Below are 57,671 nucleotides of genomic sequence, written 5' to 3' on the forward strand. Positions count from 1 at the left end.
AAAAGGGTAGAACATATGAAAAAGAAAATATTTCTGACGATTGGATGTATTATCGTCGTCCTGTTTGCGGCAGGTGCGGGTTACGTCTGGCATGTGCTGAACTCGGTTAAGAGCGCGGCAGGCGACATGTATGAAACAGAAGGCGGTAATGGAAATCATGCCGCGGTAACCGATAAAAAACCGATCAATCTGCTGCTTCTCGGAGTGGACGAGCGTAAGGGAGATCGCGGCCGTTCCGATACCATTATCGGGATGACACTGAATCCAAATACGAAGACGATGCAGATGATTTCGATCCCGCGTGATACGCGGACTGAGATGGTCGGCAGAGGGACAATGGATAAAATCAACGCCGCCTATGCTTATGGTGGCGTCAAAATGGCCCAGGATTCGGTCCAGAATTTCACAGGAGATATTCCCTTTGATTTTTATATTAAAATCAACATGGAAGGCATGAGTGATCTGGTCGATGCTGTTGGCGGCGTCACGGTCAACAACAAACTGGACTGGCATGACGAAGGCTATTATCAAAAAGGGTATCATTATGCGCGGGGTAATATCACGCTGGATACCGGTGCCAAGGCAATGGGCTATGTCAGGATGCGCCACCTGGATCCGCAGGGTGACTTCGGGCGTAATCAGCGTCAGCGTGATGTGATTATGGCGATTGTCAATAAAATGGCCAGCGTGTCCTCCATTTCCCGGTTTACAAATATTCTTGACGCACTGGGAAGTAATGTCAAAACCAATCTGACCTATGATGATATGAAAAATATTGCCCTGAATTACAGAGATGCCAGAGAGCACACGATTGATTATGAAGTTAAAGGGCAGAGTCAGAAGATTAACGGGATCTATTACCTGGTAGTCGGCAGCGCTGAGAAGCAGCGTGTACATGATATGATCAGTGAACAGCTGGGAAACTGAAATATTAAAAAAACGTGAGTGAGCGGATGATCCGCATCATTCACGTTTTAATTTTATTTTAATGAACATTTTCGGCCGAAATCTCGTGCCCTCAGGCAGGGGATGAAGGCCCTCCATTTAGCCCGAGAAGGCTTTTTCATGTATTGCTCGACCACCTCACCAGCCGCACGAATCAGATGAACGACAGGATCGTTATTTTCTGCTTAATAAGCGGAAATGCTCCGCTTAAATGCAGAATCGAACGGGTTTCAGAGTATCATAAGCGGAGAATTTCCGATTAGCCAATGAAAAATCCCCCATTTTCATTTTTGGGGGCAATAAGTGGAATTCCTCCGTCTATTGAGGCTCGCCTTTATTCTTTTCACTAAATGAAGCGGAACTTCTTTTAAAAAGCCACCGGGCAGCGATAAGGATCAGAAAAACGAGGTCTCCGGCGTGCCGGCGACTTGCCAGACGGTAGTTTTTTCTTCATTTTACCGTGGTGACTGCCTGGCAGTCCGGGCTTCGGGGAAGCAGCTTCTCATGTTCGTGATGAACTCCGCGAGATCCCTGCTCCGCAGAATGGATCCCCGGGGCAGGTCCGCCTTAACCGTTCCTTTTCCGTGAATGAAAAGAATCAGGTCCGGGTAATCCCGTCGGAGGCGGTTCAGGATCCGCTTCAGCATGTATTCCTGAGTTTGTTCAGTCAGGCCCAGGGCAAGGTATCGGGCCTTCTTGCGTTCAATGAGATCAAAAATGATGGATGCATCGGCGTTCCCGGCCAGAAGATACGTTTTCCATCCGTTGATCGCCAGCAGGTTATCAACCATTTTCATCTGTCCCCATATCTCACTGGATCCAAGGTTTGCGACAATCACTTTTCCCATATGTGTTTTTAAGTCTCCGGCGATTTTCCGCATGTTCCAGTCAAGCAGAGTCTGCGTTGTCGCGGATGCAACAAGGGCGTCTGACGGCCGGAGGCGTTTCCTGGCCACATCGGAGCGGATTTCCTTTTCCCCGCGTTCCAGCAATCTGGTAAATATATCTTCAATCCGCATGCCGTCCGACAGAGACTCGAAGCATTCTGCGGCTTTAAGCGGATCGCCCTCGATAAGATTCTTTAAATAGTTCTCCCAGTTCTGTCTGAGCAGGGAGTCGGTGACACTGCTGTCCCAGCCAATCACTTTTTTCACGGTTATGGAGAGATCTCTTGGAAGCTGAATCACTTTCTGGTTCCGATCCAGTTTAATTTTCGGCAGAATATCGGAGCCGTTCGGGTTGGGCAGCACGGTGCCTGCTTCTCCGTTCGTCAGCCGAACCTGAGTTGCCGGAGGGAAGATATGGAGAAAATTAATCAAACGGTAACAATCCTGGAGATCGAACAGCCGGCGGTTGACACTGTCTGACAGAATGATCTGAAGCGCCATGATGGCACTCATCGGTTTCCGGTAAGAACGTTTCATGGTCAGAGCCGAGTAGACATCGGTCATCGCAATGAGATTCAAATCTTTATCCTGTGCTGTCAGGTCCAGGTGATCCGGATAGCCTGATCCGGTCAGCCGTTCGTGATGTGAACGGACAATTCTCAGCGTCTCCCGCGGAAATCCAAGCCGCTTCAGAAGCTGATATCCTTTGACGGTGTGTTCTTTGACCTTTGCATATTCGCGCTCCGTCAGCTTCCCCTTTTTCAGAAGAATCGATTTCGGCGTATAAAGCTTGCCTATATCATGCAAAAGGCTGCCCAGAATAAAGTCCTTTGATGGTAGGCCGGAACAGTGCCTGCTGTACAGACTGCAAAGCACGAATACATCGATGGAGTGAATGTATGTGGCGGGATCCCATTGTTTGAGGCTGTCCATCAGAAGACGAACGGCAGGCTCGGCAAATTCATGGACATACATCGTCAGAAGCCACTGGTAGGAGGATTCTGAATGGAGGATACGTCCATAACGTAATTCATTGGCGATCTGTGCCATGTCATTCTGAAACCGGTCCGTCAGCGCCCGTTTCTGATGAGCTGACAGCTGCTGATGGCTGCGTCCTCCGTAAACAGGAACCGGCTGATCCATGACTGATATTTCATGAATCCGTTTGCGCTCAAGATCCGCGGCTACTTCTGATGTGATGCAGGTCCCGGCACGGTAAAGGACAACTGAATTTATGTATATATCTTTTGCAAGCAGGCATTCTCCAGTCAGTTGGTCAAGTGTGACTGCTTTCGGCAAGGTTTGTTCACTCCCGGCTGAATTTCAGCAATTTAAAAGCATTCCGGCCCTGCCGGAGATAAGGAGTTGGTTCCTGTCTTTGCTTTGACTTTAACAAAGAATTTATTTTTCGCGGAAAATGGGCTAAGAAAAACGAAGCCTCCGGCGGCGCCTGCGACTTGCCGTCCGGCAGGTGTTCCTTCCGCTCCCACAACATATTATGCCAAATGAGAACAAATTACACGGTTCATTTTATCAGGAGACCGGATAAAAGGGAAGTAGATAAAAATAATATTCTGTCCCCTTATTGCGCGGGAGCATGAAAAAGGGGATCAGGAACGGTGAGAAAGGAAGCCTTTTACTTAAAAACAGGAAAAAAGACCTGCTTCGATCAGAAAAAACAGGCCAAAAGGTCTATATCAGAGCCTTCCTTCAACTTTTGTCGAGACCGGTCGATAATAAAGGTACAGGGTTAAAACGGAAGGATGAAGATTATGGCTGCTGCAACGGTAATTGGCCTGCTTACAGGAATACTGTCGTTACTGCTTGGATTCATGCTGGAAGGCGGGACACTGGGGGCTCTTTTCCAGGTCACTGCGCTTCTGATTGTTTTTGGCGGGACGATCGGTGCGGTGATTGTCAGTTTTCCCGGAGCAACACTTGCCAAATTACCTTTTATTCTCAGGTATGCCTTTGCCCGGCCAAAAGAAAAACCGGGTGAAGTGATTGCCCGACTGATGGAGCTGGCGAATATATCCCGGCGGGAAGGGCTGCTTGCTCTGGAAAGTGAGCAGGAGAAATATAGGGATGACCCCTTTATGTCCGGTGGCATCCAGATGGTTGTAGACGGGGTGGATTCGGATGTTATTGACGATATCCTGAACCGTGATATTGAACTATACGAGCAGAAGATTCTGTCAATCGGGAGAATCTTTGAAGAAGCAGGAGGATTTTCACCGACTATGGGGATTATCGGGACAGTCATGGGCCTGGTTCATGTACTGGGCAACCTGACCAGTCCGACAGATCTTGGACCTTCTATTGCGGTTGCCTTTATTGCGACACTTTACGGCGTTGCCGGAGCCAATGTGATTTTCCTGCCTATTTTCAATAAAATCAAGGCAAACCTCGCCCAGGATGTTCTGATCCGCCAGATTAAAGCTGAGGGAATTTTATCCATTCAGTATGGTGAGAATACGATGATTCTTCGTCAGAAACTGTTTGCCTTCCTAAGTATCGATGAGCGTGCCGCGGCCGAAGAAGTGATCAGCGGGTCGGAAGCAGCCGGTCAGGCAAACTATCAAGGGGCAGGAAGTCATGAGTAATAAACGGAAACGCCGTCGAATCAAAAAAGTTGATACACCTGATAAGTCGGGCAGATGGCTGATTACTTATTCGGATCTCATTACGCTGCTGCTTGTCTTCTTTATTGTCATGTTTTCCATGAGTACGATTGAAAATCAGCGATTCAACGCACTTGTGAGTTCTCTGCGCTCGTCATTTCAGGGGGATTCCATTCTTGAGGGTATGGGCTATCCGGGCACCGACAAAAGTCAGAAGACGCCGGATATCCCGATTGTAAAAGAGAAGAAGTCGCCTACCGAAGATGAAAAAAAGCAGGATGCCAGGCAGCTGGATGCACTGTATGTACAACTGAGTAAATATATCAATGAAAGTCATCTTAATTCTGACGTTTCTCTGGTGGAGACGCCGCGTGGTGTGCAAATGACCTTCCGCGAACAGATTCTTTTTGATCTGAGCAGTGCCGATCTTAAGCCCAATGCTGCGCCTGTACTGAAAAAAATCGGGGGCATTCTCAGTGAGGTACCCAATGAAATCAGTATTGAGGGGCATACGGATAACACACCTTACAGGGGCAGTCGGTCATACATCCATTCCAACTGGGAACTTTCAGGTGTCCGTGCTCAGCGTGTGATGAATTTCTTAATCAAAAATGACAAACTGAATCCGGCCCGGTTTCACTTTGTCGGCTACGGGGAGTATCGGCCTGTCGTTAAGAATGACACACCGGAACATAAAGCAATGAACCGGCGCGTAAATATCGTTGTGATCAGGGAAGAAAAGACAAATTGAAGCAAAATTTGCTAATTAAAATGGCGGAATTTGCCGTAAACATATTGCTTTTTTCAGTCACTGTCGATAAGCTGATTATAAGATGATTTCTTTAATTTTGGACTGAACTACTGATGAGGGTGTGACATGTGAAGAAAATCTGGGTGATCCTTGTTCTTATTTTATGCATTATTACCATACTGGCCGGCAGAGCATACTGGAATCATCAAATCGACCAGGTTTCCGGCCGGGAAGTGCTCATGCTGCGGCGGCTGAATCGAAAAATGATGCTGATCCGGCCAATGCATCGGGAAAAGATCTGAAAGCGAAAATAAAAGCCCTGCCCGGAGCGCTTGAAAAAGCAGCAAACCGGGCACAGAAAGAAGAGAGTCAGGTTCGCGTTGCTATGGTTGGGGCAGACAGTACCCAGGCGCTTGCCCCGCTTCTTCAGCAGCGTCTGGACCAGACTTTTGGCGAGCTGTTTTTTAAGGTGACGCCTGTTGATCTGGGCACGTCAACCTCTCTAGCACTTAACGAGAAGAAACTTAATGACCTGTTTAAAAACCTGAACGGCAAACCGGACGCGGTTATTTTTACACCGTTACTTTATAATGACGATCATCAGGTCAGTACAAGTGATACGGAAACAGTCACCGGACTGTTTGAAGAAAAAATCCGTATCAGTTATCCTGATGTCGCCTTCTATGTCTCTCTGCCTAATTATTCAGCGAATGCTGATTACATGAATGATCGAATCGATGGACTGAAATCGTATATCGAAGATCAGAAAATCCCTGAGCTGGATTACCTGTCAAAATGGGCGAAGGGGGACGACCGGAGAAACTGGTCGCCTCGGATGGTCATACGATGAACAGTCAGGGACGGCAGGTCTGGCTGGATTACATAAGTGATGCATGGGGTTTAGAAAAAAATAAAGATCAGAAATAAAGTGAAACTTCAGCCCGTGGGGGTGTACTTCATCCCTCCACGGGTTGTTCGTTGAACCCATCGGGCTTTTATGGGCAGTGATCCCCACCCGTACAAGTTCATTTATCCTCATGCTTTAAGGTGGGGATCTTACTGCCCGTTAATGCGGGATAAAAACAGCCGGGGTCATCCTTTATCAGGAGGACGGCCTCAGCTGTTTTTCATTGGAAAACAGATTCAGTATGACTCAGCTTCCGGAGTCGTCTCGATGCTGCCGGTCGCTTAGTTTTTCTTCATCCCGCCCGTAAGCTGAATGAGTCTGGCGATATTCTCACCCGTGCGTTCGAGGTTTGCCCCGGCTTCTGCCAGTGCCTGTTTCAGGGGCACAGCTCCTGGAACAATAGAAAAGAGGGCATCGATACCGGCTGCGTATACGGCTTCGTATCCCGCGGACAGGGCTCCTGCCACACCAATCACCGGGATATGGTGTCTTTTTGCCGCACGGGCAACGCCAACCGGTGTTTTACCATAAATGGTCTGCCCGTCAATTTTTCCTTCCCCCGTAAGGACCAGATCGGCATCCTTCAGCTTCTTCTCAAGGCCTGTCTCACGTATGACAAGGTCAATCCCGGGACGGATCTGTCCTTTGAGAAAAGCGAGGCAGCCGGCGCCAAGGCCCCCGGCTGCACCAGCACCTGGCACCTGATCTACGGCTATGTTCAGGTCATGTGCGACCACTTCCGCAAAACGAGCCAGTGCCTGGTCAAGCCGGGTAACAGCTGATGCATCGGCGCCTTTCTGAGGACCGAAGACGGCTGATGCCCCGTTCCTGCCCGTGAGCGGGTTGGTGACATCGGTGGCGATCTCAAAGCGGGTACTGTGGACCCTGGGATCCACCGATGACAAATCAATCCTGCTCAGGCGTGAGAGTGCGGCGCCGCCCGGCGGGATCTGCCTGCCTGCCGCATCCAGCAGCCGGGCACCGAGTGCCTGGGCCATGCCGCATCCTCCGTCATTTGTTGCGCTGCCGCCAAGCCCCATAATAATATGCCGCGCGCCATGATCCATGGCAGCCCGAATCAGCTCACCAACTCCATAGGTGGTCGCACGTAGCGGATCACGCGATGATGGAGGGAGAAATTCGAGCCCTGCGGCCGCAGCCATCTCGATTACGGCAGTCTGTCCGTCCCCCAGAAGGCCAAAAAATCCAGGGACAGGCGCGCCAAGCGGCCCGGTGACTGTGAGGTTCAGTCGCTTTCCTCCCGTCGCGTCGACCAGCGACTGGACCGTTCCTTCACCCCCGTCTGCCATGGGAACGAGGACGTAATCTGCATCGGAAAATATACGTTTCATACCGCGCTGAATGGAACGGGCGGCATCAAGTGCAGTCAGGGATTCTTTAAATGAATCAGGTGCAATAACCATTTTCATAACAGATATGCTCCCGCCCTTCTTATAGTCTATATCTATTCTATCAGGTTCTATGATTACCCGGGAAATAATCTGTCGACTTGTCCCGGATTTGAGAAAATCGTGCAGGAAAAAGCCTGACCCGCTGTCATTTAAGCGGGTCAGGCTTTGCCCGTTTGTCTGTTAATCAGTCAGGATCCCTTCAATTTTTTTCAGAACGTCCGGTTCAAGTGTGAGATCAGCTGCTGCAGCGTTGTCTTCGATTTGTTCCGGACGGCTGGCACCGACCACTACGCTTGCGACATTATCCTGTCTGAGAATCCAGGCGAGAGCAAGCTGGGCCATGGTGATCCCCAGTTCTGCGGCAATTTTCTTCAGTTCCGCTACTTTTTTCAGATTCGCCTCTGTCAGGAATCTGTTTATGTTGCCTTTATGTGCACTGGCCCGGCTGCCGGCTGGAATATGGTTCACAGATGTGTATTTACCTGTCAGAACGCCCTGGGCAAGAGGAGACCAGCAGACCTGACTGACGCCGTGTGCCTTGCTGGCAGGAATCACTTCCTTTTCAATATCCCGGTGCAGCATGCTGTACTGAGACTGATTGACTACAAAGTGGTTCAATAGTTTATCATCGGCAAGATGCGCCGCTTCGGCAATCTGTTCCGCTGTCCATTCACTGACCCCAATATAATTCACCTTGCCCTGATGAATCAGATCATCGAAAGCGCGCAGTGTTTCTTCAATAGGCGTTTCCGGATCAAATCGGTGACAGTAGTAAAGATCAATGTAATCTACATCGAGGCGTTTCAGGCTGGCATGCGCCTGTTCCATAATGTGTTTACGTGACAGGCCGCGGTCGTTCGGGCCATCGCCCATCGGGAAAAACACCTTGGTGGAGAGGACAATCGATTCACGCGGGAATGATTTAATCACCTTTCCGACCACTTTCTCCGCTTCACCGCGCATATAAACGTTGGCTGTGTCAAAAAAGTTGATGCCGAGATCATAAGCTCTGTGCATCGTATCCACGGCTGCCCGGTTTTCCACATAACCACCGTAAGTCAGCCAGCTTCCGAGACTTACCGCACTCACTTTGAGGCCGCTGCGACCCAGATGACGATAGTTCATCAAAAAACCTCCTCTGATAAATTTTTCAGTTTTCGTACTCCTGTAACTCAGAAGGTGGTGATCGGCCTTTTTGAGTCCGTTATTTCATGTTTGCGTTGTGCTCAGTCATATAGGTTTCAATTTCATCAGTCGTTCGCGGAAGACCTTCCGTAAGGACTTCGTAACCGTCTTCGGTGCAGAGAATATCGTCTTCAATCCGGATGCCGATGCTTTCTTCAGGGATATAGAGCCCGGGCTCATTGGTGATGACTTCGCCCGGGGCGAGTTTTGTTTCCCGATAGTTGCCGACATCATGCGTATCGAGACCAAGAGAATGGCTGACGCCGTGAAAATAATATTTACGCACATCTTCCGGTTTTTTAATCAGACCAATTTTCAGCAGTTCTTCAGTGAAAAAGCGTATCGTAAACTGATTCAGTTCTTTGAACGGCAGCCCGGGCCTGACCTTTTTCGTAATTGCCCGGTTGCAGCGCAGAACGATGTCGTATATCTGTTTCTGGCGGGGAGTGAACCTGCCGTTGACCGGGAAGGTGTAACTGATATCGCCATTGTAATAATTGTACTGCGCCCCGAGATCAAGCAGCACCAGACTGCCATCTGTTGCCGTGCCCGTATTCGCCGAGTAGTGAAGGATGGTGCCATTATAACCGCTCGCAAGGATGGTTGGGAAGGCAAACTCCGTCACACCGCGGCTTTTCAGGATAAAATTGAAGTAAGCTTCCAGTTCGTATTCCCGCATGCCCGGACGGGCGTTGGCCAGTACGTGCCGGATGCCGTCTGCGGTAATCTGGCCAGCTTTTCGAATCTGTTCAATTTCCTCCGGAGATTTGATGACCCGGAAGTTACTGAGTACCGGGTAGAGGTTGTGGATCGTCAGGTACGGGTAGTGGACCGCCGCTTCAGCTGCGAATTTATTCGACGGTTTTGACGGGAATTCCCATGATTTGGCTTCAAGATCCGCATAGAGGTGCCTGTAAACGCGGCCATCGAATTCACCCCGGATAAAGCTGTCGAGCTTGTCCAGCAGTTCGATATTTTCGATGCCGGAAGCTTCCCGTGCTTCGTCAGCCGTGATTGTTTCACCGTACCAGCGGGCCATCCAGGGATCAGCCCGCTGGATAAACAGCGTTTCATGAACCTGCCCGCCATATTTTGTCGCGACGAAGACAATTTTCGGTTCTGTAATGCCTGTCAGATAGTAAAAATTTCGGTTCGGATAAAAGGGATAGCTTTCATCAGCCGACTGGTGCGCCGCTTCCCCGGCGAAGAGGATGGTGAGGGACTGATCTTCAAGCGTTTCATACAGCTTCTTCCGATTACGGGTGAAAAATTGTTTATCCATCGTTCAGCCTTCCTTCGTGTTGTGTTACGTCCTCTTCTATTTTATCATGTCACAAGCCGATTGATCATGACGATCTGTTTCATCCGGTAAACCGCTTTTTTCAAATAAAGAACAGGTAACCTGCCACTCAATCAGAGTCAGGCGTCGCGACCTGCTTTTAATTTAAGCCGGATTACGTGGAAAAAAAACTGCGCATGGCCAATCACATTACGCCGCCACATCCTCCTCGGCTCGAGGCACATCCGGTACAGCCATTCAAGATTGAGCTTTCGCATCCATTTCGGTGCGCGTGGCTTCATCCCCGAGGCAAAATCGATGAAACCGCCGGCAGCGATGCGGGTTAACGGCCTGAGTGATGCGTGATTACGGGCAATAAATTTTTCCTGCAGAGGCATGCCCATCCCCACGAGCAGAATATCTGCTCCGGACTGATTAATAGCCGGGACCACTTCGTCATCTGACTGGAAATAGCCATGATGGCAGCCGGCAATTTTCAGTCCGCCGATCGATTGACTCAGGTGTTCAGCAGCAAGGCGTACATTTTGCTCTGTAGACCCCAGCAGGTACACGGACAGATTTTCCGCTGCTGCATGTGTTAATAAGAGCGGGATCAGATCAGTCCCATTCAGATTTTCCTGAAGCTGAATCCCCCAGATTCTGGCTCCAATCTTGATACCGATCCCGTCGTTCAGAAGAAGGCCGGCCTGATTCAGAATCTTACGATATGCCCCGTCCTGTTGCGCGATATTAAATCCATAGTCGTTAAGGAAAAACAGATCAAGCTTTGATTTCCGCGCTATGAAGGACAGACTGGCCGCGAGCGCTTCTTTCTTTGATGAAAAAACGTTCATATATATATTGCCAATTTTCTTTTTTTTATCCAAGTAAAATCACTTCTTTCGCAGGCTGTATCAGTCATCTGAAAAGAAAGTCAAAAAATTGCCGAATTTTGTCTCTTAAGCTAAAAACATTGTACACTAATATTAATGAGTTGTGTACAGAGTAAATCAGCTGTAAATTGATCATGGTGCAGCCTTTACAATGTGATATAATGTCTTGGAGAAATGAGTCTTCTGGTTAATTTGAGTCATAGTTTGTCCGTTTAATAGATAAGGAGGGGCGGTCAATGGTTTACATTATGTTCTTTATATGTTTCCTTATTGCACTGGGGCTGACCCCTCTCGTGAAAAAACTGGCACTTCGGGTCGGCGCAACCGATGTTCCAAATGCCAGAAAGGTTCACAAGAAAATCATGCCGCGCATGGGCGGACTGGCCATTTATCTTGCTTTTATCACCGGTATGCTGGTGATCTGGCCGGACAGCAGTTATACTGTCCCGCTATTGATCGGAAGCGTCATTATTATTCTGACGGGCGTTCTCGATGATCTGTTTTCACTGTCACCGAAAATTAAAATTGTCGCCCATTTCTGTGCGGCACTGGTTATCGTTCAGGGTGGCATTACGGTCACCTTTATCAATCTGCCGTTTAATGGTGTACTGCACCTTTACTGGTTCAGCGTGCCGCTCACGCTGCTGTGGATCATGGGGATCACGAATGCGATTAATCTGATCGACGGGCTGGACGGGCTTGCGGCGGGGGTTTCCTCAATTGTTCTGTTGACGATCGCCGGGCTCTCCCTGACCGAGGGCAATATGTTTGTCTTTGCGGTCAGCACCCTGCTTCTCGGCAGTACACTCGGCTTTCTGCCCTATAATTTCCATCCGGCGAAGATCTTTATGGGGGACACGGGAAGTTATTTCCTCGGCTATGTCATTTCTGTACTGGCCTTACTGGGATTCAAAAATGTCACCCTGTTTTCGCTGGTTGTTCCGATCGTTATTCTGGCGGTCCCGATTTCCGATACGCTGTTTGCGATTATCCGCCGGCTGGTCCACAAAAAACCGATAACAGCGCCGGACAAATCTCATCTTCATCACTGCCTGCTCCGTTTCGGATTTACTCAGGGGCAGACCGTATTATTGATTTATGGGATGAGTGCACTTTTTGCACTGGCCGCAATCCTGCTGTCTACATCGACGTTGCTGGGGTCACTGATCATTATTGTCGGCGTCATGCTCGTGATTGAACTCGTTGTCGAAGGCGTGGGTCTGGTCAGCGCGAATTATAAGCCGCTACTGACAGTGTACAAGCGTCTCGTCAGCTTTGGCAAAGTAAAATAAGTATGCTGAATGAGTGTTTTATAGATAGACAGATTGAAAGGCATGACCGGGAAATTTCCCGGTCATGTTTTTTTCACGCATGAAGAAAGATGACCCTTTGCTCCCGTCACATTCTGCCGCTATTCTATCGGATAGAACAACCGGCAACCCGATATCGTTTCCCAGTTTTCCGCTTTAGCCTGATCCCATAAAAAAAATTTAATTGTAATCGCTTCACAGGGGAAAATCGGTTGCAATGATTCGGTGACGGGTGTATGTTGTTAGTGGAAACAAGAGTTGCCCTAAAGAAACAAATATTCTTCGGGCAAAGAGGAGGATGATAGCGTGTCTTATCGAGAGGATGAACGATCGATCCTGCAGGCCGTAGACGGTGCCCAGGCTCAGGCGGTGCCACGAACCCGGGGGAGAAAAGATCATTCCAAAACGTTTCAGTCAGTGATTGCGTCGAGACAGGGCTGGAAGCAGGTGTTACCCTTTCTCGGACCGGCATTCATTGCCGCAGTTGCTTATATCGATCCTGGGAACTATGCGACGAACATTCAATCCGGTTCTCAATATGGATATATGCTGCTGTGGGTCTGTGTGGCCTCGAATCTGATGGCGATCCTGATTCAGACGATGTCAGCGAAACTGGGCATAGCCACAGGAAAAAATCTTCCTGAAGTGTCACGTGAACATTATCCGACCTGGGCTTCTGTTCTGTTCTGGATCCAGGGGGAAGTCATGGTTATGGCGACTGACCTGGCAGAATTTATCGGTGCCACATTAGGGTTTAATCTGGTTTTCGGTATTCCAATGGTTCCCTCAGCCATTCTGACAGCGATCTGTGCGCTTGCTATTCTACTCTTTCAGGTGAAAGGGTATCGACCGCTGGAAGTGGTCATTGCGATGATGGTTTTCGTGGTTGTCGGGGCATTTACCTGTGAGATGCTGATGGCGTTTCCGCCCCTTGCCCCTGTTTTCAAAGGGATGGTTGTCCCGCAGTTTCAGGGCACCGACAGTATCATGCTTGCTGCCGGGATTCTGGGAGCAACGGTTATGCCGCATGCGATCTATCTGCACTCCGGCCTGACCAATCGAAGAGTCATTGGTCAGTCACCTGAAGAGAAGAAAAGGATCTTTCATTTTGAACTGGTTGATATTCTGATTGCCATGATCTTGGCCGGCTTTATTAACGCGACCATGCTGATTGTCTCTGCTTCGACCTTCCATACACAGGGAATTGTTATTGATGATCTGACGGTTGCGTTCAATAAGTTTGGCGATCTGCTTGGCCCCTCTGCCGCGCTGCTCTTTGGCATTGGTCTCCTGTCAGCCGGTCTGTCCAGCTCATCGGTTGGCACACTGGCCGGCGATATTATTATGCAGGGATACATCCGAAAAAAAATCCCGATTTTTATCAGACGGATCTGCTCTATGGTTCCGCCGCTGGCGATTGTTATTTCCGGTGCCAATGCGACGTATGCACTTGTGATGAGCCAGGTTGTGCTGTCCTTTGGCATCGCGCTTGCTCTGATTCCATTGATTATTTTCACTGCAAGAAAGGACATCATGGGCAACCTGGTCAACCGCAAGCTGACTTCATCGGTCGCCTGGGTTATTGCCGGAATCATCATTTGCCTGAATATCTTCCTGCTTTACCAGACATTTTTCGGCTGAGATCCGGGACATGCCCGTCGCCGCAGGTGGGATGGGGAGCTTATCCTCTGATGAAACGAACAATTTTACTGATTAAAGAGAGAACCTGAAGGATCAGGTTCTCTCTTTAATATGCCCCGGCCAGGTTCACGTTGCCCTTCAGAGTTCAGCCGGAGATGCGAGACTCCCGCGGGATCATGAGTTCCCGCAGCGAGAGTACCGGGCGAAGAGGCTCACGGACCACCCTTGGAAACCCGCAGCGAAAAACAACAGGCCCTGTGTCTTAGAAGGGGTAACAGGATTCTGAAATAAATAGGATTTCCACTCATGATACCTGTGCTGCTGTTTTTCTCCGCTTTAATGCCCTGATCACCAGGCCATGTGATGGGGAGACGAGCAGGGTAATCAGGAAGAAAACACCGGCAACGACGATCATGGCTCCGGCAATTGATGCATCGAACAGATAAGCGGAGTAGTAGCCCGTTACGGCACTGAGGATGCTGAGGATCATGCTGATGCCGATCATGATACTCAGTTTTTCAGCCAGCAGCCAGGCGGTGGCAGCGGGAATGATCAGCATGCCGACAACTAAAATGGCACCCACACTTTCAAAGGAAGCAACGGTTGTAAGAGAAACCAGACTCATTAATAAATAGTGAAAAAGGAGAGCCGGTATGCCGACGGCTGCCGCCATGGCCGGATCGAAGGCGCATAGCTTGAATTGTTTATAAAACAGGCCAATAACAGTCAGACTGATCAGGAAAACAGAACCCACCGCCCAGACGGCTTTCGGGCCGATGTCGATACCGAAGGCGGTGAGGGTATTCCAGGGCGCATAGGCGATTTCACCGTACAGGACGCAATCCAAATCCAGATCGACCTGGCCGGCACTGACGCTGATCAGGACAATACCAAGCGCGAACAGTGCAGTAAAGACAACACCGATAGAGGCGTCGGACTGTACGCCACTGTGGTGAAACATTTGGATCAATAAGACAGTCAGCAAACCTATGGCAGCGGCCCCCATCATCATCACCAGGGAATCCCGTGACCCACTCATCAGAAAAGCAATCACGATTCCGGGCAGGACGGAGTGGCTGATGGCATCTCCGATCATGGACATTTTACGCAGGACGAGAAAACAGCCGACCAGACTGCAGGAGCAGGCGACCAGTGCTCCGATCAAAATAATCCAGAAATCACTCACAGTGAAGCTCCTTCCCCGTTTCTTTAACCCGTATTTTATTCTTGACCGATGCCCGGAGAAGCGCCCGGGCGACTAATCCGCGTTTTGGCGCGAAGAGCATGGATGTGATAAAAAGAATGGTTGCGGACAGGACAATCAGCGGACCGGTCGGCATATTTTTAACGACGGTGCTGAGCAGGGTTCCCATGACACCGCTCAATACCCCGAACATGCCGGAAATCATGATCATGACGTGCAGTTTTTCCGTCCAGTACCTGGCCGCGACGGCAGGCGTAATCAGGAGAGCAGCCATCAGGACGACGCCGACGGCCTGCAGCCCGACAACGACTGCGATGACAATCAGTAACATGATCAATTGATCAAGAATCACGACAGGCAGGCCGATCCCTTTTGCAAATCCAGGGTCGAAGGAAAGCAGCTTGAATTCCTTGAAGAATAAGGCGCAGACACTGACCAGAATGGCCGAGATGACAATCATCGTGATCACATCATCCTGGATCATAGATGCAGCCTGACCAAACAGGAATTTATCCAGTCCGCTCTGATTGCCTGCATCACTGTGCTGAATCTGCGTCAGAAGCACGATGCCGATACCAAAGAAAAAGGACAGGGTGATCCCCAGCGCTGCATCCTGACTGATACGGGTGTGCCTCGTTATATAGCCGATCAGAAGGGTTGCCAGAATGCCGGCAATCAGTGCTCCGGTCAAAAAGAGAAGTATGGACTTGGATCCGGTGATGATAAAGACTAAACAAACGCCCGGTAAAGCCGCATGAGAAAGGGCATCCCCTATGAGCGACTGTTTGCGCAAATAGGCAAAACAGCCAATGACACCACTGCTTAGTCCGAGCAGTGTGGTGGCCAGCAATATCCACCGCGTATTCGGATCCTGAAGAAAGTTCAGCCAGGACACCGTACCACCTCCAATTTTTAGTTGATCATGAATGAGGACTTCTTATCGGAATCAAACATGACTAATTTTCCGCCATAGGTGTGCTGCAGATTTTCCCGTGTAAAGAGGTCTTCTGTTTTGCCGATACCCATCAGACTGACATTGAGTAAGATCAGCCAGTCAAAATATTGCCTGACCGTATTCAGATCATGATGCACGACGAGTACGGTTTTCCCCTGCTGCCTGAGCTCATGAAGCAGGGTGATGATGGCTTTTTCGGTTCGGGCATCCACACCGGCAAACGGTTCATCCATAAAATACAGCCGGGCATCCTGAGCCAGTGCCCTGGCGAGAAAGATGCGCTGCTGCTGTCCGCCGGAGAGCTGACTGATCTGCCGGTCGGTGAAGTTTTCCATGCCCACATGGCGCAGACAGTTCATCGCCAGCTCCTTTTCTTTTCTTCCGGGGCGGCGGAACCAGCCAAGGTGTCCGTAGCGCCCCATCGTCACAACGTCCAGTGCGTTTGTCGGGAAATCCCAGTCGACGGATTCACGCTGCGGGACATAGCCGATCAGTTTGCGCTGTTCTTTATAAGTTTTTCCGTAAATAGCCACTTCGCCGCTGACTTTCGGCGTTAATCCAAGGATTCCTTTGATCAGGGTGGATTTTCCGGCTCCGTTCGGCCCGACAATCCCGATCAGTTTTCCTTCAGGTATGTCAAAACTCACGTTGCGCAGAACCGGCTGTTTCTGGTAGGCGACAGTCAGATTTTTTACGGTTAAGGGTGCGGTCATCTTAAATTCCTCCTTTGGTCTTGCTTTTCAACTGTTTTTCCGGCAGAGCGGCCTTTGCCTATTTTAGCGCGCGGACAATGGTGTCGACGTTATGGCGAACCATACCCATATAGGTCCCCGCTTCCGTTCCGGGTTCCCCCATCGCATCAGAGAATAATTCTCCGCCGATTTCCATATGGTGGCCTTTTTCTTTTGCCCCGCGGACCACCGCTTCAATGGACCGTTTGGGCACGCTGGACTCGACAAAGACGGCTTTGATCCCTTTATCGACAAGGTAATCCCGAAGTTCACTGATATCCCTTGATCCATATTCAGAAGCGGTGCTCAATCCCTGAAGCCCCCGGACTTCGATCGCATAGGCGTCTCCGAAATAGCCGAACGCATCATGGGCGGTAACCAGTACCCGGCGTTCTTTGGGGATGGTTGCGATCTGCTCACGGGCATACTGATCCAGTTCTTCCAGTTTCGCGATATAGGCTTTCGCGTTTCTCTCATAATCTTCTTTATGATCCGGATCTTCTTCGATTAAGGTCTCGCGGATGGTTTCAGTCGCCGTGATCCAGTGCTGAACATCGAACCAGACGTGCGGGTCATGGGCACCTTCTTCGGTTGTGCGCAAGTCTTTTTCCGGGATATCCCGTGTCACGGCAACAACGGGTTTCCGCTGATCCATTTTTTCAAAGATCTCGGTCATCTTTCCTTCCAGATGCAGCCCGCCGTAAAAAATGATGTCCGCATTTTCCAGCTTCTGAATATCACCCTGAGAGGCTTTGTACAGATGGGGATCGATGCCGGGTCCCATCAGGCCGGTTGCCTTGACATGATCCCCGCCGACCTGCTCAACGATGTCGCGAATCATGCCGACGGTGGTTGTGATCTGTAGTTTTCCGCTTGCAGGAGAACCGGGCCGGCTGGTACAACCGGTAATCACAGATAAAGCAAGCAGGATCATGAACAGCCTGGTAAAAATTCGTCTGGTTTCTGAAAAATCCACGTGTGTCCTCACTCCTTTTTTGGTCGGGAAACAAAGTTAGCTCAAGGAAACAATTTGGCTAAAAAAAATCAGCGGGTCGGTTCATAAAAATCTGTGATCCGGCCGTTCTCTAAATTTGCAGAAGGGAACAGCAAGGCCGGCCAGGCCACTGACGTGAGAAGTAAGACGCCGCACTTGTTTTCCTGTGGCTAACTCTATTTCCCTCAGGAATCTTGCACCTTTATCATACACATGATCCGTTTCATCGGTCAATGAAATTAAAATGACAGACTTCGACACCCGCGCGGGGCAGTCAGGTAGAGGGGATACAAAAAAGGGAGGGTCACCCTCATGGATGCCCCCCCATATAAATAAGTTACAGGTAACTGGCCGGCCGGCCGGTTTTTCTTCATGCGCCCTTTTATTCATTCAGTGTGTTGCTTTCGGACTGGCCGCCCTGGACTGACCTGTGGGGTCGTCTGATGGGTCTGCGTCACTGCCGGCTCCGTCGGTTGCGGTAGGCGTGACGCCCAGCTGATTCTGCAGCTCACTGCTGACTTCCTGCAGATACGACTGGTCAAGTGTGTAATAATAGACCCCGGTACTTGAATCATCCGTCCCCTTCAGCTGCATCGAATCGATGCTGGAAAGGGAACCGGCATATTTGCGCAGACTGAGCAGCTGGCCAAAAGTCAGATTGGTCTGGAAATGGCCGTTCAGTGAATCAATCATGTTGCCGTATTTGGTCACGGAGGAGAGCTGTGTACTTTTTTTGACAATGGCTTCAATCATTTCCATTTGCCGCAGCCCGCGTCCAAAGTCGCCGCCGGATCCCGGTGATTTACGATTTCGGACGACAGACAGGGCCTGTTCTCCGTTCAGCGTCTGCATGCCGGGTTCAAGCACGATGGCATCATTGCCCGTTTTATCTTTACTGTTCTGAGTCACAAGGCGTACCGGTACATCCATTTTTACACCGCCAAGGGCATTAATGATCTTAACAAAAGCCTTAAAATCAACCTGAACGTAATAATCAACCGGAATATCGAATAATTTTTCTACCGTGGCCACCGTATAGTCAACGCCCTGATTATCATTGGCATCACCATACGCATGAGCGTGGGTGATTTTAGAAATGCCATAGTCGCGGGTGCCCGTCGGATCAACAATCTGAACCTTGGAGTCACGCGGAATACTGACCATCTTGACCTTATTCGAGCCGTGATTAAAAGTCGCCAGCACCATGGCGTCGGAACGGGCAGGTTCATTTTCCCGCTTATCAATCCCCAGAAAGAGAATTGAGAAATTGTCCTTTACCGGATCCACCTGTTCTGTTCGCAAATCAGATTTATCGCCACGTGTGAGTTGATTCTGCGCATGATCTGTGACATTTTGCAACTTTTTTGTCAGATAAACGCCATATGTTGCCGCGCACCCTGCGAGAACAACAAAAACTGCTAAAATAATCAACAGTGTTTTTCTGCGCCTGCGTCGTTTGTTGTTTTGCCGATTGATGTGTCTGCTTACTGTCATTTGGATTCAGTTCTCCTTCAGACCTGTAGATGATGCCGCTGTGTTCAAGCAACATAATAAATTATTCGAAGCATTTCCCCGGCAAATGACTTGAAAATAATTACCAGGCGCTGTATATATTAAGAACATTCTACAGAAGTTGTCCCCATTGGGCAATGAAATATGACAAAATTCATCATCTTTTTCAGGGCTCTTCTCCCGGCTCAGGTGCCCTCCGGCTGAGATAAAGTTCCTCTTCCTGCTCAACCTCTGCCTGTGCAGATGTCAGATCCTGTATCCACGTGCGGAACTGTTTACCGGCTTTCTGTTCTGTATAGACGTGGCAGGTCACCCGATCCGTATAATCTACATTTTTTATTTGCCAGGGAGAGTCTCTGAGCCGGTTGTCCAGCATCCCGCTCAGATGGTAATCGACCGTGACTTTCCAGAGGGTGGAGGGGATCTGATCGATTACTTCAGCGGCATGGAGTCCGGCTGCGGCGCTATGCGCATAAGCACGGATCAGCCCGCCGGCCCCCAGTTTGATTCCGCCGAAATAACGTGTGACGATAACGAGCGTATCGGTTACTCCGCGCCGTTTCAGGACGTCAAGGATCGGTACACCGGCTGTCCCGCTCGGTTCACCGTCGTCACTCGCTTTTTGAATCTCCTTCTTTTTCCCTATTATATAGGCGTAACAGTGATGATTTGCCTTCCAGTCTTCTTTTCGTCTGGACTGAATGAAAGCTTCAGCTTCTTCCTCTGTCTGAACAGGGGCGGCGAATGTGAGAAAGCGTGAGCGGCGGATATCAGTTTCTGCACGCCCCTGATGCCTGACTGTCCGGTAAGGGATAAGTACCATCCATGGTTTCCCCCTTAGTTTACTGGTCTTCCATGGTGAAAATTGTAGCAGAAAAAGCATGCAGGTGCCATGACCGGCCGGATAATTTGCTATAATAATAAGAATGGTAAAAAATACACTTGCTATCCCGTCCTGCTTCGGCAAAAATGATAAGTGAAGACCTCAGGCGGGAATTAGTGCTTATGTCCTATGCAGAGATAGGCATTATGTGTCTAGCGTGACCTGATTTGATTCGTTACAGTGAATGTTGGAGGGAAATAATGTCAGCCGGCATGAACAAAAATAAACCGCTTGATATCAGGCGGCTCGACAAGATTATTGATAACATGGTCGAGAACGTCAGCAGCAGCAAAAAGCAGATCTTCGAAATTGGTGAAGAGTCAAGAAAAGAGTTCGACACCGTTACGAAAGAACTCCGCTTTGTGAAAAAAGAACTGGAAGAAGTCATTAAACGAAGCGACCGGCTGGAAATTGAAGCCAGAAAATCACGCGGCAGGCTGGCGGATATCAGTAAGGACTTCAAACGGTACGGGGAAGAAGATATCCGGAAGGCGTATGAACAGGCCAATCATATTCAGAACGGTCTCTCTGTCGTCCGCGAGATGGAAAAACAGCTCAAACTGAGACGAAACGGCCTTGAGCGGCGGATGGTTCAGCTGGAAGCAACCATTAAAAAAGCGGATAAACTGACCGGCCAGGTCACCGTTGTGCTTAACTATCTGACGAGCGATCTGAAGCAGGTCGGCGATGTAGTAGCCAGTGCACGCGAACAGCGGGCTCTGGGCATGAAGATTATTGAAGCGCTCGAGGAAGAACGTAAGCGGCTTTCCCGTGAAATTCATGATGGACCGGCACAGACCCTTGCACAGGTTCTGCTGGGTCTGGAGATCGTTGAGCGTGTCAGCAAGCGGGAAGGCGAAGCGGCCGCCCGTGAGGAACTGAGTAAGTATCGGAGTATGGTGCAGGGCGCACTTGCTGAAGTTCGCCGGATCATTTATGACCTGCGCCCGATGAGCCTGGATGATCTTGGCCTGGTTCCGACCCTGAAGAAATACTTACACAGGCTGAATGGCGATTTTCCTTCTGTCGCTGTTAGTTTTAAGAGTATCGGCGATGAACTCCGTCTTCAGTCACGGATTGAGTCTGCTTTATTCCGACTGACTCAGGAAGCCGTTCAGAATGCCTGCATCCACGCCAAACCGAATCATGTGAAGATCCGGCTGGAATACAGAAAAGACCAGGTCATCATTCTGGTAAAGGACGACGGCATTGGTTTTGATCAGACGAAGAAAAAAGAAGGCAGCTATGGGCTGATCGGCATGCGTGAACGAACGGAACTGCTGAACGGTGAACTGACCATCCATTCAGAACCCAATCACGGTACATCCGTGCTGGTTCATATTCCGATTCAACCGGAAGATAAACTGGGAAAATGACATCATGACAGGAAAAATAAGATCGGATACGCGTTCGTCCCGTACGTCAACAGGCAATTTCCGATTATAAAAGAGAGGTGAACAATCTGCTGCATCAGGGACACATGGAGAGGAAGGGGAGATGAACCGGCGTCGATGATCTTTTTCACATCGCCATGTTCGTGCAGCAGAGTGAGCGTGACTAATATACGTCCGATGACAACGACCATTGCTTTGATCGATGATCACCGCCTTTTTCGGGAAGGTGTGAAACGCATTTTAGATATGGAGCCGGACTTTCAGGTGGTTGCAGAAGGCGACGACGGAAGTGTCGCTGAAAAACTGATTGAAGAAACCGAACCTGATGTGGTCCTGATGGACATCAATATGCCGAAGCTGAACGGTGTTGAAGCGACCCGCCAGCTGATTAAAAATCATCCCGATCTGAAAGTCATCATTCTCTCGATTCATGATGATGAGAGCTATGTGACACATGTGCTGAAATCCGGGGCACTCGGTTATCTGCTTAAAGAAATGGACGCCGATTCGATGATTGAAGCCGTACGCATCGTGGCACAGGGCGGAGCTTACATACATCCTAAAGTGACCCACAATCTGGTCAATGAATTTCGCCGGCTGGCAACCAATGGCTATTACAGCGAGCCCTCGGGTTTCCGTGATATGGAATACCGTCCTCCGCTGCATATTCTGACTCACCGCGAATGCGAAGTGTTGCAGCTGATGGCTGACGGAAAGAGTAACCGGGCGATCGGTGAGCACTTATACATCAGTGAAAAAACGGTGAAAAACCACGTCAGCAATATTCTGCAGAAGTTAAGTGTGGAAGATCGCACGCAGGCCGTTGTGGAAGCGATTAAGCATGGCTGGGTAAAAATCTATTAATCTTTTAAAAGAGAGGATCCCTTTTTGTTACAGGAAGGAGGATCCTTTCTTTTTTTGTCGAATAAATAATCAATCACGATCTGTCTCTTCTGCCATCATCCCTTTGGTGCCCCAAACCCCCTTTATATCCCGCATGAACGGGCAGTAAGATCCCCACTGATTGAAGTTTCACTTTATCCTTGATGTGAAAGAGGGTTTACTCATGATGCACACATCAGATCATTCGTCCATTCATCCCGGACTGCAGCAGTTTCTGTATGGCAGGGAATGCCTCCCGGAAGAGCTTCCCTTTCCTGATGAGGTGATCCGTAAGCAGATACAAGAGGGATGGATCACCCTTCGCCCGGGTATTGAAACAGCTGACGCGCTGCCGTTTCCTTTTTCATTTGTCAAAAAGAATATCTGCCGGCGTTGTGGAAACACAGATCCGGATGCCTTTGGAATGCACTTCTGCGGTCGCTGCGGGCATCTCTGCGTCTATTGCCGCCGCTGCCTGAATATGGGCGTGATTCGTTCGTGTACCCGCCTTTTGACGTGGAACGGACCGGCGCCTGCAGCACAAGTGCCTCATGTGAACAAATCAGGCAGACTGTGCGTCTGGAAGGGAACCCTGTCACCCCGGCAGGCCGCCGCTTCCGGCCAGCTCAGGCGTTCACTTGCTGAAGGCCGGTCATTTCTGATCTGGGCGGTCACCGGATCAGGGAAAACGGAACTGATCTTTCCGGCGGTGGAAGACCGGCTTTTACAGGGGAAACGGATAGCAATTGCCTCACCGAGGACAGACGTCGTAAGGGAGCTTGCACCGCGAATCCGTGCTGCTTTTCCGGAGGTGCCGGTCGGCGTGTTTTACGGTGGAAGCCATGAAAAGTGGTTTCATGCCCCGCTTTTGATCACGACAACCCACCAGCTGCTGCGCTTTTACCACTGTTTTGACTGCGTCTTTATCGATGAAGTAGATGCTTTCCCCTTTCATGCTGATCCGGTCCTTACCTTTGCTGTTCATAAAGCAGCGAAAGAACAGGCCCCGTTTGCCTTCCTGACGGCCACGCCGCCTGCCGGCCTGAAGCGCGCCTTTCTGTCAGGAAAACTGCGCGGGGTCAAAATCGCCGGAAGATATCATGGGCATCCGCTGCCGGTTCCCCGATTTCAGTGGATCGGCAACTGGAAAAAGTCGATGGCCCAAAAGCAGATTCCTGAGCCTTTTTATCGCTGGCTGCGCCAAAAAGCGGCGCCCGAAACCCGTCTCTTTGTCTTTGTTTCGTCCGTTAAGCTGGCCCGGCAGCTTGCCGGACTGTTGCAGAAAAAGGGGATGGAGCGCGTCGCCGGCGTCCATGCGGATGATCCTGAGCGCCATGAAAAAGTGGCTTTTTTCCGGGAAGGAAAACTGCGCATTCTGGTCACAACGACGATTCTTGAACGCGGTGTAACCGTTCCGGGTGTTGAAGTGGCGGTCTTTGGTGCGGATGATCCGGTTTTTGATGAGCGGGCGCTCGTCCAGATTTCTGGACGCGCAGGCAGATCACCGGAGCATCCGGGCGGTGATGTCCTGTTTTTTCATGACGGAAAGACCATCGAGATGATCCGCGCGCGGCGGCATATCGAGCAGATGAATAAGGAGGCGGGATTTTGAACGGCCTGATTTGTCTGTTATGCGGGTCAGAGCGACGGGAACCTCTGACTTTCCGTACACTTCTGTCACCCGAAAATCCACCCGGATTCTGCCGGTCGTGCCGGGACAGGCTGCTGCCGATTCCTGGCGGACACAGCTGCCGGTTCTGCGGAAGAGATCTGCGTCTGGTCCCCGAAGGCATGCCTTCAAAGGATCAGGTCTGCGCCGACTGTCTGCTCTGGCAATCCAGTGAAGAAAGCAGGGCGTTCGGTAAGAATACGGCCCTGTTCAGCTACAATAACCAGATGAAGGACATCATGAAGCGTTTCAAGTTTCGCGGAGATGCCGTACTTGTCGAGGGATTCAGGCAGGAGTTCCGCGCGGCCTATCACCGGATCAGCGGGCGCCGGCGTTTTTTCTCGCTGAAGCGCGCTCCGGATCCGCCGGTTATTGTTCCGATGCCGCTCAGCCCGGAACGATTAAAAGAACGCGGGTATAACCAGGCTGAACTGCTGGCGCGTCTCCTTCCGGGGACCCCGGTTCCGGCACTCAGACGCCCGGGCGGACAGCAGAAGCAGAGCAAGCTGCATCGCCATGATCGGCTGAACCGGGAGAACCCGTTCAAACTGGATCAGAGCCTTGCCGCGAAGCTGACCGGCAGAAGCGTTCTGCTGATTGACGATATTTACACGACAGGCGCCACGCTGCATTTTGCTGCAGAAGCGCTCCGTGAGGCCGGTCCGGTGCAGATTCATGGGCTGACGCTGATTCACGGGTGATCTCTCTTTTTCACTTAACTATTTTTTCAGTGTGCCGATAATGTAATCGGAGTCATTGTCGGCTATAATAAAAACAAGTAGTGAAGGAGGGACAGCAGTGGCTGAACTTGCGAACTGTATCAAGTGCGGGAAACTGTTTGTCCGCACGTCCTCCCCATATTGCCCGGATTGTCGGAAAGAACAGGAAGATAAATTTGACAAAGTCTACGCTTTTATCCGCGAACAGGAGAATCGGATGGCCACTGTCCCGCAGGTTCACGAGGCAACCGGTGTGGAAACGGAACTGATTTATCAGTGGGTGCGTGAAGGGCGTCTGGTCTCCTCCATGTTTCCCAATCTCGGCTATCCCTGTAAAAGCTGTGGGAAAATCATCACGGAAGGGGCGCTTTGTCCGGACTGCCGCCAAAAGCTGGAAGAGGCTGTCCGGCGTGATGAGAAAGAAAAAGCATTCAGGGAGCAGTCGCGGGTTTCGAGGACCTACCACACGAAGCGCAATAGTTAAACAATGGAACCCATTCATCCGATATACAGATTGAAACGATCAGGCAGAAACTTACGGACTGTTTCTCCGGCAGGCGGCGGAAGCAGAGTGACCGTGATCAGCCGCTGCATGTAAAATCTGAAACAGAGGTGAACAGGATGAAGATTGATGGTTACCAGCCGGTCCAGCCTTATGGGAAATACCCGCTGCCCCATCAGGGAAAACAGCCGGGCACCGCTCCGGCTCAGTCCGATAAAGTTGAAATTTCTTCTGAAGCGAAGCGGATGCAGGGCGCTCATCGACTGGAACAGGAGCGCCTGGATAAGGTACAGAACATTAAGGCTCAGATTGACGTCGGTACCTATCATGTCTCTTCGGAAGATATTGCACGAAAAATGTACGCGTGGTGGAACCGGAAATAAGACCGGGTCCGGACGCGGTTAAGAAAGAAGGCTGAAGTGATGCCGGCTGAAATGATGAAGCAAACGATTCTGCAGATCATAAGTGTACAGGAGCACCTGCGTGAAACCGGTCTTGCCAAGCTAGAAGCGATAAAAAAGGGCGACGCCGATGCAGTCGACCGTCTGACCAGGCAGGAAGAGCCGCTTGCCGAAAAACTGCGCGCTCTGGAACAGAAAAGGACGCAGCTTGTCCGGAAAGATACAGGAAAAGCGAATGCTGCATTCAGTGAATGGGAGAAGGCCGCGCTTTCAGAAAAAGAACAGCCGGAGTGGCATGCCCTGTATCTGAAGCTTAGCCGTTCGGTTCTGACGCTGAAACAGCTCAATCAGCTGAATCAGGATCTTTTGCGCCAGTCCCTGCAGTGGGTCAGACTGAATCTGAATCTGCTGATGCCGGGTACCGGGCCTTCAGGTTACGGCCAACCGGGAAACGCTCAGAGCGGATCAGCCGGCAGGTTCAGCGGACGGATTGATTCACGTGCCTGACAGAGACGGAGGTTTAAGCAGATGATTCCTATTTTTTCAAGTCTGAATATGATGCAGCGCGCGCTGCAGGTGACGCAGGAAGCAATCCAGACAACGGGACATAATGTGTCCAATGCCGGAACGGATGGCTATTCGCGCCAGCGCGTCAATCTGAAAAGCTGGCTGCCGTATCCCGCAGCAGGGATCAATGCACCACATGGAGCGGGCCAGACCGGCACCGGGGTCATCGATGATTCTATTGTCAGGATCCGGGATCAGTTTGTGGATCTGCAGGTCCGGGAAAATGCAAACCAGAACGGGTACTGGTCCGCCCTGAGTGACGCGTACAGCCAGATGGAAGACATTGTCAATGAACCCTCAGAAACCGGAATTTCTTCTGTTCTGGATGGTTTCTGGCAGTCGATTCAGGACCTGGCCAGTCACTCGGGTACAGGAGGAACGGGCACAGTCGTTCTGCAAAGAGGCAAAGAAGTGGCGGATACCTTTAATTATATCGCCCGATCGCTTGCGAAGGTGCAAAATAACCTGCAGCAGCAGATCACGGAAAATACGCATCTGATTAACAATTATGCAGATCGGATCAATGCACTGAATAAAGAAATCGGTCTGCAGGAAGCAAACGGTTTTCTGGCTAATGACCTTTATGATGAACGTGATCTACTTACGGATAAGCTTGCCGGACTGGTTCATATTAAAGTGACCCCGGTTCCGAGCGGAGGTCATGCTTCGGCAACTGCCGAGGGCAAATACACGATTGAAATGGTTGATCAGAACGGGGGTTCATTTGACCCGCCCGCACGGCTCGTCGACGGGGAGCAGCTGACTGCCGCAAATCTTGCTTCAGCGATCGACTCTGCCGAGCCATCGGTGACCGTGGCCATGGACGGTCAGGAACTGTCGGGCTTTTCCGGAAAACTTCAGGGACTGATTGAGGCCTATACGAATGATTATCCGGCTGTGCTGCAGAGTCTGGATCGTATGGCAGCGCAGCTGGCCACCTCCTTTAACGATGCTTTTCAGCAGACCGGTGGATCACAGGAATCCGGTATAGACTGGTTTTTTCAGGGGCAGGACGGGACGGTGACTGCTGAAAATCTCCATGTGAACGAGGCCCTTAAGGGGTCAGATATCACATCCAATCTGGCAGATGCCCCTTCCGGTGATCATGCCGGAGCACTGGCCCTGGCCGATGTGATTGCGGCTGACCGGTTTGATTTTGACGGCAACGGGTCAGAGACTACGTTAAAAAATTACCTTCAGGGCCTGATCGGGCAGATTGGTGTCAACGCCCAGTCCGCTCAGCAGTTTAACGGTAACTCAGCGACGATGCGTCAGGCGGCGGAGAACCGCCGGGCATCGATCAGCGGGGTGAACATGGATGAAGAAATGACGAATCTGATTCAGTTTCAGCACACTTATGGTGCGGCAGCCCGGGTGGTCACCACGATTGACACCCTGCTCGATACGCTGATCAATAGAATGGGGGGATAATCAATGCGCGTGACGCAGGGGATGATGACGAATCAAATCCTCCAGAATATAACACAGGGCTACGGTAGAGTGGCCGACTCACAGAATCAGCTGGCATCGGGTAAAAAAATCACGCGGCCCTCGCAGGATCCGATTGTGGCGACCATGGGGATTTCCTATCGGACGGATGTCGGTCACGTAGAACAGTACCGGAAAAATGTAACCACAGCCTATAAGTGGCTCGACAGTTCAGACGACGCCCTGCAGCAGACCGATGACGTACTGAACCGGATTCGTGAGCTGACCGTAGAAGCGAGTAACGGAACCCATACCGCTGAACAGCGTCAGGCGATCGGGACAGAAGTTGCCGAGCTGAAGCAGCAGCTCGTGACCATCGGAAATACACAGGTCGGAGGTCAGTACATATTCAGTGGCAGTGACACCGCCAATCCGCCCCTTGTAACAGGTAATGACGGGACCGTCACCCTTCGCCCGGATGCGCTCAGCCATCCGGATCTGGCTGTCGATGTCAATGACGGGATCAGTGTGTCGGTGAATATCGCCCCGGACAGTGTTTTTTCTGAGGACCTTTTCAGTGATCTGGATCGCCTGATCGGTGACCTGAACAATGGAAACGCCGATGAAGCGGCAATCGGAGCGCATCTTGGAGAACTGGATACCCATCTGGATGAAGTCGCCCGTGCGCAGGCTGAACTTGGCGCAAAAACGAACCGGGTCGATATGATCAGTAACCGGTTGAACCAGCAGAAGACGATTGCGACAAAAATTATGTCCAATAATGAGGATGTGGATTATGCGGAGACGATCATCCAGCTGAATCAGCAGCAGAATATCTATAACGCCTCTCTTGCCGTTGGTGCGCGGATTATCCAGACCTCACTCCTCGACTTTCTGAAATAAGGGCAGGAGGGAAATCATGATGGGTATTTTACCTCATCTGGAGATGCATCAGACTTTCGGAAAAATTTCCATCCGGACGCAGAACGCCCGGCAGGAGATCCGGCAGCCGCAGGCCGATGTCCTGATCCGCCAGTCTCCTGCAGAAATGCATGTGGATCGCAGGTCCGCCGAACTGCGGATGGATCAGTCGGTCGCCTGGCACAATCTTGATCTGAAGTCGGCTGCCGTCCGGATACAGGAGGCGGCTGAAGCTGGCACGCAGGCCGTGCTGGACGGCATTTCCCGTCACGCACATGAGGCAGAAGAACTCCTGCATATTGAAAAAAATAAGGGCCGAAACATCATTGCCGATCAGGCCGCGGCACATGCAAAGATGGCAGTCATCGGCACGCACTATAACACAGGGAACACGCCGGTGTCAGAAGCGGTTCACATTCAGGTGGTCCCGGACCAGCTTCGGATCAGGTGGCAGACCCGTCCGCCGGAGATCAGCGCCCGGATCCGCGCGCCGGAAGTCACCTATCATCCCGGCGAGGTTCGCCTGGCGATGCAGCAGGACCCGTCGCTTGACATCCGGGCCGTCGGCTTATACATAGATCAGAAAGGATAACAGCCGCTTATGAACATTCAAACCAAATACTATGGCATGCAGCAGATCGATGAACAGCAGATCATATCCTTTTCTTCGGGGCTGCCCGGGTTTGCTGATGATAAGCGGTTCATTATCCAGCCATTCGGGGAAGCGTTCTCCATCCTGCAGTCCGTCGATCATCCGGATGTCGCATTTATTATCACGTCACCCTTCCTTTTTTTCAACGCTTACAGTATCCATCTTCCGGATGTGTTCGTCAGGCAGCTGGATGTGCGTTCCCGGCAGGAAGTCAGTGTCTGGGTGATTGTCAGTGTTCAGGATCCGTTTACCGAATCAACGGTGAACCTGAAGGCCCCGGTGATCATTAACACACGAAAGAAAACAGGTAAACAGTACATCCCGGATCATTCCCCTTATTCCCTGCGTCAGCGTCTGACGGATGACGTGGCCGCGAAAAGGGCGTGAAGTTATGCTAATTCTGACACGTAAACCGGGAGAGTCGATCCGGATCGGTGAACAGATTAAAGTAAAAGTTGTTGCTGTTGACGGAGATCAGGTAAAGCTCGGAATCGAAGCCCCGCGTGAAGTGGATATCAATCGCAGCGAAGTCTATGAGGCCATACAGAAACTGAACAGTCAGGCGGCCGTGAACCGGCCATCTGAAGATATTCTGGACGCTTTGAAGAAAATCAGGAAGAAATAACAGATTCTGATTTTTTTCTTTTTATGAAGAAAAACAGGTCAAAAGTCATTGACATAAAGACCTGTATGTGTCAACGTATAAATGCTAAATTAAATATTTTTCTGACGAAAAGAGCACACCTGCTGAAAGGCAGGGTCGCAAAGCCGCGGGTCTAAAGCGAAAGCCAGGATCGCCGGGTTGCCGAAATGCAGGAAGAGCCGCAGCGGCCGCCGAGTTTTTCGGCGCGCCGTTTTTTTCTCTTTGGGAGGAAATGAAAGATAAGGTTTCTTATGCTGTCAGGGTTCTGGCTGGCAAGTTTTTCTTCATGTTCAGGGAGGAGCGTATTTGTGTTGTGGATTAATTTCATTACAAAAGGAAAATTTTTTCACCATTTTCAACCCATTGTCAATCTGGAGAACCGGACGATTGAAGGTTTTGAAGCCCTGTTCAGGTCGCCTCTTTTTTCGACTGTCGAGGAGGCTTATCAATTGGCCAAAAAGAAACGAAGACTTTATGAACTGGATGTTCATTCCGTACAAAAAGCCGTCCGTACATTCGCCGAGTCCGGGCAGAAGGATAAGGGGCAAAAGTTATTCCTGAATATTTATCCTTCGACCTTGCTGCACGCCGGTCTGGTTTCCGTGATCAAGGATCTGATCGGGACTTATCCGTTTCTTGCCGGACAGCTGGTTTTCGAGATGGTTGAGAACGAGCGTATTGATGATCTGTCCGGGTTGCAGGACGTGCTGAAGCTGATCAGGCAGGCCGGCATACGGATCGCCGTGGATGATTTTGGTAAGGGGCCCGATAACATGAACCGGACGATCGAGATTGATGCCGATTACATTAAACTGGACCGTTACTTTTCGATTGACCTGAGAACGTCGGAGAAGAAACAGGCGTATGTCGCTTTTCTTATCCGATTTTGTGAAAAATTTCATACAAAACTGATTTTTGAGGGCCTTGAAACCGCAAAGGATATTCACTACATCAGAGAAATGGGCATTCATTATGCGCAGGGCTATGCGCTCGGTCGTCCGCATCTGCTGGGTAAGGCGGTGCGTGGGCATGCTTAGTTCGCAGGCATGGATCTGGCTTTTATCAGGTCTGGATCTCGTCCTGTTCTGTATGGTCACCCTGTGCTACATCCACATCAGACGTGCAGTTAAGAAAACGAAACTTTCCGGCAGAACACTGGAACAACAGATTTTTGAAGCCAAATCAAAAAAGGTCCCGGACAGGCGAAAGCACTACCGGCTGGTTGTGGACGATGAACCGTGCCAGGTGCGGATCCTTGATTTCGGGGATCGCGACCTCCGGAAACTTAATAATAAAAATGTGGATGCAAAAATAAAAGACATCAGCCTTGGCGGTATCAGGCTCTCCTGTCCACTTAATTTTCCGATAAAGGAGGAAGTGCTTATCTATGTCTCATTCCCGATGGATGAGGGGACACTGATACATATGCAGGGAACAGTTGCCTGGAAAAAGGTGAAACATGGGAGGACAGCGGTCGAATATGGTGTGCTTTTCAGCGACTTTCTGCAGCGGAAGAAACCAGAATTCAGAATTATATGAACCACAGGGAACTGGAGAAAATATCAGTCCGCCGACATTCAGGTGATGAACCGAAAGCTCTTTCCATTGACAGAATGGCCTGATTCATAGTAGACTAATATCAACTTAATATATCTTATCAAGAGTGGCGGAGGGACTGGCCCGATGAAACCCGACAACCAGCATCGAAAAAGGTGTATGGTGTCAATTCCAGCAGATGCTCAATCTGAGAGATAAGAAAAATAAACGTAAAAACCCGACGATTATTTTTCTTGTATAAAAGAAAGATAATCGTTTTTTTTTCAGCAGATAGCCCGTGTCACGCCGCTCCGTCAGGGAGGGTCAATCACCACGCTCCAAAGGACGCAGCTTGTGAGCCGTGAAATTTTGTGCAGATAGAGACAACTTGCCTGACCAACAGCCGGTCGTGGACGTTGCCCGGAAAACAGGCTCGGCATCGCTGCCAGGTGGCTCTGTAAATGAGTAGACGGAAAAAATTCCGCTTAACTTAGTAAAAAGAATACAAAACAGCTTCAATAGACGGAGGGATTCCGCCTATTGGTTTCAAAAACATGAAAAGAGAGGATCTTTCATTGCCTAATCGGAAAAATTCCGCTTATGATACGCTGAAACCCGTTCTATTCTGCATTTAAGCGGAAAATCTCCGCTTATTAAGCAAACGAACAAGATTTTTATTAAAGGGGGAGATCCGCATGATCAGGGACGCAGAATACGCGCAGATTGACAACTATCTTGATTTATACCTTTACGCCGGTGAATTACAGGATAAAGAATGGCAGGCACAGATTCGGGTCAAGCTGACTGAGTTACTGGAGGCGTTCAGGAGTTCGGCAGAGAGGTATGAACACACCCTTCGCCGCCAGTATGTGGAAGTCAGCCGCGCGCTGCTCACGCTCTGTCAGAAAATCCGCACCCATATGATTGAACCAACAGATGCGATCGCCGCGCAGCTTTTTGCCCTGAAACAGAAACGCCTGGAACTGGGAAAAGAAATTGATGCCATCAGCAGCGGCGGTCAGCGGATAGGCTAAGGCTGCGTAAAGATAACAAGGACGTGGGTATACAGCCTGCGTCCTTTTTCCATGCGGGCGGATCATGAGCCCTGCTGTTTATAGTAGAACACGGCCAGCTGGGTGCGATCACGCAGCCCCAGTTTAACGAGTATTGAACTGATATAATTGCGGACGGTGCCTTCGCTGAGATAGAGGGCCTGGGCAATTTCACGGTTAGATTTCCCGCTTGCGACCTGCTCGATCATCGCAATTTCACGTTTATTCAGATGAAACGATTCGAAATCCGGCCGGCTCTTCTGTCTGATCAGTCCGGGGATTTTTCTGACAACCGTATCGCCGAAGACCCGCTGGCCGCTTGCCACCGCTTTTAATGCCGGAATAATGCTTTCAAAGTTCTGCTTCAGAATATAGCCCTTAGCTCCGATTTTTAACGCTTCGATAATATACTCGTCATCTGAGAACGTGGTCAGGAAGAGCACATTTGCCTGCGGGTCCTCTTTGAGGATCACCGCTGCGGCGTCTATCCCGGTCATGGCGTCCATCCGGATATCCATCAACAGAATATCCGGTTTCAGCCGGCGATAGAGGGAGATGGCCTGACTTCCGGACGCGCCGCATGCAAGTACCTGAATCACCGGATCCGATTCAAGTATCGTCTGAAGCGATGCGGACACCAGCTGGTCGTCATCCACAATAAGGACCTTCATGATGGCTCTGCCTCCTTTAATTGCTCTGCCTTTTTAGGTACGGAAATAAAGATTTTAAATCCCTGCCCCATCTCGAAATTGATCACACCCCGTAACGCTTCAACCCGGTCCTGCATGTTCTTCAGGCCGATGCCTTCACCGGTATCGACCGGACGCGCCTGCCCGTTATCGGAAATCATTAACTGGTAGAAAGCCGGATGTTCCCGAAGGATGATCCGGGCAGCTGTCGCATTGGAATGACGGGCCATGTTGGACAAAGCCTCCCGGACAATCGAAATCAGTGCGACATTGACTTTGCTTCCCGGCAGCTTATGAACCGAATAATCAAGCGTGACCGGGCAAAAGGTGAACTTATCCTTCAGATCGTTCAGCTGCTTTTCAAGATCGATCGACTCGTCATACAGATCATGTACACTGGAGCGGATGCTGGTCATCGCCTCGGACAGTGTCTCTTTTAAGCGCGAAAGCTCCTCTTTCGTTTTTTTATCACGGTTGATGATCAGCAGGGCACCGGTCTGCAGCAGGGCACGGGAGAGCAGATGACCGACATTATCGTGAATCTCCCTTGCGATTCGGTTGCGTTCGCCAAGCGTTGCCATGCGGACTTCCGTGTCCTGGTTTATCAGCAGATCCTGATTCTGTTTTTTCAGTCGAAAAGCCATCTCCTTCTTCGTATCACGCAGATCGTAGAATTGATTTTTTAATTTAAAAAGGGACGCCGTCCGGTATCTCAGACAGGCGGAGAGCAGCAAGAGCGCCAGGACGAGCATCTGAATCCGAATATCAGATGGCCGGGAGACGGCAAGTGACAGCACGCCCGGGAGCAGGATCCACTGCCCTTTTGAAAAAAAGGAATCATAACAGATCAGCGGCAGAAAAACATAAAACCAGGGCAGGAAAAAGGAAAGTAAGAGGTACACGGCCGTCAGGAAGAGCCGGATGCGCGACTGGTCATAGTAGCTGAGCAGACAGGCACACGTAAAGGAAAGAAGGACGGGGGCTACATTGTCGGTGAATGTGGCCCCGGTCAGGTATACGGCCAGACAGCCGGTCATTAAAATGAGTTTATCGATGAGTGCATCCATAGCGATCTTCCATCCCTGATTCATTCTGTTACATTTATTTAAGCATTTTTCCGGTGCAGGTACAATGCCGGTGATTCATGACAATTGTCATTTCAATTGATGATTGCCGGCACTACCAGAGAAGCGCGGCGCCGGATACACTGGAGATATAAGGGAAGGGAGCTGATCGAGCCATGATTCATGTTCACAATCTGGTTAAAAGGTATGGTGATCTGGTTGCCCTGGATCACCTGTCCCTTGACGTTCATGAAGGGGAGATCTTTGGCCTGCTCGGACCTAATGGATCAGGCAAAAGCACAGCGATAAACTGTATGTTATCGCTGCTCACGTTTGATAAAGGGGAAGTGACGATCTTCGGGAAAAAGATGTCTCCGGACGCTTATGAGATTAAAAGACATATCGGGATTGTAATGCAGAACGTTGCCGTCTTTGATGAACTGACCGTTTATGAGAATATTGACTATTTCTGCGGGCTGTATATCAGTGACAGAGAGGAACGGAAGCGTCTTGTCGAAGAGGCGATTCACTTCGTTGAACTCGATGCCTGGCGCAAGTTTCGACCGAAGAAATTAAGCGGCGGCCTGCTGCGCCGACTTAATATCGCCTGCGGCATTGCTCATAAACCGAAACTGATATTTCTTGATGAACCGACCGTCGCGGTGGATCCGCAGAGCCGGAACAAGATTCTTGAAGGGATCGAACGCCTTCAGGCAGAGGGGGCGACCATCGTTTATACCTCTCATTATATGGAGGAAGTGGAACAGATCTGTACACGGATCGTCATCCTTGATAAAGGACGGGTGATTGCATCAGGCACGAAAGAGGAACTGAAGGCGATGATCACCCTTGGTGAAAAAATCACAATCGAGGCTTTTTCCATTGATGAAGGGCAGCTGCAGGAACTGCGCCATATGCCCGGCATCGTTTCCGTTGAACATCCGGATAAGCGACTGATTATCAAGTCCGGCAAGGGAACGAATAACCTCGAGGCTGTGCTTGAATTTTTAAAGAAAAATCAGATCGGTTTTGGAAGAATTTACTCTGAACTACCGAGCCTCAACGACGTGTTCCTGGAAATCACCGGGAAACAGTTGCGGGACTGAAAAGGAGGTGGGGTCATGTTCCGGCATGTATTTATTTACCGATTGAAATGTCTGATCCGCGACCGGGAGCTGGTCTTCTGGACCTTTCTGTTCCCGATTATCCTTGGCACCTTTTTCTATATGGCGTTTATGAACATCGGCAATAATGAAGCTTTTCATCCGATTGACGCGGCGCTCGTCCCAGGCGGAGAAGAGTCGTTCGACGCCCCGTTTCAGGCCGTGATGAAAGAGGTGTCGACAGGTAAGGACCGGCTTTTTAACCTGAAGCAGGCAACCGGCCGTGCTGAAGCTGATCAGTGGCTGAGGCAGGGAAAGATTGACGGCTATTACACAAGTGGCCGGACGATCGAACTGACGGTCAAAGAGACAGGCATGAATCAGAGCATCATGAAAAGCTTCGCCGATCAGTACCGATCCGCCAGTGCGGCGGTGACGCGCATTGCTTCAGAAAATCCGGTTGCCATGAAGGACGGCCTGCTGAGCGATATTGGCGATCAGCATCACTTTGTCAAGGAAACGGCAGGAGGCAGCGCGGAACCGGATAACCTGCTCAATTACTTTTATTCGCTGATTGCCATGGCCTGTCTGTACGGCAGTTTCTGGGGCATGAAAGAAGTGACTGATATTCAGGCGGACATTTCCGACCGGGCGGCAAGAGTCAATATGGCGCCCGTTCATAAACTGAAGGCGTTTCTGGCCGGCAGTTTCGCCGGGTTACTGATCCTCTATGCGGAAATCCTGCTACTGCTGGCCTATCTCCATTATGGACTGGGGATTGATTTCGGGCACCGGACCGGTTACGTCCTTCTGACTGCGTTTGTCGGCAGTATTCTCGGTCAGTCATTCGGTGCCTTTATCGGTGCGATCGTGAAAACCGGAGAAGGGCTGAAAATCGCTCTCCTCATCGTTGTGACGATGGTCGGATCCTTCCTGGCCGGGATGATGTATTTGAATATGAAATACCTGATTGCCGAACACGTCCCGCTGCTGGCCTGGATCAATCCGGTCAATCTATTAACCGACGCATTCTATGCCCTTTACTATTATGATTCGCTTCACCGGTTCACGCTCAACCTGCTCGTGATGTGCGGATTTATCATCCTGTTCTGCGCGGGCACCTATCTGATGGTCAGGAGGCGAAAATATGCCAGTCTTTAAGCTGTGTATGAAACTATTCCTGAGAAACTGGCTTTCTGTTTCTCTTTATATCGTGATCTTTCTGGCTATTTCCATCGCCATCTCAGCGACCAGCACATATGAAGGGCGGACCGGTTTCAGGCAGGAAAAGGCAAAAATCGCGTTCATTGATGAAGAAAAAACGCCGCTGACTGAAGGCTTTCGCCAGGAGCTGGGAAAGAGTGCCGAGTTTATCTCCATCCCGGATCAGACGGAAAAGCTGCAGGATGCCCTGTTTTTTCGCAATGTGACATATATTATGCGCATCCCCCGGGGATACAGTGAAAATATGCTGGATAGCGGCTCGATGCAGATTGAAAAAACGGTTGTCCCCAACTCGGCAGAAAACGCCTATATCGACCTCCATGTCCGGCAGTACTGGAATCTCGTGCGTCTGTATGCGAAACATGACCCTGATCTGACGCAGCAGCAGCTGGCCGAACGACTGAAACAGAACCTGGCCGGTGACACGCGCGTTACGGTACAGAAACAGAAACAGGCGAAAACCTCGGAGAGCTTTTCCATGTACTATTTCAACTTTCTCTCCTATACGCTTTCAGCCGTTCTGATTCTGGGCATTTCCGCCGTTCTGATGGTGTTCAATAAGCTTGATGTCCGCCGGCGCATCTTTTGCTCACCGATCCGTCATCTGCAGTTTAACCTGCAAATGTTCTCTGCCATTCTGCTGTTCGCCGTGGTGTCTCTGGTGGTGCTGGTCGGTTTCTGTTTTCTGCTTGATGGCAAAAGCATCGGCACACCAAACATGGTCTATTTTATTCTGAATGCGACGGTCTTTACGGCATGCATCTCCGGCCTCAGTTTTCTGATCGGCAGCCTGATTAAAAATTTCAGTGCCATATCGGCTGTAGCTAATGTCCTGACACTGGGCCCCAGTTTTATCAGCGGCGTCTTTGTCCCGCAGGAGTTTTTGAATGACACGGTACTGAAAATAGCCAGCTTTACACCGACCTACTGGTATGTCCAGGCGAACGCAAACATCGCCAGGCTGACTGATTTCAGCTGGGAAAGTCTTCAGCCTGCGCTTTCAGCCATGGTCATTGTTCTGATATTCACAGCAGCCTTTATTGCACTAGCACTTGTAATTGGAAAAAGAAAACGGCTGATGAGCTGACGACAGGGAAAAGACCGCCCTTTTCGAACAGGCGGTTTTTTTCTGTTCTCCCTTGCTTTTCAGGGTGAAATCCGCGTCCCGTTCGCCCGGCCCCCCAATGCAGGCTGGAGGGCAAATGAACGGTGACATGTTTCTCAATCAAATCTTTTGACCATGATGGACCTGTCCGGTTACGATGAATAAAGAAAGAGAAAGGCTGGTGCATATTGGTGGAAAAAGCAGTGATTGGAAAAAGTGGAATCCACGTGAATCCGCTCGGACTTGGCACAAATAAAGTCGGAGGCTATAATCTGTTTCCAAATCTGGATGATGAAACAGGCAGGAAAGTCGTTCAGACAGCCATCGATCATAAGGTGGAAATGATTGATACGGCCTTCATGTACGGGCTCGGCCATTCGGAGGAACTGATTGGTGAGGTTCTGCAGCACAATGACCGCCACAAGGTGATTCTGGCCTCTAAAGCGGCGCATCAGGTGGCGTCTGACGGGTCAGTGACACTGAACAATTCGCCGGAGTTTCTGAGGCAGGCGGTGGAGGACAGCCTGAAACGTCTGCAGACGGATTATCTGGATATTTTCTATATCCACTTCCCGGACGAAGATACGCCGAAAGCTGAAGCCGTCGGTGCCCTGCAGAAACTGCGGGAAGAAGGGAAGATCCGCGCCATCGGGGTTTCCAATTTCTCACTGGAACAGGTGAAGGAAGCAAACCGTGACGGATATGTCGACCTGGTTGAAAATCAGTACAATCTGTTTCAGAGAGGAGCAGAAAAGCAGCTGCTGCCCTATCTGAAAGAAAACCGGATCTCCTTCGTTCCATATGAGCCCTTTGCGGCGGCGCTCCTCACCGGCCGTTATTCTGCAGATCATATGCCGACCTTTACGAAAGAGGATCACCGTCACGAGATTGATCTGTACGCCGCGGATCAGCTGGAGGCGAATATCCGGAAAGTGGACCGGCTCAGACCGATCGCCGAGGCAAGCCATGCGACTGTTGCTCAGCTCGTACTGGCGTGGTATCTGAAAAATCCGCTGATCGGGCCCGTCATTCCCGGAGCCAGAACGCCGGAACAGCTGCTGAGTAATCTCGGAGCGTACGACGTCTCGCTCAGTGATGCAGATTATCAGGCCATTGATAAACAATTTGCCTGAACGTGATATATAGAAAAAAGTCCGGACCACCTGATCCGGACTTTTTTAGTGCGCACTAACGGGCAGCCCCCGGGTGGAGCAGCCCGATGCGTTCAACTTTTGGGATTCACATCATCCTCCGGGTTCCCCGCAGCGTGGCCTGTTTCACGCTAATTTATGCTGAGAGAGAAGATAGGCCTCTGACTTTTTCTGATCAAACACACCTTCTGATTTGGACATGACTACTGAGGCGAGTGCATTGCCGACGACATTGACTACAGTCCGCAGCATATCCAGAATACGGTCAATGCCGGCAATGAATGCGACGCCTTCCAGCGGCAGTCCCATCGACCCCAGTGTCGTCAAAAGGACAACGAACGATGCCCCGGTCACGCCGGCCATTCCTTTCGATGTCAGCATCAGGATAACAAGAAGAGTCAGCTGATGGCCGAGGGAAAGGTGAATACCGTAAATCTGTGCAATGAACAGGGCGGCAATCGACTGATAGATTGCCGATCCATCCAGATTGAACGTATATCCGGTCGGGACCACAAATGACGTGATCGATTTCGGACAGCCAAACCGGACCATTTTATCCATCAGCCTGGGCAGGACCGCTTCCGAACTGGCAGTTGTGAAGGCAAGAAGCAGTTCGTCTTTTAGAATGCGGAACAATGTGAAAATACGTGTTCCGGCAGCTCGTGCGATCAGCCCGAGAACGAGGAGAACAAACAAGATCATCGTCCCGTAAATGACAAGCACCAGTTTGCCGAGCGGGATCAGTGAAGAAAGACCGAACCGGGCCACATTGACGCCAATCAGCCCGAACACACCGAATGCCGCAAACTTCATGACCAGATTGGTGACCCAGTACATCGCTTCCAGCGTGCCTTCAAAAAAGTTCAGTACTGGCTGTCCGCGTCTGCCGATCGATGCCACGCCGATTCCGAAAATCACTGAGAAAAAGATAACCGGCAGCAGATCGCCCTGCGCCAGTGACTGAAACACATTACTCGGGATGATGTCGACAAAATGGCTGACCACCCCTGTCTGCTCACTCGATCTGGCTGTCTGTTCATAAGTGGAAATGTCCCCCTTCGAAAGACTGGATAGATTAATGCCCGACCCCGGATGGAATACGTTGGCGGAAATCAGACCGATCCCGAGTGCCAGCGTTGTGATGATTTCAAAATAGATGATCGTCTTCCCGCCGAGTTTCCCAAGTTTTTTCACATCACCGACACTGGCGATAGAGACAATCAGTGCCGACACAATAATCGGAATAACGATCATCTTGATCAAATGAATAAAAATATCACCGAACGGCTGGAGAATAGCCATCGCTGTTTCATTACCGTAAAAAACAGCCCCAACCACAATCCCCAGGATCAGTCCGGCGAAAATCTGCGTTGCCAAACCAAATTTCTTCAATTTATTTAACCACCTTTACCGTCTACTGCTTTTCTGTCTCTGTCCTTAACGATGAACGATCCAGGTAACCGGGCGTGCGGTCCTTATGATTATGAGAGCAGTCACAATATAATCAGGCAAACACCATGCAGAAGCATAACCCCGGAAATTTTATTATACAACAGGATCGCCAATGCACAAATTGCACAGTATATTTGATCGGTCGGGGACTTGCATGACGGGTTTGAGCAGTTAACGGTGCGGTTAATTGTCTGTCGTAAACCGGATAATTTTTGAGAATGTCGTCCTGATTTTTCCTGACGGATGCGGCCGGAATCTGTCGATCGGGTCACATTTGCGCGTGACACAGGCTTTTTTTCATATTCACAAATTAGACAAATAAATGTACACTTAAATGTAATGGAAACGCAGCCATACTTCTGATCAGACGGCAGGCAAGAGCATAGGATTTTCCTGTGACAGATAAATAAGGGCGACGAAAAATGGGTAAAAAAAGATGACGTAATTTGTACGGTAAAGTGTGGCCATCTACATTCAGACATATATCACCGAATTGAAAGCAATCTTCCAGACCAACTTCTGATGGCATATCATGGTAAATTTCCCATCTCATCCTCCATGGCAAGCAGCATAGCTGATAACCCTCGGAGATTTGTCGACTCGTTGCAGAAGATACCCAGTATTTTACAGACGGGTTGGAGGATATGCCGCATGTCGCTGCTATCAATCAAGATTCCGCTCGGGCGACGTCCAAGTTCCTGAATCAGTTCAAGAAACGATAGACGGATGAAGCGAGCGTAAGCCTCTTTATCGATTTCTTTCTCAGGAGGGACTAATGCGAATTTCATTATCTGTCCGTTTTGATGATCCACCATTAAATAGATTTTTGGATAGTAGGGACATGGATCGTTTTCAGACTTAACCGGGACAGGGGCATAGCGGACGCCAACCTCCGCCCAGACGTTCAACACAGGGCTGCTCTTTTTCAATTGTTTCAGGCTGAATCCCAGGTCACCCAGTGGGACATCCGTGGAATATTTCCGTATTTCCGTTTCACGGTCCGGCGTGAACAGGGTGTCCAGCTTCGTCTCAGATGTATCGTGGAACGACCGTAGAAACCACTGTTCATCCTGATAGTGTGGAATAGATCGGGGCGACTTTTTTGTTTGAACAGCTACATCTGTAATCTGCTCAAGAATGGCCGACATTTGCCGAATCTCATTTTGTTTCAGGAAACATGGCGCCATCCCAGGCGTAAAGCTGCGAAACATCGGCCATTCTCCCTCGTCCGGGTAAAGGCCCAGCTCTTCAAACAATAACCATTCTTCCGGTGACATGTCTTCTTGGCCGGTAAATGAAAGATTCAGTCCACGATTACGACGGTAAATCTCCGGCATTTCTTCTTCATTGATCGTTTCATACGTCTCATTCACACGTGCCAGTCCTGTTTTCCCCAGATAAACGGCCAGGCCAAATAACATATTGTCGGCGCCGAGGATGAAGCAATAGGCCCGGTCTGTATAACCTGGCAGATCCAGAGCAATTACCTGATCGGAATCCAGCCACTTCCAGGGCGCCAGTTCCCTGTAACGACTGGCGAAGTCGATCAATATCCGCCAGTCATCGGCATTCTCTGTCAGATCAAATAATTCTTCGTTATATAGTTCAAAAAGATCATTCATTTCATCAACAACTTCGGAAGGGTCTGCAAATAACACTGCTTCCCGGTCATCCTTCCTGATTTTTTCGTTCAGATAGTTGAAAAATCCCTGACTGATTTTTACACATTTCGGGAAATTGCCCTGGTCTGAATGGATACGCTTTTCAAGAAGAATCTCATAGACATCACTGCCGAATTGATAGGTTCCCTTATCACCAGAGTTGCACAGAAAATTTTCAAGTATAAAATCTTCTTCTTCTAATAGCTCTTTATCGGTCGCAGTATCCCATGAATCAATAGAAGAAACAATCTGTACGGTGATCGGGAGAAATCGTTGGATCTCACCAGCGAGACCTCTCTGATTATCCGGGTTTTCAGGCATCTCAAAAATATGCGGTTGATCCTCTTCGTAATCGAATACATCCTGTAAATAATCATTGAGATCTTCAAAAGTGCTGTCGCTTGTTACTTGCAGACGCGCCCAGATTGGAGGATGCACCTGCTTCATCGTTATTTTTAACTGGTAAATCATGGATGGATCCCTTCTTTCTCATGGACTAAGGAAAGGCTGTTCAGAGGCCTGCGGGGTTCGCCACTTCATCTGGTTATTTTGCCCGCTTTGATCCGAATCCAGACCGGAGGATGATATGTTCTGTTCCGCGAAAAATCAGTTTAAGCTGCTCGATTAACCTGTGTAATAAGGCCAGCTATTCAACTGCTATTTTACGACGTGAGGTCAGAGTTGGCCGGGTGATCAGCTCATCCAACAGGCAGAGGATGTGGACCCACATTACTTCAGTTTGACCGGGTACAGATTCAGGGAGCCATGTGGCGATGAAATGCAGACTGACTATCGCATAAACCATATTTTACACTTAAAATGGAAGTAATGGTTTATAAACTGGCAATTATTGCTGATGTGCATGATGAAGGGAGGATTCATTTGATGAATCATAGCGAACAACTGATCAGGAGTCTGACGATGATACTGCTGTATCTGACTTCCTGGGAAGAAAGCGATTTCGAGCGACGTGATCTGCGCGCCTGGAAAGGCTACGACTTTGACGTTCTCAATGAGCTGGAAGATAAAGGCCTGATCAGCGTCAGCCACAAGGCAAAATCTGTTTATCTTTCAGAAAAAGGGATTGCTGTTGCTAAAAAGTTGCTGAAGGATTACGGGTTGAGCAGGTAATCCGTTTCTTCTATTTTACGGATGATTACTTTGCCTGAGGGATCATTAATCTGTTTTTATTATAAAAGGATGATAAATTAAAAAGCTAATGCATGATTTTCGGGTTAAAGCGTTTAATTTGTCGCAATCGCGCTCTATTCAGTATATCTTGCAGGCCAGGATACATTTTTTAACTTTTTCCGGCTGAAATGGGATAGGAGATATCACAGGTCACTATTGCAAGGAAAGGATTTGCCATTATATTCTGGTTAAGGTGCTATGGGTGAACGATGGGGAAGAAAGCATTTAAGTTTTTCATCAGGATTCTGGAGATATTCCCCAGATCAGGTCTATAAAATGCTGATCAACTCAGAATTCAGATCTCAGAATATTTCCTCTGACCCCGAATGAACAGAAATTCAAACATTCCTGATACGCTCATTAGAAAATCGACAGGAAATCTAGTTGATCATCCTGGGAGTTACTTTAAAGAAATTTTCCTGAAAGACTGATTCACCGTTTTAACCCATGCTTTCGGATTCGTCTCAATGACGTCTGCAGACTGAACGTCGGGATGGTCACGGGTCCATTCGCCCTGTTCCGTCATGAAATCAACATAGCCGCGACTTACCTTGATGCAGCGTGGATAGGAAATATTTTTCTCCGCACGGTGCTTTTCCTCAAGTCGCACATTTACTTCCCAGTCCTCTTCAAAGTCATAGGTATAGACCGCCTTGTCGCCCGGATTTTTCAGAAAATTTTTCAGCTTGCATTTCTCTTCATCCAGAATTTCATCAAAAGCATCATCAAAATCGTCCGCTGGTCCAATATGTTTGGTCGGTAACATATACTTTACAGCGAACTCAACCAGATGATTCAAATCCAGACCGCCGACTTGCTTATCCGTATTCTGAGGGTTCGGAACTTCAAAATCATGCAGCATGATATCTCCCCAGTCAAATGCGGCCTGAATCAGTTCATGAAGTCCTCTAAAGGTCATATTCTGATCCACTTCGATTCGAATCCAGACCGGAGGATGATGTGTTCCACGAAAAGTCAGTTTAAACTGATCGATCATATTCAAGACCACCTCTGTATAAGTTTGAGTATTTAACGGCTATTTTACAACGAGACGCCGGATCGGACAACTCATCCAACGTGCAGTCGGCTGCTGTCCGGCCATACCTTCTGACTCCTCAGGACCAGGACTGCTTAGATGACAGATTTCAGCCCATTCAGTGATGATAGCTGTCAAAAGGGTTTCTCCTCCGGCCACCAGATCCTGTTGATCCTGTCAATCATTTCAGCTTTTGTGGGGACATCATCGTCTTGCTGTACTGATTCCCCGGAAAGTGGATCGATATATACCGGTCTGTTTCTGGCAATAAAATCACCTGAATGTTTACTGACATTCAAACAGACAGGGCAGTTTTTTTGACACTGTCGGGCAAATATTTATATGTACAAGTATGCAAAATATAATCAACATGACTATACAAGTTTAAATGAAAGCGCTATAATAAACATGTAATTAAAGAGCCCTGTGACTCAAAAAATGTTTTCGGATTTGCCCGGGGTTTACAAAATGGCTGCAGCAGAATGTAAACGTAATCAACACAGATCTGATGACAGATACCGTACAGGGATAGATTAGGGGGATAGAGATGGCATCAGTTAATGAAGAATCTGTTCGGAAAATAATTCAGTATGTGGGTGGTAAAAATAATATCAAAGCCGGTACCCACTGTGTGACACGTTTAAGGCTGGTACTGGACGATGAGAGTAAGGTGGATAAAGAGAACCTGGATAAAGTCGATCTGGTGAAAGGTTTTTTCTCCGCAAACGGACAGTTCCAGGTCGTCATTGGTCAGGGGACGGTGGATAAGGTCTATGACGTATTCATTCGACTGACTGGGCTTGGTGAAGCCACAAAACAGGAAGTCAAAGATGTAGCTGCTGAAAAAGGCAACTGGCTGCAGCGGGGGATTAAAGTTCTCGCCGATATTTTCATCCCCATTCTGCCAGCGATCGTAACAGCTGGTTTGCTGATGGGCATCAACAACATCCTGGCGAATCCAGGTATATTCTTTAAAAATCAATCGATTGTGCAAGTTTACCCGCAGTGGGACGGGTTCGCCAATATTATTTTTGTAATTGCCAATGCGGCGTTTACCTTTCTGCCAGTATTGATCGGCTGGTCAGCGGTTAGGAGATTTGGGGGCAGTCCGCTGCTCGGTATCGTGCTTGGACTGATTCTGGTACATCCGGATCTGCAGAATGCTTATGGCCTTGCTCAGGCAAGGAGTGAGGGTACGGTTCCGGTATGGAATCTGTTTGGTCTGGAAGTAGAAAAAGTCGGCTATCAGGGTCAGGTGCTCCCCGTCCTGTTTGCTTCCTATGTATTGGCCAAAATTGATGTATTCCTGAGAAGGCATGTGCCTGACAACTTTCAGTTGCTTGTTGTCGGACCGGTTGCCTTGCTGGTTACCGGTTTCCTGGCATTCCTGTTCATCGGACCTGTTACCATGATATTAGCCAACTGGATCACTGAGGGTCTGGTCGGTCTGTTTGATATCGCTCCGATTATCGGTGGCGCAGTCTATGGCTTCCTGTACAGCATACTCGTCATTACCGGCATGCATCATCTGTTCCTTGCCGTCGACTTGCAGCTGATTGGCAGCACAAATTCCACATTCCTGTGGCCGATTTTGGCATTGTGTAACATCGCTCAGGGTACTGCTGCTTTCGCCATCTTCTTCGTGGCACGTCAAGCGAAAATGAAAGGGCTGGCTTTAACGTCATCCATCTCGGCCTGGCTTGGAGTTACAGAACCAGCAATTTTCGGTGTGAACCTGCGTTATCGTTATCCGTTCTTCGCTTCCATTATCAGTGCAGGCATAGGTGGTGCCTTTATCTCGGTACTCGGAGTTAAGGCGACATCAATCGGCATTGGCGGACTCCCGGGTATCCTGTCGATTATTCCGCAATACTGGGGGGCCTTCGCTATCGGTATGGCCATCGTACTGGTACTGCCATTCTTACTGACCTGGGTATTCTCGAAATTCAGTAAAAAAAAGACAGAAGCAGAATTACAGTAACTGACTGAAAATATTGTTCAGGTGGTGTTTGTACAATGACGCAGCCCTGGTGGAAACAGGCAACGATTTATCAAGTCTACCCGAAAAGCTTTCTTGATACAGACGGAGATGGTATAGGCGATCTTCCCGGTATTACTGAAAAACTGGACTATCTGAAGAAACTTGGCATCGAGGTAATCTGGTTAACGCCGGTTTACCAGTCGCCACAGAAGGATAATGGATATGACATCAGTGATTACTACAGTATAGAGCCGGAATATGGGTCGATGAAAGACCTGGAGCAATTGTTTACTGAAGCTCACAAACGTCATCTGAAAATAGTGATGGATATGGTCGTTAACCACACATCGACGGCACATCACTGGTTTCAGGAATCCAGGAAAAACAGAAATAACCCATTTCGCGATTACTATATCTGGAAGGATCCGAAACCGGATGGCGGACCGCCAAATAACTGGCAGTCAAAATTCGGCGGATCCGCCTGGGCATGGGATGAGACAACCGGTCAGTATTACCTGCACCTTTATGATCCGACCCAGGCCGATCTGAACTGGGAAAACCCTCAGCTTCGACAGACTATCTACCGGATGATGAATTTCTGGATAGATAAAGGAGCCGATGGCTTCCGGATGGATGTGATTAATGTGATCTCTAAGAATCAGCGTTTTCCGGACGATGCAGATGCACCTCCGGATGCCCGAGGTAAGAAGTTTTATACAGATGGACCACGAGTACACGAATTTTTGCAGGAAATGAACCGAAATGTTTTCAGCAGAAGGATAGAGATGATGACAGTGGGTGAGATGTCCTCTACCTCCATCAATAACTGTATCCGCTATACGAAACCGGACCGTCACGAACTGAGCATGGTGTTCAATTTTCATCATCTGAAAGTAGACTATCCAGGTGGGAAAAAGTGGACGGTTGCCAGGCCTGATTTTCTGAAGCTGAAGCAGATTCTTTCCGACTGGCAGACAAGAATGCATGCCGGAGGAGGCTGGAATGCGCTGTTCTGGTGCAACCATGATCAGCCGCGGATCGTCTCCCGCTTTGGCGATGATGGACCATATCGTGAAGTTTCGGCCAAAATGCTGGCTACGACATTGCATATGATGCAGGGCACACCCTATATCTATCAGGGTGAAGAAATTGGCATGACCAATCCGAAGTATCAGAGCCTCTCAGACTACCGCGATGTCGAGTCGTTGAATGCATATCGGATGTTAAAGAAAAAAGGGCTCTCTGAAACCGGGATCCTGGACATTCTTGCTCATAAGTCCCGTGATAATGGTCGGTCACCGATGCAGTGGAATAACAGAAAAAATGCAGGATTTACAAGCGGTACACCCTGGATTCCAATTTGCCCGAATTATCCGGAAATCAATGTTGAAGCAGCTCTGGCGAACCGGCAGTCGATCTTTTATCATTATCAGAAACTGGTTGCTCTGCGCCGGAAATATCCGATCATTGTTGAAGGTGCCTATGAACTGCTCCTGCCCAATGATCCAGCAATTTTCGCTTATCTGCGTCATGGTGAGGCTGAGGAACTGCTGGTCGTCAGCAACTTTTTCAAAGCACCGGTTACGTTCGCATTGCCAGACAGCGTACCTGCAAATCGTTATGACAGTCACATTCTGATCAGCAACTATTCGGATTCACCGACAGATTTTCGAAAAATACAGCTGAGGCCCTACGAGTCGATCGTGTATCACCTGACCCGGAAGCCCAGTAGAAGTCAGTTACATCAGTGAAGTGTGAGATTTACCTCTGAAGGAGGAGTCATCATGTTTGGGAAACTGTTCCATAAGGATAAAATAACAGAGGAACGCATTGTGGCACCAGTTTCCGGCACAGCCAAAGATGTCACAGACGTACCTGACCCGGTGTTTTCGCAGAAGATGATTGGTGAAGGGATGGCTGTAGATCCGGAGCCGGTAACACAGCAGGTCGTGGCCCCGGTTGACGGTGAAGTCATTCAGCTGGCGGAAACTGGACACGCCTTCGGTATCCGCTCAATCATGGGCGAAGAAGTCCTGGTGCACATTGGGCTGGATACTGTCGAACTAAAGGGTGAAGGTTTCCGCGTGCTTGGAAAAGTCGGTGACCACGTCAAGACTGGTGATCCCATTATCGAAGCCGATTTTGCACATATTCGTGAAAAAGGGAAGGGGATCATTGTCCCGGTTGTGATCACCAATAGTCATTCAGGTGTCTTCCAATTCGAATGGGCACAGCCGGAGAAAGCAGTCGCAGGCGAAACAGTCCTGTTTACATCCACACTCAGTAAATAAGGACAGGTCACAGCCAACGGTGCAGATACAATAATTTCTGGAACGACCGACCGCAGAGGCCGTTCCAGTTGAAATATGCCTGTAAATCTCTGATATTTTGGGATCTGCAGGCTTTTTTTGTATTCTGAAAAACTTTTGAATTGATAAGTTGGTATCACCATACTGATTTCTATTTCGACCGCAACATCGGTTCTGGAACCAGACTGCATATCCAAAAAGTACAGGATCTGATATAATATTCTGTGGCAGAAGTAGGGATACATCTGCCTTTTTCCTGTCGGTTTGGAGTCAGCATAATCGGTATAACGGACGCATAACAAGCGTAAGCTGTTTGCATATTATTCTGTTGTCAAAACAGGTCGAAAGCGCACATGGAGGTGAATTGATTGGGCAGAAAAAAGTTTACGAACATCTATGAGTCTCTCACGGGACAGATTCGTCATAAAAAGATTGCGGCCGGGGATCTGCTTCCGTCCGAGAATCAGCTCTGCCAGATCTATCACGCTTCACGCGAGACCGTGAGAAAAGCACTGTCACTGTTGCAAGCAAATGGTTATATCCAAAAGATTCAGGGGAAAGGATCAGTTGTTCTCGACGTCAGCCGGTTCAATTTTCCAGTTTCCGGGTTGACCAGTTTTTATGAATTAAGTCATCACTCGAAGGAACAATGGCAAACGGAAGTTCATCGTTTGGTTCTGAACCGGCCAAGCCCCAGTCTCATGCAGCTTATGAATCTGGAGCCAGATCAGTACGTCTGGGAACTGGTACGTACCCGGGCAGCAGAGGGAGAACGGGTGATTCTAGACAAAGATTTCCTGATCCGTGATGTGGTGCCGGTATTAACGGAAGATAAATGTGAACAATCGTTGTATCATTATATTGAGAATGAGCTTGGGCTCGCTATTGGTTTCGCCAAGAAAGAAATTACAGTTGAGCCGGCAACGGAGGAAGATCATAAATATTTGGATCTTGGGGACAGAAACAAGGTGGTTGTTGTGCGCAGCCTGGTCTTTCTGGATGACACACGCCTGTTTCAATATACCGAGTCCAGACATCGGGACGACAAATTTCGTTTTGTCGATTTCGCTAGGCGAGAACATAGATAGAATCAGGTGGGTCTGAAATCTGTCTTGTTAAAAAGAAATATTTTTGACAAGTACATCTGATTGTGCTCTTTTTTGTTTACAAAAACTGAGTTCAAATTCACCGTCTTTAGATGGTATCCGCTTATAGCCATATTTTTTCCTATCCATACTTTTCAAAAGAGGTGAAAAGTATGGATGGTTATCAGAAAAGTGGTCATGCGGTCTACAATATCAAGTATCATCTGATCTGTGTGACCAAATGCCTATAACAAGTGCTGCTGGGTCAGATAGCCATTCAATTGTGTGAACACTGATCCGACAGGGATGTGAAGCTTGCGGATTCACCATGCTTCGGGGGAGTTTAGGAACATATCCATTTGCTGATCTCTTGTCTTCCGAGTCTTGTCCCGAGTTAAATCATGCAGTATCTGAAGGGGTGCTCATCCACACTGCTGCAGGATGAGTTTAGGGAACTGAAACAGAGGACGTAATCAAACAGTATATTGAGAACCAGCATAATGGCCGAAATGACGACACATTTAAGATTGTGAAGAATTGGGTTTCAGCCGAAAGCTTAAGCATGATTGAACATGGAGTTTTTAACTGGAACTACGATTTTCAGCTGAAAAAGAAACCCCAGTACTTTTCAGTGCTGAGTGTTTTAGTCTTCATATAATACTTCTCTACATCAAAGTTATTTTTTATTCAGTTTCTGATTCTTAAATTGGTCTTGATCTGACGAAAAAATTAAATTGCTAATGTCTATTTTTAATTTTCTCCATTCCCTTGTTCCTTGAATATTCTCAATGAATTCCCTGAACTTTATATCATTGTTGTAATATAAGTATTTCCCTAGAATACGGTCGTGAAAGTAAGTAATTATCCCTTTGAAATGGGTTCCATTTTGATCAATTAATTCTACTTTAACTGGATATTTTGGATCTTGAAAATTTGATTGAATTGGCATTATCAATGCATGTTTGATAATCATGAAAATTCCTCCTTGTATAATAAAATAGCTTCTCGGTATTCGCCAGGGTAGATGGGATAAGGGTTTATTTGAACCATAAAAGTCATCATCTTCCTTCTGCTTTTTAGGGATATTTTTATAATGTGATCGTGAACAAAGATTAGCCGCTTACTTTGAACTTGTGGAAAACAGATTTCTCTCACTTGACCACCACACTTCAGCCCATATATTCAGATTGCGGTCCTGCTTCGATGCTTCACTCATTTCTTGTCCTCCTTATTCTTAATTTATTTATATCATAAGGTAACATTGGTAAAATGACGAGACTTATATCTACGTATTATAAGCATTTCATGATGAAGCTGAGAACTTTTCACGGGTATTTCTCAATGAATCGTAGAATTTGAAACCCACCCTCGAAATTTCTCTCCCATACATCAAAACTCAATACATGTCTAAAAAATGTATAATTATTTCTAGTCTACTAAACATCCTTCCTCCTCTGACGATATATACAGTGTAAGCAGTTGGGAAGGCGCCTTTCCAATTGCCAAGATACTATTCCACATGGACGTGGGAATTCATAATTCAAGGAGGAAATTAGTTATGATTATCAATCACAACATTGCTGCGTTGAATACGCTCAATAACCTGAGCAAGAACACAGCGGCAACTCAGAAATCACTTGAAAAACTGTCTTCAGGCCTTCGCATTAACCGTGCAGGTGATGACGCTGCAGGTCTCGCCATTTCTGAAAAAATGCGTGGACAGATTCGCGGGCTGGATATGGCAAATAAGAACGCACAAGACGGGGTTTCTCTTATTCAAACTGCTGAAGGAGCATTGAGCGAAACGCACTCAATTCTTCAACGTATGCGCGAATTAGCTGTTCAATCTGCAAACGATACAAATACTACAGATGATCGTTCTGAAATTCAAAAAGAAATTGAACAGTTAAAAAGCGAAATTAATAGAATTTCAAGTGATACTGAATTTAACACCAAAAAATTAATCAGTGGTGGCATTGGTGCAACATCTAGTATTGGGACAACTAATACTGCTGGATTATCAGGTGTAGCAGTTGAAACACCTTCACTTGATACTGGGGCCTATACATTCACTATTACAGTAGACAACGCCGCTGCAGTTAGTGGTCAAACTGATGCAGGTACAGGTGTTACTGCAGTGACTAGTTCTGCAGCGGGAGATCACACGCTTGGGAACTATCAATTAAATGTGACTGACGACTCAGCAAACGCAGGTAAGAAACTTTTGACATTAGTGAACAGAGACACAGGAAAAACTGTAGGGACACTAAATAATCAGGCGGATGACACTACTTCTTATACCATTGCTGGTTATGAATTTACAAATGGTGGTACCATTTCCAATGGCTCTTATTCGTTTACTGAGGATGCTGATATTTCAGTTGCAGTGACTGATGGTGCTACAACAGTAGCTACGGCAACTGTTGATAATTTAACTAAAGGTGAGTTCGAAGTAGCAGGCGTCAATCTTCAGTTCAACTCTAATGTTGCTGCCGGTGCGACTGATGTAAATGTTGTAAATAATTCAATACAATTCCACATCGGAGCAAATGAAGATCAAACAATGGATTTAGCTGTTAATGATATGTCAGCTACTGCTTTAGGAGTTGATACTGTAGATGTTACTTCTGCTACTGGGGCAGAATCAGCTATTACCTCTTTAGATGACGCTATTAAAAGTGTTTCTTCTGAACGCTCTAAACTTGGTGCCTTCCAGAACCGTCTGGAACACACGATCAACAACCTGGGTACTTCTTCGGAAAACCTGACGGCTGCTGAATCACGTATCCGTGACGTAGACATGGCGAAAGAAATGAGCAACTTCACGAAGAATAACATCCTGAACCAGGCTGCTCAGGCAATGCTTGCTCAATCCAACCAGCTTCCTCAGGGTGTTCTACAGTTACTGCGATAATTCATTTAGAATTTACATTTTATCAGAAACGGATCTCCATCAATGGAGGTCCGTTTTTCCTTGAACGAAACGGTTCATAGCCTTAACTTTTTTTGATAGACGCCGATATTATCAATAGGAAAACAAGTGGACAGGTTGAGGAGGGCTGGTCATGGGTATTGATGTGACGGGGAGTGCATCGGTGACTCATCATCAGAATGTGCAGATTGCAATGCCGGGCACGGTGGATTCACGGGAAATTGCGGAAGACAAAAATTCTGTCAGCAAACCTGATGAAGAAAGGATTTACACATCTTTCACAAAAAAACAACTGGACGATCTGGTAAAGGATGCAAATAAATTACTCAGTTCAAATATAACAGAAATGCGATATGTACTTCATGATAAACTGAATACATACTATATCCGTCTGGAGGACGCGGTAACGCATGAATTGATCCGGGAAATTCCTCCAAAAAAGTTCATGGATATGTATGCAGCAATTGCGGAGAAGCTTGGGTTAATTGTGAATAAACGGGTTTAAGTTTTTTATTGAGAGGTGGTCAGAATGGCTGATTCAACGAGCGGTGTATCCATTAATTCGATTAACAGTATGATCGGTTCGACAAACAGTAACCGGGTCAGCGGGCTTGCCAGTGGGATCGACGTAGACAGTATCATGACGCAGATCATGACGGCAGAGAGCCAGCCGATGATTCAGATGCAGCAGCGACTGCAGCAGACGGAGTGGCTGCGCGATGATTATCGTTCGATGAATACGCTGCTCAGTAACCTTGAGGATACGATCTTTCCGATGAAGCTGCAGAACAGCTATCTGACGAAATCAGCAACATCGAGTAATGATTCGATTGTCTCAGCGACAGCCACTCCAAATGCCGGGAATACAACGTATAAATTATCAAACGTTAAAATGGCAGCGTCAGCAAGTGCTGTAGGTGGAGAGATTACTACTAATCCTGATTTTGATCCGGATAAAAGCCTGGCAAGTCAGAGTGAAATTTTAGGTAGTTTACCAGAGAGCATCACTTTTTCAATTACGACTTATGATGAGAATGGAAAACCGATTGCCCCGGATCCACCATTTTCCTTTGATCCTGGTACAACGTCGTTAAATGACATGCTGAAAACGATTTCTGATTCCAACTCAGGTGTCAATGCGTTTTATGATCCTTTTACTCATAAAATAGCTATGACACGAAAGGAAACTGGAAATTTAAATCCAAATGGATCGGATATTGTATTTAGTGGTAATTTTATCACCAATACCCTCAAAATGACTAGTACTGATGCTAATTTTACTGATGGGTCGGACGCCGAATTCACTATAAACGGACTGGACACGCACCGCCACTCTAACACGTTCACTGTCGGCGGTGTCACCTACACCCTTCAGGGAAATACCGCACCGGGTGAAACGGCAACGGTTCGTGTTGACAACGACACGGAAGCCGTATTTAAAAAGATTACGGATTTTGTCGATCAGTATAATGACACGATCGCGAAGATCAACGACAAGATCTCAGAGAAACGCTACCGCGACTATCCGCCTCTGACGGATCTTCAGAAATCGGAGATGAAAGATTCGGACATCGAGAACTGGACGAACCGGGCGAAATCCGGCATGCTGGCGAGCGACAGTATCCTGACCGGCGCGCTGGCGCAGATGCGTCAGGATATCTATTCATCAGTCAGTGGAACGGGTAATGATGAGATGGATCAGCTCGCTGAGATCGGGATCACGACGAGTACCGATTATCTGGAACACGGCAAGCTTGTTGTCGATGAGGCAAAGCTGCGTGAGGCGATCAGTACCGATCCGCAGGCGGTAATGAACCTGTTTTCGAAACAGGGGACGACGGAAGCTGATCAGGGGATCATGCAGCGCCTCGACGGGACGCTGAAGAAAACGGTCGATCAGATTGAAGAGAAGGCCGGGAAGACAAGCTGGGTTGAAGATCAGTACTCGATGGGGCGCAGCATTAATGACATGAATGAACGGATTGCAGCTTTCAAGCTGCGATTAGTTGATGTCGAAAATCGCTATTATGCCCAGTTTGACGCCATGGAAGCGGCCATCCAGCAGGCGAACAGCCAGGCTGGTTATCTGCAACAGTTCATGGGACAATAAACAGAGGAGGACAAAACCATGCCTGCAAGTGCATATAAAGCCTATCAACAGAATTCGGTACTGACGGCGACACCGGGTGAACTGACCCTGATGCTTTATAACGGCTGTCTCAAATTTATCAGACAGTCGAAAAGGGCTGTTCAAATGAAAGAAACAGAGCAGAAAAATATTAATCTGCAAAAGGCGCAGGCAATCATCCACGAGCTGATGGTGACCCTTGACCAGAAGCAGCCGGTCGCAAAAAGTATGATGCAGCTCTACGACTACATCTACCGCCGGATGATTGAAGCGAACCTGAAAAATGATCTGGAGATTCTGGATGAGGTCGAGGGACTGGTCACCGATTTCCGCGATACCTGGAAGCAGGTCATTGAGATCACACAGAAAAATCAACCGAAACGGAACCGCGCCTGAGATGCTGATGCAGGAGATTTACAATAAGACGGTGCAGATTGAGGACTTGCTTGGAAAACAGGAGCAGGTGCCGCGTGAGACGTTCATTAAACAGCTGCAGCATCTGCTTGATGAGCGCGGCCGGCTGCTCAGCCGGCTCTCCGGTACGTGCAGTGCCGATGAGCGGGCGATCGGCCAGCACATCATGGAGATCAATCAGCACATCAATATGCAGCTGCGGTCCATCCGCCAGGACATCGTCCAGGAGATGCAGCAGTTTAAGCATCGAAAACGTACCGTCAGCCGCTACCGCAATCCGTACACCGGACCGACAAAAGATGGCATGTATCTGGATAAAAGAGAGTGACCGCTGACCGTGGATCAGTGGTTTTTTTATCCCGTATGAACGAGCAGTAAAAACCCCATCTCAGGGTAAACGAACATATCCAGGTGGGGTCCCAGCAGCCTGATGGGTTCAACGAACAATCAGTGGGAGATGATGCAGGCTAAAAACGAGGGCCTCCTGTCGCAACGCCTGCACAAGCACGCCCTGTGTGCCCGAAACTCCCACTGATTGAAGTTTCATTTTAAAAAAATAAAACAGCCCATTCGATGGCATCTGATGTCATCGTATGGGCCTTTCCGTGTTCATGTTGGTTTGTCTATTAGTCAGCAGCAACGGCTTCGCCTTCGTTGTCCGCAGTTTCTTCTGTATTCAGGCTGGCCAGGAACTGCAGATAGTTGTAGGTCGATTCCTTTTCATCATCATTCAGCTTTTCGAACAGTTCAATGATTTCTTCTTTTTGTACAGACATGTCATGTCTCCCCTTTTTGGTAATAGGTTCACCGGCTGACAGCATCATCGTGAAAATAATCACAAAGTGTTCATCAGACAAAACCTCTATTCTACCACTGAGCAACAGGTTATCCTGTGAAACCCGTCACTTTCTGAGGGGGTTATCCCTCATTGCGTTTTTATTATATGTGTTAATCAGGGGAAGGTCAATAGAAAAAAGCGCTTTCATTGGCTTAGATTCTATTGAATTATTGCATGAAATCAGTACTTGTTTTGCATCGATGGCAATTTTGTGAACAAACGAAAAACTTTGTCAGATCCTTGTCGGTGAAAACGGGTGTTGTAAATTAATTTTACAGTTTGAGAAGGAATCAGGACGGGAATGTCGAAAGTATATAATATCGAAGGGAGGCTTTCTCATGGATATCAATATTCGGGGAGAAAATATCGCTGTTACACCGTCTCTGCAGAAATACGCGGAGAAAAGGATTGGCAAGCTGGAGAAATATTTCAGTGAGCCTCTGGCAACGAGTGCCCGCATCAACATGCGGGTGCACAACACAGAACAGGTGGTTGAAGTCACCATCCCGATACAGGGGCTTCTCCTGAGAGCTGAAGTGGGCGAAGAGGATATGTACACATCGATTGATCAGGCGGTTTCCAAACTGGAGCGTCAGATTAAGAAATATAAGACGAAGCTGTACCGCAAGAGCCGTCAGAACGACCGGCAGGTACGCGAAGCAGCCGGTGCAACGCTGACCAGGACGGCGGAACCGGAAACAGGGGAGGACGCGCCTGAAATCGTGCGCAGAAAGAGTTTTGTTCTGAAGCCGATGACGGTGGAAGAAGCGATCCTGCAAATGGACATGCTGGGACACTCATTCTTTGTTTTTAAAAATGCAGAAAGTAACACTATTAATGTCGTCTATCGCCGGAAAGACGGGCGGTATGGGCTGATCGATCAGGAATAGCATCAGGTGAAGAAGCAGGTCGAACGGGGAATCGGAAAGGAGACATCCTTTCCGGTTCTTTTTAGCGTGATAATGAGCGTTTGAATTCAGGCTGTCGTATCAGATAAATTAAGCCTGCAATGTGCCGCTCGGTCGTTTTCTTCATGCCCGGGTTTCAGAAAGAGAGCTGCCTGGCTGTTTTCAAGTATTTCAACTTGGCGTATAATGAAAGTTGTGTGTATTTCAGGGCTGTTTACGACATCAGGGTGACTTTCCCCCTGATCGGCGGAGTGCCCTGCGAAAAGATATACTGAACAGTGAATTTTCACCATTCTTTCATATATTGTCACTGTTCGGGAAGATTGTTACAATAGAAGGCATATGATTAGATCACGCCGGGAGAGTTGCCGGACGTGATTGAAGGTGAGTATTAGGGACAGGACTGATAAAAACCAAAACCATCCCGGCGTGCCGGCCCGGCATGACGCGGAAGTCAAAATTGAGGTGTATGCAGGCATGATAGGAATGCTTAAAAAAGTTCTGGGCGATACAAGCATCCGCAAGCTTGGCAAAATGCAAAAGCTGGCCCATGTCGTTGACGGCATGGCCGACGAAATGAAGGCGCTGAGCGATGAAGAACTTCAGGCAAAAACCCCGGAGTTCAGGCAGCGCCTGGAAAATGGTGAAACACTTGATGATATACTGCCTGAAGCGTTTGCCGTTGTCCGTGAGGCATCGACACGTATCCTCGGACTGACGCCTTTTTACGTGCAGCTGGTCGGCGCGATTGCGCTGCACCAGGGGAATATCGCCGAGATGAAAACCGGTGAAGGGAAAACACTCGTTGCGACGATGCCGCTGTATCTGAACGCACTCGAGGGCAAGGGCGCTCATCTGATCACCGTTAACGATTATCTGGCGAAACGCGATGCGACTCAGCTGAGTCTTCTGTATAATTTTCTC

55 protein-coding genes and 2 riboswitches (1 of these 57 cut by a window edge) are annotated in these 57,671 nt (G+C 48.7%); of the genes, 37 read left to right on the top strand and 18 right to left on the bottom strand.

What is annotated here, in order from left to right; genetic code table 11:
• Positions 1-15 precede the first annotated feature (15 nt).
• Complete coding sequence (locus ABNN70_RS07655) at positions 16-927, top strand: LCP family protein (protein ID WP_129928814.1); 912 nt, start codon at positions 16-18, stop codon at positions 925-927.
• Between the two features lie 473 nt (positions 928-1,400).
• Here ABNN70_RS07655 and ABNN70_RS07660 read toward each other — a convergent pair whose 3' ends face one another.
• On the bottom strand, positions 1,401-3,131 hold the full coding sequence (locus ABNN70_RS07660; protein WP_353947435.1) for an HD domain-containing phosphohydrolase: 1,731 nt from the start codon (positions 3,129-3,131) through the stop codon (positions 1,401-1,403).
• A 473-nt stretch (positions 3,132-3,604) separates the two neighbouring features.
• Here ABNN70_RS07660 and ABNN70_RS07665 point away from each other — a divergent pair, with 473 nt between their 5' ends.
• From ABNN70_RS07665 to ABNN70_RS07675, 3 genes are all read left to right on the top strand, one after another.
• Positions 3,605-4,435 carry a flagellar motor protein gene (locus tag ABNN70_RS07665; protein ID WP_353947436.1) on the top strand — a complete coding sequence of 277 codons (831 nt, stop codon included), beginning with the start codon at positions 3,605-3,607 and terminating at the stop codon, positions 4,433-4,435.
• Positions 4,428-5,204 (top strand): flagellar motor protein MotB, encoded by a 777-nt coding sequence (locus tag ABNN70_RS07670; RefSeq protein ID WP_353947437.1) that lies wholly within the window; start codon positions 4,428-4,430, stop codon positions 5,202-5,204. Before ABNN70_RS07665 ends, ABNN70_RS07670 begins: the two co-directional genes overlap by 8 nt.
• A gap of 121 nt (positions 5,205-5,325) precedes the next feature.
• On the top strand, positions 5,326-6,054 hold the full coding sequence (locus tag ABNN70_RS07675; RefSeq protein WP_353947438.1) for a hypothetical protein: 729 nt from the start codon (positions 5,326-5,328) through the stop codon (positions 6,052-6,054).
• A 338-nt stretch (positions 6,055-6,392) separates the two neighbouring features.
• Here the strand turns inward: ABNN70_RS07675 and ABNN70_RS07680 are convergent, their stop codons facing one another.
• The 4 genes from ABNN70_RS07680 to ABNN70_RS07695 all read right to left on the bottom strand — a co-directional run bounded on the left by ABNN70_RS07680 (position 6,393) and on the right by ABNN70_RS07695 (position 10,874).
• Complete coding sequence (locus tag ABNN70_RS07680) at positions 6,393-7,541, bottom strand: glycerate kinase (RefSeq protein WP_353947439.1); 1,149 nt, start codon at positions 7,539-7,541, stop codon at positions 6,393-6,395.
• Between the two features lie 162 nt (positions 7,542-7,703).
• The gene (locus tag ABNN70_RS07685) at positions 7,704-8,648 is read right to left on the bottom strand and encodes an aldo/keto reductase family protein (protein WP_129928808.1); all 945 of its coding nucleotides are present in this window, start codon (positions 8,646-8,648) and stop codon (positions 7,704-7,706) included.
• A 79-nt stretch (positions 8,649-8,727) separates the two neighbouring features.
• A complete protein-coding gene (locus ABNN70_RS07690; protein ID WP_353947440.1) occupies positions 8,728-9,990 on the bottom strand; it encodes an aminopeptidase P family protein in 1,263 nt (420 codons plus the stop codon).
• 137 nt (positions 9,991-10,127) lie between these two features.
• Positions 10,128-10,874, bottom strand: a complete 747-nt coding sequence (locus ABNN70_RS07695) for a WecB/TagA/CpsF family glycosyltransferase (RefSeq protein WP_353947441.1) — start codon at positions 10,872-10,874, stop codon at positions 10,128-10,130.
• A gap of 242 nt (positions 10,875-11,116) precedes the next feature.
• Between ABNN70_RS07695 and ABNN70_RS07700 the strand changes: the two genes are divergently transcribed.
• On the top strand, positions 11,117-12,172 hold the full coding sequence (locus ABNN70_RS07700; RefSeq protein WP_129928806.1) for an MraY family glycosyltransferase: 1,056 nt from the start codon (positions 11,117-11,119) through the stop codon (positions 12,170-12,172).
• Positions 12,173-12,526: 354 nt separating this feature from the next.
• Positions 12,527-13,831: an Nramp family divalent metal transporter gene (locus ABNN70_RS07705; protein WP_353949405.1), complete on the top strand. Its 1,305-nt coding sequence runs from the start codon at positions 12,527-12,529 to the stop codon at positions 13,829-13,831.
• A 304-nt stretch (positions 13,832-14,135) separates the two neighbouring features.
• Here the strand turns inward: ABNN70_RS07705 and ABNN70_RS07710 are convergent, their stop codons facing one another.
• The 6 genes from ABNN70_RS07710 to ABNN70_RS07735 all read right to left on the bottom strand — a co-directional run bounded on the left by ABNN70_RS07710 (position 14,136) and on the right by ABNN70_RS07735 (position 20,050).
• On the bottom strand, positions 14,136-15,017 hold the full coding sequence (locus tag ABNN70_RS07710) for a metal ABC transporter permease (protein WP_129928804.1): 882 nt from the start codon (positions 15,015-15,017) through the stop codon (positions 14,136-14,138).
• On the bottom strand, positions 15,010-15,930 hold the full coding sequence (locus ABNN70_RS07715; RefSeq protein ID WP_353947442.1) for a metal ABC transporter permease: 921 nt from the start codon (positions 15,928-15,930) through the stop codon (positions 15,010-15,012). Before ABNN70_RS07715 ends, ABNN70_RS07710 begins: the two co-directional genes overlap by 8 nt.
• Positions 15,931-15,947: 17 nt before the next feature.
• Complete coding sequence (locus tag ABNN70_RS07720; RefSeq protein ID WP_353947443.1) at positions 15,948-16,703, bottom strand: metal ABC transporter ATP-binding protein; 756 nt, start codon at positions 16,701-16,703, stop codon at positions 15,948-15,950.
• A gap of 58 nt (positions 16,704-16,761) precedes the next feature.
• Positions 16,762-17,655, bottom strand: a complete 894-nt coding sequence (locus tag ABNN70_RS07725; RefSeq protein ID WP_353949406.1) for a zinc ABC transporter substrate-binding protein — start codon at positions 17,653-17,655, stop codon at positions 16,762-16,764.
• A gap of 450 nt (positions 17,656-18,105) precedes the next feature.
• Complete coding sequence (locus tag ABNN70_RS07730) at positions 18,106-19,209, bottom strand: LCP family protein (RefSeq protein WP_353947444.1); 1,104 nt, start codon at positions 19,207-19,209, stop codon at positions 18,106-18,108.
• 184 nt (positions 19,210-19,393) lie between these two features.
• Positions 19,394-20,050 (bottom strand): YigZ family protein, encoded by a 657-nt coding sequence (locus ABNN70_RS07735; protein ID WP_353947445.1) that lies wholly within the window; start codon positions 20,048-20,050, stop codon positions 19,394-19,396.
• Positions 20,051-20,310: 260 nt separating this feature from the next.
• On the opposite strand from ABNN70_RS07735, the gene ABNN70_RS07740 reads away from it, so the two are divergent.
• The 15 genes from ABNN70_RS07740 (at position 20,311) to ABNN70_RS07810 (ending at position 32,458) form a co-directional block, all read left to right on the top strand.
• The gene (locus ABNN70_RS07740) at positions 20,311-21,486 is read left to right on the top strand and encodes a sensor histidine kinase (protein ID WP_353947446.1); all 1,176 of its coding nucleotides are present in this window, start codon (positions 20,311-20,313) and stop codon (positions 21,484-21,486) included.
• A 195-nt stretch (positions 21,487-21,681) separates the two neighbouring features.
• Positions 21,682-22,368 (top strand): response regulator transcription factor, encoded by a 687-nt coding sequence (locus tag ABNN70_RS07745; RefSeq protein WP_129928850.1) that lies wholly within the window; start codon positions 21,682-21,684, stop codon positions 22,366-22,368.
• 202 nt (positions 22,369-22,570) lie between these two features.
• On the top strand, positions 22,571-23,998 hold the full coding sequence (locus ABNN70_RS07750; protein WP_353947447.1) for a DEAD/DEAH box helicase: 1,428 nt from the start codon (positions 22,571-22,573) through the stop codon (positions 23,996-23,998).
• A complete protein-coding gene (locus ABNN70_RS07755; RefSeq protein ID WP_240697252.1) occupies positions 23,995-24,756 on the top strand; it encodes a phosphoribosyltransferase family protein in 762 nt (253 codons plus the stop codon). The genes ABNN70_RS07750 and ABNN70_RS07755 overlap by 4 nt, the downstream gene beginning before the upstream one ends.
• Before the next feature lie 97 nt (positions 24,757-24,853).
• On the top strand, positions 24,854-25,258 hold the full coding sequence (locus ABNN70_RS07760) for a TIGR03826 family flagellar region protein (protein WP_353947448.1): 405 nt from the start codon (positions 24,854-24,856) through the stop codon (positions 25,256-25,258).
• A 137-nt stretch (positions 25,259-25,395) separates the two neighbouring features.
• On the top strand, positions 25,396-25,659 hold the full coding sequence (gene flgM, locus ABNN70_RS07765; protein ID WP_353947449.1) for a flagellar biosynthesis anti-sigma factor FlgM: 264 nt from the start codon (positions 25,396-25,398) through the stop codon (positions 25,657-25,659).
• Positions 25,660-25,698: 39 nt separating this feature from the next.
• The gene (locus tag ABNN70_RS07770; protein ID WP_353947450.1) at positions 25,699-26,184 is read left to right on the top strand and encodes a flagellar protein FlgN; all 486 of its coding nucleotides are present in this window, start codon (positions 25,699-25,701) and stop codon (positions 26,182-26,184) included.
• Between the two features lie 21 nt (positions 26,185-26,205).
• Positions 26,206-27,675 carry a flagellar hook-associated protein FlgK gene (gene flgK, locus ABNN70_RS07775; protein ID WP_353947451.1) on the top strand — a complete coding sequence of 490 codons (1,470 nt, stop codon included), beginning with the start codon at positions 26,206-26,208 and terminating at the stop codon, positions 27,673-27,675.
• A gap of 3 nt (positions 27,676-27,678) precedes the next feature.
• Positions 27,679-28,575 carry a flagellar hook-associated protein FlgL gene (flgL, locus tag ABNN70_RS07780; RefSeq protein WP_353947452.1) on the top strand — a complete coding sequence of 299 codons (897 nt, stop codon included), beginning with the start codon at positions 27,679-27,681 and terminating at the stop codon, positions 28,573-28,575.
• Between the two features lie 19 nt (positions 28,576-28,594).
• Positions 28,595-29,185, top strand: coding sequence for a DUF6470 family protein (locus ABNN70_RS07785; RefSeq protein WP_353947453.1), 591 nt, complete (start codon positions 28,595-28,597; stop codon positions 29,183-29,185).
• Positions 29,186-29,194: 9 nt separating this feature from the next.
• On the top strand, positions 29,195-29,632 hold the full coding sequence (gene fliW, locus ABNN70_RS07790) for a flagellar assembly protein FliW (protein ID WP_353947454.1): 438 nt from the start codon (positions 29,195-29,197) through the stop codon (positions 29,630-29,632).
• A 4-nt stretch (positions 29,633-29,636) separates the two neighbouring features.
• Complete coding sequence (csrA, locus tag ABNN70_RS07795; protein WP_353947455.1) at positions 29,637-29,870, top strand: carbon storage regulator CsrA; 234 nt, start codon at positions 29,637-29,639, stop codon at positions 29,868-29,870.
• A gap of 102 nt (positions 29,871-29,972) precedes the next feature.
• Positions 29,973-30,055: riboswitch (cyclic di-GMP riboswitch) on the top strand.
• 141 nt (positions 30,056-30,196) lie between these two features.
• Positions 30,197-30,925: an EAL domain-containing protein gene (locus ABNN70_RS07800; RefSeq protein ID WP_353947456.1), complete on the top strand. Its 729-nt coding sequence runs from the start codon at positions 30,197-30,199 to the stop codon at positions 30,923-30,925.
• On the top strand, positions 30,918-31,427 hold the full coding sequence (locus tag ABNN70_RS07805; protein WP_353947457.1) for a PilZ domain-containing protein: 510 nt from the start codon (positions 30,918-30,920) through the stop codon (positions 31,425-31,427). The genes ABNN70_RS07800 and ABNN70_RS07805 overlap by 8 nt, the downstream gene beginning before the upstream one ends.
• A gap of 112 nt (positions 31,428-31,539) precedes the next feature.
• Positions 31,540-31,646: riboswitch (SAM riboswitch) on the top strand.
• Positions 31,647-32,119: 473 nt separating this feature from the next.
• On the top strand, positions 32,120-32,458 hold the full coding sequence (locus tag ABNN70_RS07810) for a hypothetical protein (RefSeq protein WP_353947458.1): 339 nt from the start codon (positions 32,120-32,122) through the stop codon (positions 32,456-32,458).
• A gap of 62 nt (positions 32,459-32,520) precedes the next feature.
• On the opposite strand, the gene ABNN70_RS07815 is transcribed toward ABNN70_RS07810, so the two are convergent.
• Positions 32,521-33,147: a response regulator transcription factor gene (locus tag ABNN70_RS07815; protein ID WP_129928785.1), complete on the bottom strand. Its 627-nt coding sequence runs from the start codon at positions 33,145-33,147 to the stop codon at positions 32,521-32,523.
• Positions 33,144-34,232 carry a histidine kinase gene (locus ABNN70_RS07820; RefSeq protein WP_353947459.1) on the bottom strand — a complete coding sequence of 363 codons (1,089 nt, stop codon included), beginning with the start codon at positions 34,230-34,232 and terminating at the stop codon, positions 33,144-33,146. Before ABNN70_RS07820 ends, ABNN70_RS07815 begins: the two co-directional genes overlap by 4 nt.
• 173 nt (positions 34,233-34,405) lie before the next feature.
• On the opposite strand from ABNN70_RS07820, the gene ABNN70_RS07825 reads away from it, so the two are divergent.
• From ABNN70_RS07825 to ABNN70_RS07840, 4 genes are all read left to right on the top strand, one after another.
• Positions 34,406-35,335 carry an ABC transporter ATP-binding protein gene (locus ABNN70_RS07825; protein WP_353947460.1) on the top strand — a complete coding sequence of 310 codons (930 nt, stop codon included), beginning with the start codon at positions 34,406-34,408 and terminating at the stop codon, positions 35,333-35,335.
• 15 nt (positions 35,336-35,350) lie between these two features.
• Positions 35,351-36,493 carry an ABC transporter permease gene (locus ABNN70_RS07830; protein WP_353947461.1) on the top strand — a complete coding sequence of 381 codons (1,143 nt, stop codon included), beginning with the start codon at positions 35,351-35,353 and terminating at the stop codon, positions 36,491-36,493.
• Positions 36,480-37,643 carry an ABC transporter permease gene (locus ABNN70_RS07835; protein WP_353947462.1) on the top strand — a complete coding sequence of 388 codons (1,164 nt, stop codon included), beginning with the start codon at positions 36,480-36,482 and terminating at the stop codon, positions 37,641-37,643. Before ABNN70_RS07830 ends, ABNN70_RS07835 begins: the two co-directional genes overlap by 14 nt.
• A 206-nt stretch (positions 37,644-37,849) precedes the next feature.
• Positions 37,850-38,794: an aldo/keto reductase gene (locus tag ABNN70_RS07840; RefSeq protein ID WP_326407520.1), complete on the top strand. Its 945-nt coding sequence runs from the start codon at positions 37,850-37,852 to the stop codon at positions 38,792-38,794.
• Positions 38,795-38,938: 144 nt separating this feature from the next.
• Here ABNN70_RS07840 and ABNN70_RS07845 read toward each other — a convergent pair whose 3' ends face one another.
• Positions 38,939-40,204: a cation:dicarboxylase symporter family transporter gene (locus ABNN70_RS07845; RefSeq protein ID WP_353947463.1), complete on the bottom strand. Its 1,266-nt coding sequence runs from the start codon at positions 40,202-40,204 to the stop codon at positions 38,939-38,941.
• Between the two features lie 590 nt (positions 40,205-40,794).
• The gene (locus tag ABNN70_RS07850) at positions 40,795-42,396 is read right to left on the bottom strand and encodes a hypothetical protein (protein WP_353947464.1); all 1,602 of its coding nucleotides are present in this window, start codon (positions 42,394-42,396) and stop codon (positions 40,795-40,797) included.
• A 414-nt stretch (positions 42,397-42,810) separates the two neighbouring features.
• Here ABNN70_RS07850 and ABNN70_RS07855 point away from each other — a divergent pair, with 414 nt between their 5' ends.
• A complete protein-coding gene (locus ABNN70_RS07855; protein WP_353947465.1) occupies positions 42,811-43,056 on the top strand; it encodes a DUF6429 family protein in 246 nt (81 codons plus the stop codon).
• A gap of 460 nt (positions 43,057-43,516) precedes the next feature.
• Here ABNN70_RS07855 and ABNN70_RS07860 read toward each other — a convergent pair whose 3' ends face one another.
• Positions 43,517-44,113: a plasmid pRiA4b ORF-3 family protein gene (locus tag ABNN70_RS07860; RefSeq protein ID WP_129928777.1), complete on the bottom strand. Its 597-nt coding sequence runs from the start codon at positions 44,111-44,113 to the stop codon at positions 43,517-43,519.
• A 586-nt stretch (positions 44,114-44,699) separates the two neighbouring features.
• On the opposite strand from ABNN70_RS07860, the gene treP reads away from it, so the two are divergent.
• The 4 genes from treP to treR all read left to right on the top strand — a co-directional run bounded on the left by treP (position 44,700) and on the right by treR (position 49,530).
• Entirely contained in the window at positions 44,700-46,133 is a 1,434-nt protein-coding gene (gene treP, locus ABNN70_RS07865; protein WP_353947466.1) for a PTS system trehalose-specific EIIBC component, read from the top strand.
• Between the two features lie 35 nt (positions 46,134-46,168).
• A complete protein-coding gene (treC, locus tag ABNN70_RS07870; RefSeq protein ID WP_353947467.1) occupies positions 46,169-47,884 on the top strand; it encodes an alpha,alpha-phosphotrehalase in 1,716 nt (571 codons plus the stop codon).
• Between the two features lie 33 nt (positions 47,885-47,917).
• Positions 47,918-48,424 carry a PTS glucose transporter subunit IIA gene (locus ABNN70_RS07875; RefSeq protein WP_353947468.1) on the top strand — a complete coding sequence of 169 codons (507 nt, stop codon included), beginning with the start codon at positions 47,918-47,920 and terminating at the stop codon, positions 48,422-48,424.
• A gap of 386 nt (positions 48,425-48,810) precedes the next feature.
• Entirely contained in the window at positions 48,811-49,530 is a 720-nt protein-coding gene (gene treR, locus ABNN70_RS07880) for a trehalose operon repressor (protein WP_353947469.1), read from the top strand.
• Positions 49,531-50,203: 673 nt separating this feature from the next.
• On the opposite strand, the gene ABNN70_RS07885 is transcribed toward treR, so the two are convergent.
• Entirely contained in the window at positions 50,204-50,500 is a 297-nt protein-coding gene (locus tag ABNN70_RS07885; protein WP_353947470.1) for a hypothetical protein, read from the bottom strand.
• 585 nt (positions 50,501-51,085) lie between these two features.
• Between ABNN70_RS07885 and ABNN70_RS07890 the strand changes: the two genes are divergently transcribed.
• The 5 genes from ABNN70_RS07890 to ABNN70_RS07910 all read left to right on the top strand — a co-directional run bounded on the left by ABNN70_RS07890 (position 51,086) and on the right by ABNN70_RS07910 (position 55,329).
• Complete coding sequence (locus ABNN70_RS07890; RefSeq protein ID WP_353947471.1) at positions 51,086-52,441, top strand: flagellin; 1,356 nt, start codon at positions 51,086-51,088, stop codon at positions 52,439-52,441.
• A 151-nt stretch (positions 52,442-52,592) separates the two neighbouring features.
• Positions 52,593-52,964 (top strand): flagellar protein FlaG, encoded by a 372-nt coding sequence (locus ABNN70_RS07895; RefSeq protein ID WP_353947472.1) that lies wholly within the window; start codon positions 52,593-52,595, stop codon positions 52,962-52,964.
• Positions 52,965-52,988: 24 nt separating this feature from the next.
• Complete coding sequence (locus tag ABNN70_RS07900; protein WP_353947473.1) at positions 52,989-54,569, top strand: flagellar hook-associated protein 2; 1,581 nt, start codon at positions 52,989-52,991, stop codon at positions 54,567-54,569.
• A gap of 18 nt (positions 54,570-54,587) precedes the next feature.
• The gene (gene fliS, locus ABNN70_RS07905) at positions 54,588-54,983 is read left to right on the top strand and encodes a flagellar export chaperone FliS (RefSeq protein WP_353947474.1); all 396 of its coding nucleotides are present in this window, start codon (positions 54,588-54,590) and stop codon (positions 54,981-54,983) included.
• 7 nt (positions 54,984-54,990) lie between these two features.
• Entirely contained in the window at positions 54,991-55,329 is a 339-nt protein-coding gene (locus ABNN70_RS07910; RefSeq protein WP_353947475.1) for a hypothetical protein, read from the top strand.
• Positions 55,330-55,627: 298 nt separating this feature from the next.
• On the opposite strand, the gene ABNN70_RS07915 is transcribed toward ABNN70_RS07910, so the two are convergent.
• Positions 55,628-55,777 (bottom strand): hypothetical protein, encoded by a 150-nt coding sequence (locus tag ABNN70_RS07915; RefSeq protein ID WP_353947476.1) that lies wholly within the window; start codon positions 55,775-55,777, stop codon positions 55,628-55,630.
• Positions 55,778-56,177: 400 nt separating this feature from the next.
• Here ABNN70_RS07915 and raiA point away from each other — a divergent pair, with 400 nt between their 5' ends.
• Together raiA and secA are read left to right on the top strand one after the other, a co-directional pair.
• Positions 56,178-56,729: a ribosome-associated translation inhibitor RaiA gene (raiA, locus tag ABNN70_RS07920; RefSeq protein ID WP_129928761.1), complete on the top strand. Its 552-nt coding sequence runs from the start codon at positions 56,178-56,180 to the stop codon at positions 56,727-56,729.
• 495 nt (positions 56,730-57,224) lie between these two features.
• Positions 57,225-57,671, top strand: the beginning of a protein-coding gene (gene secA / locus ABNN70_RS07925; RefSeq protein ID WP_129928760.1) for a preprotein translocase subunit SecA. It continues 2,076 nt past the right edge of the window; 447 of the gene's 2,523 nt are visible here — the first part of the coding sequence; it begins with the start codon at positions 57,225-57,227; the stop codon falls past the right edge of the window.

The organism is Sporolactobacillus sp. Y61 (assembly GCF_040529185.1).
Lineage (GTDB): Bacteria > Bacillota > Bacilli > Bacillales > Sporolactobacillaceae > Sporolactobacillus.

Coding starts and splice junctions, on each gene's coding strand:
- ABNN70_RS07835 (WP_353947462.1), top strand. CDS start 36,480: ATGCCAGTCTTTAAGCTGTGTATGAAACTATTCCTGAGAAACTGGCTT.
- ABNN70_RS07680 (WP_353947439.1), bottom strand. CDS start 7,541: ATGAAAATGGTTATTGCACCTGATTCATTTAAAGAATCCCTGACTGCA.
- ABNN70_RS07850 (WP_353947464.1), bottom strand. CDS start 42,396: ATGATTTACCAGTTAAAAATAACGATGAAGCAGGTGCATCCTCCAATC.
- csrA (WP_353947455.1), top strand. CDS start 29,637: ATGCTAATTCTGACACGTAAACCGGGAGAGTCGATCCGGATCGGTGAA.
- ABNN70_RS07690 (WP_353947440.1), bottom strand. CDS start 9,990: ATGGATAAACAATTTTTCACCCGTAATCGGAAGAAGCTGTATGAAACG.
- ABNN70_RS07770 (WP_353947450.1), top strand. CDS start 25,699: ATGCCGGCTGAAATGATGAAGCAAACGATTCTGCAGATCATAAGTGTA.
- flgL (WP_353947452.1), top strand. CDS start 27,679: ATGCGCGTGACGCAGGGGATGATGACGAATCAAATCCTCCAGAATATA.
- ABNN70_RS07900 (WP_353947473.1), top strand. CDS start 52,989: ATGGCTGATTCAACGAGCGGTGTATCCATTAATTCGATTAACAGTATG.
- ABNN70_RS07665 (WP_353947436.1), top strand. CDS start 3,605: ATGGCTGCTGCAACGGTAATTGGCCTGCTTACAGGAATACTGTCGTTA.
- fliW (WP_353947454.1), top strand. CDS start 29,195: ATGAACATTCAAACCAAATACTATGGCATGCAGCAGATCGATGAACAG.
- ABNN70_RS07820 (WP_353947459.1), bottom strand. CDS start 34,232: ATGGATGCACTCATCGATAAACTCATTTTAATGACCGGCTGTCTGGCC.
- ABNN70_RS07825 (WP_353947460.1), top strand. CDS start 34,406: ATGATTCATGTTCACAATCTGGTTAAAAGGTATGGTGATCTGGTTGCC.
- treC (WP_353947467.1), top strand. CDS start 46,169: ATGACGCAGCCCTGGTGGAAACAGGCAACGATTTATCAAGTCTACCCG.
- ABNN70_RS07700 (WP_129928806.1), top strand. CDS start 11,117: ATGGTTTACATTATGTTCTTTATATGTTTCCTTATTGCACTGGGGCTG.
- ABNN70_RS07895 (WP_353947472.1), top strand. CDS start 52,593: ATGGGTATTGATGTGACGGGGAGTGCATCGGTGACTCATCATCAGAAT.
- ABNN70_RS07860 (WP_129928777.1), bottom strand. CDS start 44,113: ATGATCGATCAGTTTAAACTGACTTTTCGTGGAACACATCATCCTCCG.
- raiA (WP_129928761.1), top strand. CDS start 56,178: ATGGATATCAATATTCGGGGAGAAAATATCGCTGTTACACCGTCTCTG.
- ABNN70_RS07810 (WP_353947458.1), top strand. CDS start 32,120: ATGATCAGGGACGCAGAATACGCGCAGATTGACAACTATCTTGATTTA.
- ABNN70_RS07890 (WP_353947471.1), top strand. CDS start 51,086: ATGATTATCAATCACAACATTGCTGCGTTGAATACGCTCAATAACCTG.
- flgM (WP_353947449.1), top strand. CDS start 25,396: ATGAAGATTGATGGTTACCAGCCGGTCCAGCCTTATGGGAAATACCCG.
- ABNN70_RS07875 (WP_353947468.1), top strand. CDS start 47,918: ATGTTTGGGAAACTGTTCCATAAGGATAAAATAACAGAGGAACGCATT.
- ABNN70_RS07855 (WP_353947465.1), top strand. CDS start 42,811: ATGAATCATAGCGAACAACTGATCAGGAGTCTGACGATGATACTGCTG.
- ABNN70_RS07720 (WP_353947443.1), bottom strand. CDS start 16,703: ATGACCGCACCCTTAACCGTAAAAAATCTGACTGTCGCCTACCAGAAA.
- ABNN70_RS07805 (WP_353947457.1), top strand. CDS start 30,918: ATGCTTAGTTCGCAGGCATGGATCTGGCTTTTATCAGGTCTGGATCTC.
- ABNN70_RS07750 (WP_353947447.1), top strand. CDS start 22,571: ATGATGCACACATCAGATCATTCGTCCATTCATCCCGGACTGCAGCAG.
- ABNN70_RS07910 (WP_353947475.1), top strand. CDS start 54,991: ATGCAGGAGATTTACAATAAGACGGTGCAGATTGAGGACTTGCTTGGA.
- ABNN70_RS07785 (WP_353947453.1), top strand. CDS start 28,595: ATGGGTATTTTACCTCATCTGGAGATGCATCAGACTTTCGGAAAAATT.
- ABNN70_RS07735 (WP_353947445.1), bottom strand. CDS start 20,050: ATGGTACTTATCCCTTACCGGACAGTCAGGCATCAGGGGCGTGCAGAA.
- treP (WP_353947466.1), top strand. CDS start 44,700: ATGGCATCAGTTAATGAAGAATCTGTTCGGAAAATAATTCAGTATGTG.
- ABNN70_RS07915 (WP_353947476.1), bottom strand. CDS start 55,777: ATGTCTGTACAAAAAGAAGAAATCATTGAACTGTTCGAAAAGCTGAAT.
- ABNN70_RS07830 (WP_353947461.1), top strand. CDS start 35,351: ATGTTCCGGCATGTATTTATTTACCGATTGAAATGTCTGATCCGCGAC.
- ABNN70_RS07885 (WP_353947470.1), bottom strand. CDS start 50,500: ATGATTATCAAACATGCATTGATAATGCCAATTCAATCAAATTTTCAA.
- ABNN70_RS07685 (WP_129928808.1), bottom strand. CDS start 8,648: ATGAACTATCGTCATCTGGGTCGCAGCGGCCTCAAAGTGAGTGCGGTA.
- ABNN70_RS07815 (WP_129928785.1), bottom strand. CDS start 33,147: ATGAAGGTCCTTATTGTGGATGACGACCAGCTGGTGTCCGCATCGCTT.
- ABNN70_RS07740 (WP_353947446.1), top strand. CDS start 20,311: ATGTCAGCCGGCATGAACAAAAATAAACCGCTTGATATCAGGCGGCTC.
- fliS (WP_353947474.1), top strand. CDS start 54,588: ATGCCTGCAAGTGCATATAAAGCCTATCAACAGAATTCGGTACTGACG.
- ABNN70_RS07655 (WP_129928814.1), top strand. CDS start 16: ATGAAAAAGAAAATATTTCTGACGATTGGATGTATTATCGTCGTCCTG.
- flgK (WP_353947451.1), top strand. CDS start 26,206: ATGATTCCTATTTTTTCAAGTCTGAATATGATGCAGCGCGCGCTGCAG.
- ABNN70_RS07745 (WP_129928850.1), top strand. CDS start 21,682: ATGACAACGACCATTGCTTTGATCGATGATCACCGCCTTTTTCGGGAA.
- ABNN70_RS07725 (WP_353949406.1), bottom strand. CDS start 17,655: ATGATCCTGCTTGCTTTATCTGTGATTACCGGTTGTACCAGCCGGCCC.
- ABNN70_RS07730 (WP_353947444.1), bottom strand. CDS start 19,209: ATGACAGTAAGCAGACACATCAATCGGCAAAACAACAAACGACGCAGG.
- ABNN70_RS07670 (WP_353947437.1), top strand. CDS start 4,428: ATGAGTAATAAACGGAAACGCCGTCGAATCAAAAAAGTTGATACACCT.